The sequence below is a fragment of the Alloalcanivorax xenomutans genome, assembly GCF_900217905.1.
GTDB lineage: Bacteria > Pseudomonadota > Gammaproteobacteria > Pseudomonadales > Alcanivoracaceae > Alloalcanivorax > Alloalcanivorax xenomutans.
The window spans coordinates 1-56694 of record NZ_OBMO01000004.1; the positions used below are offsets into that span (position 1 = coordinate 1).

50 protein-coding genes (1 of these 50 only partly in view) are annotated in these 56694 nt (G+C 61.7%); 15 read left to right on the forward strand and 35 right to left on the reverse strand.

Translation table 11 applies throughout. The annotated features are described in order from the left end of the window. Nucleotides 1-236: 236 nt before the first annotated feature. The 7 genes from wrbA to CRO06_RS04075 all read right to left on the reverse strand — a co-directional run bounded on the left by wrbA (nucleotide 237) and on the right by CRO06_RS04075 (nucleotide 6146). Nucleotides 237-836, reverse strand: coding sequence for an NAD(P)H:quinone oxidoreductase (gene wrbA / locus CRO06_RS04045; protein WP_097057784.1), 600 nt, complete (start codon nucleotides 834-836; stop codon nucleotides 237-239). An 82-nt stretch (nucleotides 837-918) separates the two neighbouring features. Then, a complete protein-coding gene (locus CRO06_RS04050; RefSeq protein WP_097057785.1) occupies nucleotides 919-1173 on the reverse strand; it encodes a hypothetical protein in 255 nt (84 codons plus the stop codon). A 64-nt stretch (nucleotides 1174-1237) separates the two neighbouring features. Next, nucleotides 1238-1618 carry a hypothetical protein gene (locus CRO06_RS04055; RefSeq protein ID WP_022995708.1) on the reverse strand — a complete coding sequence of 127 codons (381 nt, stop codon included), beginning with the start codon at nucleotides 1616-1618 and terminating at the stop codon, nucleotides 1238-1240. 47 nt (nucleotides 1619-1665) lie between these two features. Then, nucleotides 1666-2283: a murein transglycosylase gene (locus CRO06_RS04060; RefSeq protein WP_026948701.1), complete on the reverse strand. Its 618-nt coding sequence runs from the start codon at nucleotides 2281-2283 to the stop codon at nucleotides 1666-1668. Between the two features lie 107 nt (nucleotides 2284-2390). Further along, entirely contained in the window at nucleotides 2391-3995 is a 1605-nt protein-coding gene (locus CRO06_RS04065; protein WP_097057786.1) for a zinc-binding metallopeptidase family protein, read from the reverse strand. 174 nt (nucleotides 3996-4169) lie between these two features. Then, complete coding sequence (locus CRO06_RS04070; RefSeq protein WP_022995711.1) at nucleotides 4170-4940, reverse strand: helix-turn-helix transcriptional regulator; 771 nt, start codon at nucleotides 4938-4940, stop codon at nucleotides 4170-4172. Between the two features lie 153 nt (nucleotides 4941-5093). After that, nucleotides 5094-6146, reverse strand: a complete 1053-nt coding sequence (locus CRO06_RS04075; protein ID WP_097057787.1) for a YeiH family protein — start codon at nucleotides 6144-6146, stop codon at nucleotides 5094-5096. Between the two features lie 99 nt (nucleotides 6147-6245). On the opposite strand from CRO06_RS04075, the gene CRO06_RS04080 reads away from it, so the two are divergent. Further along, entirely contained in the window at nucleotides 6246-7112 is an 867-nt protein-coding gene (locus CRO06_RS04080; RefSeq protein WP_097057788.1) for a LysR substrate-binding domain-containing protein, read from the forward strand. Here CRO06_RS04080 and CRO06_RS04085 read toward each other — a convergent pair whose 3' ends face one another. The 7 genes from CRO06_RS04085 to acnA all read right to left on the reverse strand — a co-directional run bounded on the left by CRO06_RS04085 (nucleotide 7113) and on the right by acnA (nucleotide 17135). Beyond that, nucleotides 7113-8822: an ABC transporter substrate-binding protein gene (locus CRO06_RS04085; protein ID WP_080531335.1), complete on the reverse strand. Its 1710-nt coding sequence runs from the start codon at nucleotides 8820-8822 to the stop codon at nucleotides 7113-7115. After that, on the reverse strand, nucleotides 8819-9892 hold the full coding sequence (locus CRO06_RS04090) for an ABC transporter ATP-binding protein (RefSeq protein WP_179746458.1): 1074 nt from the start codon (nucleotides 9890-9892) through the stop codon (nucleotides 8819-8821). The genes CRO06_RS04085 and CRO06_RS04090 overlap by 4 nt, the downstream gene beginning before the upstream one ends. Further along, nucleotides 9879-10919, reverse strand: a complete 1041-nt coding sequence (locus CRO06_RS04095) for an ABC transporter ATP-binding protein (RefSeq protein ID WP_097057789.1) — start codon at nucleotides 10917-10919, stop codon at nucleotides 9879-9881. The genes CRO06_RS04090 and CRO06_RS04095 overlap by 14 nt, the downstream gene beginning before the upstream one ends. Before the next feature lie 30 nt (nucleotides 10920-10949). Continuing rightward, nucleotides 10950-11903: an ABC transporter permease gene (locus tag CRO06_RS04100; protein ID WP_022995717.1), complete on the reverse strand. Its 954-nt coding sequence runs from the start codon at nucleotides 11901-11903 to the stop codon at nucleotides 10950-10952. Nucleotides 11904-11914: 11 nt separating this feature from the next. Then, entirely contained in the window at nucleotides 11915-12874 is a 960-nt protein-coding gene (locus tag CRO06_RS04105) for an ABC transporter permease (RefSeq protein ID WP_022995718.1), read from the reverse strand. A gap of 534 nt (nucleotides 12875-13408) precedes the next feature. Beyond that, a complete protein-coding gene (locus tag CRO06_RS04110) occupies nucleotides 13409-13969 on the reverse strand; it encodes a hypothetical protein (protein ID WP_022995719.1) in 561 nt (186 codons plus the stop codon). Between the two features lie 403 nt (nucleotides 13970-14372). Then, the gene (acnA, locus tag CRO06_RS04115) at nucleotides 14373-17135 is read right to left on the reverse strand and encodes an aconitate hydratase AcnA (protein WP_179746460.1); all 2763 of its coding nucleotides are present in this window, start codon (nucleotides 17133-17135) and stop codon (nucleotides 14373-14375) included. Between the two features lie 205 nt (nucleotides 17136-17340). Here acnA and CRO06_RS04120 point away from each other — a divergent pair, with 205 nt between their 5' ends. Together CRO06_RS04120 and CRO06_RS04125 are read left to right on the forward strand one after the other, a co-directional pair. After that, the gene (locus tag CRO06_RS04120) at nucleotides 17341-18078 is read left to right on the forward strand and encodes a TerC family protein (RefSeq protein ID WP_031228470.1); all 738 of its coding nucleotides are present in this window, start codon (nucleotides 17341-17343) and stop codon (nucleotides 18076-18078) included. A 131-nt stretch (nucleotides 18079-18209) separates the two neighbouring features. After that, nucleotides 18210-19436, forward strand: a complete 1227-nt coding sequence (locus CRO06_RS04125) for a branched-chain amino acid ABC transporter substrate-binding protein (protein ID WP_097057873.1) — start codon at nucleotides 18210-18212, stop codon at nucleotides 19434-19436. A gap of 60 nt (nucleotides 19437-19496) precedes the next feature. Here CRO06_RS04125 and hpaR read toward each other — a convergent pair whose 3' ends face one another. The 10 genes from hpaR to CRO06_RS04175 are packed head-to-tail and all read right to left on the reverse strand — an operon-like array spanning nucleotide 19497 to nucleotide 28388. Next, complete coding sequence (gene hpaR, locus CRO06_RS04130) at nucleotides 19497-19925, reverse strand: homoprotocatechuate degradation operon regulator HpaR (protein ID WP_014995628.1); 429 nt, start codon at nucleotides 19923-19925, stop codon at nucleotides 19497-19499. Nucleotides 19926-19958: 33 nt separating this feature from the next. Beyond that, nucleotides 19959-21431, reverse strand: a complete 1473-nt coding sequence (locus CRO06_RS04135; protein ID WP_179746462.1) for an NAD-dependent succinate-semialdehyde dehydrogenase — start codon at nucleotides 21429-21431, stop codon at nucleotides 19959-19961. Further along, a complete protein-coding gene (locus tag CRO06_RS04140) occupies nucleotides 21424-22377 on the reverse strand; it encodes an MBL fold metallo-hydrolase (protein WP_022995724.1) in 954 nt (317 codons plus the stop codon). Before CRO06_RS04140 ends, CRO06_RS04135 begins: the two co-directional genes overlap by 8 nt. Before the next feature lie 37 nt (nucleotides 22378-22414). Continuing rightward, nucleotides 22415-23215: a 4-hydroxy-2-oxoheptanedioate aldolase gene (hpaI, locus tag CRO06_RS04145; protein WP_097057791.1), complete on the reverse strand. Its 801-nt coding sequence runs from the start codon at nucleotides 23213-23215 to the stop codon at nucleotides 22415-22417. Between the two features lie 12 nt (nucleotides 23216-23227). Beyond that, nucleotides 23228-24031: a 2-oxo-hept-4-ene-1,7-dioate hydratase gene (hpaH, locus tag CRO06_RS04150; protein ID WP_022995726.1), complete on the reverse strand. Its 804-nt coding sequence runs from the start codon at nucleotides 24029-24031 to the stop codon at nucleotides 23228-23230. After that, entirely contained in the window at nucleotides 24031-24420 is a 390-nt protein-coding gene (locus tag CRO06_RS04155; protein WP_022995727.1) for a 5-carboxymethyl-2-hydroxymuconate Delta-isomerase, read from the reverse strand. The genes hpaH and CRO06_RS04155 overlap by 1 nt, the downstream gene beginning before the upstream one ends. A gap of 42 nt (nucleotides 24421-24462) precedes the next feature. Continuing rightward, nucleotides 24463-25326, reverse strand: a complete 864-nt coding sequence (gene hpaD / locus CRO06_RS04160; protein WP_026948711.1) for a 3,4-dihydroxyphenylacetate 2,3-dioxygenase — start codon at nucleotides 25324-25326, stop codon at nucleotides 24463-24465. Nucleotides 25327-25380: 54 nt separating this feature from the next. Then, entirely contained in the window at nucleotides 25381-26841 is a 1461-nt protein-coding gene (hpaE, locus tag CRO06_RS04165) for a 5-carboxymethyl-2-hydroxymuconate semialdehyde dehydrogenase (RefSeq protein WP_080531331.1), read from the reverse strand. Nucleotides 26842-26844: 3 nt separating this feature from the next. Further along, nucleotides 26845-27615 carry a fumarylacetoacetate hydrolase family protein gene (locus CRO06_RS04170; RefSeq protein WP_022995730.1) on the reverse strand — a complete coding sequence of 257 codons (771 nt, stop codon included), beginning with the start codon at nucleotides 27613-27615 and terminating at the stop codon, nucleotides 26845-26847. Then, nucleotides 27612-28388: a fumarylacetoacetate hydrolase family protein gene (locus CRO06_RS04175; RefSeq protein ID WP_218839864.1), complete on the reverse strand. Its 777-nt coding sequence runs from the start codon at nucleotides 28386-28388 to the stop codon at nucleotides 27612-27614. The genes CRO06_RS04170 and CRO06_RS04175 overlap by 4 nt, the downstream gene beginning before the upstream one ends. 120 nt (nucleotides 28389-28508) lie before the next feature. Here CRO06_RS04175 and hpaA point away from each other — a divergent pair, with 120 nt between their 5' ends. Continuing rightward, the gene (gene hpaA, locus CRO06_RS04180) at nucleotides 28509-29408 is read left to right on the forward strand and encodes a 4-hydroxyphenylacetate catabolism regulatory protein HpaA (RefSeq protein ID WP_026948714.1); all 900 of its coding nucleotides are present in this window, start codon (nucleotides 28509-28511) and stop codon (nucleotides 29406-29408) included. A gap of 10 nt (nucleotides 29409-29418) precedes the next feature. Here the strand turns inward: hpaA and CRO06_RS04185 are convergent, their stop codons facing one another. Beyond that, nucleotides 29419-31320: an FAD-binding monooxygenase gene (locus CRO06_RS04185; protein ID WP_097057792.1), complete on the reverse strand. Its 1902-nt coding sequence runs from the start codon at nucleotides 31318-31320 to the stop codon at nucleotides 29419-29421. Between the two features lie 354 nt (nucleotides 31321-31674). Between CRO06_RS04185 and CRO06_RS04190 the strand changes: the two genes are divergently transcribed. The 3 genes from CRO06_RS04190 to CRO06_RS04200 all read left to right on the forward strand — a co-directional run bounded on the left by CRO06_RS04190 (nucleotide 31675) and on the right by CRO06_RS04200 (nucleotide 34610). Beyond that, nucleotides 31675-32724, forward strand: coding sequence for a TRAP transporter substrate-binding protein (locus CRO06_RS04190; RefSeq protein ID WP_022995735.1), 1050 nt, complete (start codon nucleotides 31675-31677; stop codon nucleotides 32722-32724). A gap of 63 nt (nucleotides 32725-32787) precedes the next feature. Then, entirely contained in the window at nucleotides 32788-33279 is a 492-nt protein-coding gene (locus CRO06_RS04195; RefSeq protein WP_097057793.1) for a TRAP transporter small permease, read from the forward strand. After that, a complete protein-coding gene (locus CRO06_RS04200; RefSeq protein WP_022995737.1) occupies nucleotides 33276-34610 on the forward strand; it encodes a TRAP transporter large permease in 1335 nt (444 codons plus the stop codon). The genes CRO06_RS04195 and CRO06_RS04200 overlap by 4 nt, the downstream gene beginning before the upstream one ends. Here the strand turns inward: CRO06_RS04200 and CRO06_RS04205 are convergent. Then, complete coding sequence (locus CRO06_RS04205) at nucleotides 34588-35481, reverse strand: sterol desaturase family protein (RefSeq protein WP_022995738.1); 894 nt, start codon at nucleotides 35479-35481, stop codon at nucleotides 34588-34590. The genes CRO06_RS04200 and CRO06_RS04205 overlap by 23 nt on opposite strands. 174 nt (nucleotides 35482-35655) lie before the next feature. On the opposite strand from CRO06_RS04205, the gene CRO06_RS04210 reads away from it, so the two are divergent. Together CRO06_RS04210 and CRO06_RS04215 are read left to right on the forward strand one after the other, a co-directional pair. Next, nucleotides 35656-37221: a Na/Pi cotransporter family protein gene (locus CRO06_RS04210; protein ID WP_097057794.1), complete on the forward strand. Its 1566-nt coding sequence runs from the start codon at nucleotides 35656-35658 to the stop codon at nucleotides 37219-37221. Between the two features lie 14 nt (nucleotides 37222-37235). Next, nucleotides 37236-38225: an AraC family transcriptional regulator gene (locus tag CRO06_RS04215; RefSeq protein WP_022995740.1), complete on the forward strand. Its 990-nt coding sequence runs from the start codon at nucleotides 37236-37238 to the stop codon at nucleotides 38223-38225. A gap of 54 nt (nucleotides 38226-38279) precedes the next feature. On the opposite strand, the gene CRO06_RS04220 is transcribed toward CRO06_RS04215, so the two are convergent. The 3 genes from CRO06_RS04220 to CRO06_RS04230 all read right to left on the reverse strand — a co-directional run bounded on the left by CRO06_RS04220 (nucleotide 38280) and on the right by CRO06_RS04230 (nucleotide 41744). Continuing rightward, nucleotides 38280-40238, reverse strand: coding sequence for a monovalent cation:proton antiporter family protein (locus CRO06_RS04220; RefSeq protein WP_022995741.1), 1959 nt, complete (start codon nucleotides 40236-40238; stop codon nucleotides 38280-38282). A gap of 51 nt (nucleotides 40239-40289) precedes the next feature. Next, complete coding sequence (locus tag CRO06_RS04225; protein WP_097057795.1) at nucleotides 40290-40784, reverse strand: DinB family protein; 495 nt, start codon at nucleotides 40782-40784, stop codon at nucleotides 40290-40292. Nucleotides 40785-40937: 153 nt separating this feature from the next. Then, nucleotides 40938-41744, reverse strand: a complete 807-nt coding sequence (locus CRO06_RS04230; RefSeq protein WP_097057796.1) for an endo alpha-1,4 polygalactosaminidase — start codon at nucleotides 41742-41744, stop codon at nucleotides 40938-40940. A 177-nt stretch (nucleotides 41745-41921) separates the two neighbouring features. Between CRO06_RS04230 and CRO06_RS04235 the strand changes: the two genes are divergently transcribed. Then, nucleotides 41922-42758, forward strand: coding sequence for an SMP-30/gluconolactonase/LRE family protein (locus CRO06_RS04235; protein ID WP_179746464.1), 837 nt, complete (start codon nucleotides 41922-41924; stop codon nucleotides 42756-42758). A gap of 42 nt (nucleotides 42759-42800) precedes the next feature. Here CRO06_RS04235 and CRO06_RS04240 read toward each other — a convergent pair whose 3' ends face one another. The 6 genes from CRO06_RS04240 to CRO06_RS04265 all read right to left on the reverse strand — a co-directional run bounded on the left by CRO06_RS04240 (nucleotide 42801) and on the right by CRO06_RS04265 (nucleotide 50297). Further along, nucleotides 42801-44444: an acetolactate synthase large subunit gene (locus CRO06_RS04240; RefSeq protein WP_097057798.1), complete on the reverse strand. Its 1644-nt coding sequence runs from the start codon at nucleotides 44442-44444 to the stop codon at nucleotides 42801-42803. A 198-nt stretch (nucleotides 44445-44642) separates the two neighbouring features. Beyond that, nucleotides 44643-44969 (reverse strand): multidrug/spermidine efflux SMR transporter subunit MdtI, encoded by a 327-nt coding sequence (gene mdtI, locus CRO06_RS04245; RefSeq protein ID WP_097057799.1) that lies wholly within the window; start codon nucleotides 44967-44969, stop codon nucleotides 44643-44645. Continuing rightward, a complete protein-coding gene (locus CRO06_RS04250) occupies nucleotides 44966-45316 on the reverse strand; it encodes an SMR family transporter (protein ID WP_097057800.1) in 351 nt (116 codons plus the stop codon). Before CRO06_RS04250 ends, mdtI begins: the two co-directional genes overlap by 4 nt. Nucleotides 45317-45628: 312 nt before the next feature. Beyond that, nucleotides 45629-45844, reverse strand: coding sequence for a hypothetical protein (locus CRO06_RS04255; protein ID WP_097057801.1), 216 nt, complete (start codon nucleotides 45842-45844; stop codon nucleotides 45629-45631). Between the two features lie 137 nt (nucleotides 45845-45981). Beyond that, the gene (locus tag CRO06_RS04260; RefSeq protein WP_055098876.1) at nucleotides 45982-47295 is read right to left on the reverse strand and encodes a ribonucleotide-diphosphate reductase subunit beta; all 1314 of its coding nucleotides are present in this window, start codon (nucleotides 47293-47295) and stop codon (nucleotides 45982-45984) included. Between the two features lie 125 nt (nucleotides 47296-47420). Then, nucleotides 47421-50297: a ribonucleoside-diphosphate reductase subunit alpha gene (locus CRO06_RS04265; protein ID WP_097057802.1), complete on the reverse strand. Its 2877-nt coding sequence runs from the start codon at nucleotides 50295-50297 to the stop codon at nucleotides 47421-47423. Nucleotides 50298-50948: 651 nt separating this feature from the next. On the opposite strand from CRO06_RS04265, the gene CRO06_RS04270 reads away from it, so the two are divergent. From CRO06_RS04270 to CRO06_RS04290, 5 genes are all read left to right on the forward strand, one after another. Next, nucleotides 50949-51671, forward strand: coding sequence for a response regulator (locus CRO06_RS04270; RefSeq protein ID WP_014995605.1), 723 nt, complete (start codon nucleotides 50949-50951; stop codon nucleotides 51669-51671). 96 nt (nucleotides 51672-51767) lie between these two features. Further along, a complete protein-coding gene (locus CRO06_RS04275; protein ID WP_097057803.1) occupies nucleotides 51768-53381 on the forward strand; it encodes an ATP-binding protein in 1614 nt (537 codons plus the stop codon). A gap of 151 nt (nucleotides 53382-53532) precedes the next feature. Next, entirely contained in the window at nucleotides 53533-55002 is a 1470-nt protein-coding gene (gene glpK, locus CRO06_RS04280; protein ID WP_055098878.1) for a glycerol kinase GlpK, read from the forward strand. A gap of 252 nt (nucleotides 55003-55254) precedes the next feature. Next, a complete protein-coding gene (locus tag CRO06_RS04285; protein WP_097057804.1) occupies nucleotides 55255-56343 on the forward strand; it encodes a GGDEF domain-containing protein in 1089 nt (362 codons plus the stop codon). Next, nucleotides 56343-56694 carry the beginning of a GGDEF domain-containing protein gene (locus CRO06_RS04290; RefSeq protein WP_022995750.1) on the forward strand. It continues 752 nt past the right edge of the window, so 352 of the gene's 1104 nt are visible here — the first part of the coding sequence; its start codon is at nucleotides 56343-56345; its stop codon lies off the right edge, out of view. The genes CRO06_RS04285 and CRO06_RS04290 overlap by 1 nt, the downstream gene beginning before the upstream one ends.

The following is a 56694-nucleotide window of genomic DNA, read 5'->3' on the forward strand; positions in this document are numbered from 1 at the left end:
CGCCCGCACCGCCTTCGCCCTGATGAAGCAGCAACAAGAATATTGCCCCGCAAAGCTCTTTTAAGCGTTGCAGGGCACCATAGAATCTCCCACAGTAGCTTCGTAGCCCTTTCTGTGCCAGAGGGCGCCGTTTATCCGGGCAGGAAGAGGAAAAAAAGGCCGCCTGTAAGGGAGGGGGAAGGCGGCCAAAGGGGGGATCAGAGCAAGACGAGAGAAGTGTCAGGCTGAATTGGATGTCACAGTTTCGCGGTCAGGCGGGCTACCTGTTCACCCTGGTAGCGGGCCAGATTGAGTTCCTTGGTGCTGGGCTGGCGGCTGCCGTCGGGACCGGCGATGGTGCCGGCTCCGTAGGGGGAGGCGCCATGTACTTCACTGATGTCCATTTGCTCCTGACCGGGGTCGGCATAGCCCAGTGGCACGATGATGAAGCCGTGGTGGGCCAGGGTCAGCCAGGTGCTGATGATGGTGGTTTCCTTGCCGCCGGCGGTGCCGGTGGAGGTGAACACACTGGCGACTTTGCCGGCCAGGGCGCCCTGGGCCCACAGCCCGCCGGTCTGGTCCCAGAAAGTGCGCATCTGGCCACTCATGTTGCCGAAGCGGGTGGGGGTGCCGATGATGATGGCGTCGTAGTCCTTGAGTTCCGCCGGGCTGGCCACGGGGGCGGTCTGGTCGGTTTTGCCACCGGCGTTCTTGAACGCCTCCGGATCCATGGTCTCGGCCACTCGTTTGACGTCCACTTCCACGCCGTCGACCTTGGCGGCGCCTTCGGCCACGGCTCGGGCCAGACTTTCGATATGACCGTACATGGAGTAGTAAAGAACCAGAACGCGCTTCATCGGACTCTCCTGTTGAGGATGGGAGAGCCCAAGATAGCGTTGACGCCCGGGAAGAGGGAGAGGACTGACTGAAACGAATTGATCAGTTTTTCTGATCTGACTTCGGGGCGGCTTTCAATGACTGGATTTCCTTTTCCAGGGCGTCCAGGTAGGCCTGTTGCTGTTCCAAAAGCCGTTGTGTGGTGGCCTGCTGGTCGGCCAGGGCCGCCGCCCGCTCACTCAGTTCCTGCCGCTCTCGCAGCAGGGCGTCGCGGGTTTCGTCCCGGGCCGCGTCCGCCGCCGTGGCCGATGAAGCCCACAGCGACAGGGCGAGTGAAAAGAGAGCTACAAAACGCATGACGGGAATGGCGGTGACCGTGGTGGGGACAGTGTAGCAGATCCCGCCGATCCCGTGAGCCGGACTACTTGATCATGCCGTTGAAGGCCTGACTCATCTGTTGCTGCAGTTCCTCACAGGCGGATTCTTGCTCGGCCTTGGACATGGTGTCCCAACGCTCATCGGTTTTTTTCTTGCCAGCGTCAAAGGCGGTGTCGAACTCCTCGGCGGTGAGACCCATTTGCGACATCTGCTGTTTCTGCTTAGCTTTCATGTCGGCCAGTTGGTCCTTGGTATAATCGCCGCATACTTCGGCCGCAGAGTGCATGCTGCCGCTGAAAGTGGCCAATTGATGCCCCATCTGGGCCATGTTGGGGGCGGCTTCGGGAGACTGCGCATGCAGTGAACCGAAAGCGGTGATGGTGATGGAGGCCGCCAACAGACGGGGCAGAATGGATTTCAGCATGGTTTCCTCTCCTTGAAGTGAAACGGGTCGATGAGTCCTGATCGGGCTTATCGCAGTGAACGATGCAGCGTGACCGCGGCCTCGATGACGCGATCATTGGTGACGTTCCTCAGTTCTTCCACCTTTTGCAAGTACAGTCCGCCGGCGGCGAAGGAAATGTTGACGTGGCCAACCACGACTTGTGGACCGACCATGCCCAACTGGGCGGCGGGGTCGAGTTTGCCGCCCATGTCGACGACATAACCGCCAAGCGCTTCGACGCGGGCATCGTCATACACCATGCCAAGGTCACGCAGGGTTTTCTCGTCGGAGCTGTCCCGCGGATCCACCGTGATGCCGACCGTCAGGCTGCCGCCCTTGACCATTTCGAAAGCGTTGTCGTTCCGCACCCGGGGTGTCAGCCAGGTGCAGTTGACGCCATAGCGGCCATCTTCCTGATAACGACCAGGTTCGCCATCATCGTCGGCGGGCGTCAGGCCGCTGACCAGGTCCCCGAGGAGAGCGGCCAGGCCGTCGCAATCGGGAATGCGTTCATAGGCGGGTAGCGTTGCCGCGGCGGTGTTGGCATCGCCGCTGGATTCGTCATCGCCACATCCACTCAAAACGAGTGCGGCAAACAAGAAAAGAAAAGCGGAGTGGAAAGACGGATCCTTGTACCTGCTCATATCCCTGATTCTTTTAAGTTGAGGGTGGTCGGTCACGAACAGGGTCATTATCGATGGCCCCGGAGGGGGCCGATACCCCCCAAAGGGGGGGTATTGGGGAGGGAGGGTCAGGGTGCCATTGGCTCGATGGTCTCGCTAAGGGTGGTAAGGTCCTCGGCGGGGACCTTGCTCAGATCGAGCACCATGCGGGTGAAGGCCACCATTAGCGAATGCACGCGCTGGAAATCGGTTTTCCCAACAGTGTCCACGCCCCAGTTGAGCAGGTAGTTGGGGCCGGTGATGTAATTGGCGTCCGACATTTTGTTGTGGCTGTAGAAGTATTGCCCCTCGCCGGGCCAGACCGCTTCATGCTTGCTGGCGTCGGCATCCGGGTTGAGTGGGGCGGAGATGATCACCGGGCCGGCGTCAGCGGCTTCGGAGGCCCGGTAGGCGGCGTCGGCCAGGCTCTGGATTCGCGGGGCGAAAAAGCAGGCCAGTTCATCCAGACCGGTGGGTTGCAGAATACCGTTGCCGTCGGGTTCCCAACGCTGGGCTCCCAGGTGTTCGACGGTGATGATGGACTTGATCCGGTCCAGCAGGCCGTCGTCCGCATGTTGCCGCAGGAAACCTTCAATGCCGACGCCACCGGCGAAATGACCGCTGGAGAACATCACCATCACGGTACGCGGTAGCGCCGATTGCGGCAGGCGCGCCAGATACTGGGCGATGCCGATGATGGCGTCCGGCCCGTTGTCCTCCAGGCCATTGGTGCCGTCGGTATGACTGTGGATCACGGTGATCTCATCGCTGGCGCCGGGGATCATGGCCACCACATTGTGAGTGGCGGTGTCGGCCACGCTGGCGGGCAGATGAAGCGTCAGCTCGGTACCATTGGAGAGTCCCTTTAATTGCTCGCCGAGGTCCCGGTCCACGTACAGCGCCGGTACCCGCCGGATGATGCCGTCATAAGGGAAATAGGAACCATGGGCGGTTTCATAGGGCATTTGCAGGATGCCGATGGCGCCCACCGCTTCGGTGTCGCCGAGCGCGTCCAGGGTACGGGTTACCGCATCGATGGCCAGATACGGGCGCGAGTAAAGCTCGTCGGGGGAGAACGAGGACAACGGATCCCACACGTGCATGGCGTTATCGAGAAAGAACCGCGTCGGCACGGTGACATTGGGGACGTCGAACAGCACGATTCTGCCGGCCACGGTGGACGGGTCCACCGGTTGGGTAATATCCACATGGACGGTGGGTGCGGTCACGCCATGCTCCGGAGTGCTGCCTGAGTAGGGGATATAGGAGGCAACCCGCAACGGCTCGCCATTCAGCGTCAGACGCCAGTCGGTGGTGGACCAGCGCGGGAAGGTTACCGGTTCCAGCACCACGTCGCGGACTCCGGCGCAGTCAAGGCGCCCGGCCAGTGTGCGGATATAGGCGTCCTCCGCCGGCCCGCCGGTGTCGCGCAGTCCCAGGGCATCCAGTTCGCGGTGCCATTGCTTGAGCTGGTCAACGGAGATGAACTGATTGGCATCGACGTGGCGTGCGTTGTCCACGCTCAGTCCGTCGCTGGGCCAATCATGCCGGGCGGCACAACTGAACTCGCTGCCGTGATCGGAAGAGTCGCCGCCGCAGGCCGCCAGCATCAGAGTGAGAGCGGCGAGCACGCCGGTACCGGTGACGGTTTTCAGAAAGGGGAAGTGGCCGAGCCAACGGAAAAGCAATGTCATTGTTGTTCTCCACGACGACGATGCGCCGCCATTGTTATCGGGATGGATTATCGGGATAGGGGGCTATCGAAGCGGAGTGCTCAATAGCCGGAATATTGTCGATGGCACCGGGTGGGCCCGATATCCCCCCAAAGGGGGAGAATCCCGTCAAAACGGGGGAAATGGCGGGGTGTGTCAGGCGCGGGTGATCAGACCCAGTTTCAACGCCCTGGCCACCGCATCGGTGCGGCGCTTGGCGCCCAGGCGCTGCATGATGCGGCGCACATGGTCCTTCACTGTGTGGGGGCTGCGGCAGATATATTCCGCGATTTCGCTATTGGAATGGCCGGCGGCCAGCAGGTTGAGGATCTTCAGATCCTGCTCGCCGAGCCCGTGGCGGGCGGCGCTGAGCCGGCTGAGCGTGTCTTCCATTTCGCCAAACACGGTGCCGGAAGGTTCGCCCTGATCCTCGTCCCCGTACAGCAATTCCGTGAGCCGGGAATACAGCGCGGCGGCGATGCGGGTGCGTTCGTCCAATAACGCCATACGGCGGGATTTTTCCTGTACCTGCGCCTGTAACGCCTTCAGCTCGCTGATGTCCCGGGCTATGCCTTGCCGGCCAACCACGCGACCTTCGCGCACCAGACTGGCGGCGCGTACTTCCAAATGTACTTTGCCACCGTCACGGTGGAGAGCCTCGACCTCGAAGAACGGAGCGATGCGGCGGCCGGCCACGCCGTTGAGAAAATGCTGGCTGGCCACTGGCGCGGTGGCAGGCGTGAGCAGAGTGTCGAAGTGCTGGCCCAGCAGCTCGTTTCGGTGATAACCGAGTACTTCTTCCATGGCACGATTGCAGAAGGTGAAGCGGCCATCCAGATCCAGGGTGTAGATGATGTCGCCGGCGGCCTGCACCAGACTTTCAAAATCCGGTTGTGCCAAGGGCGTGGAGGTCGGGGCTGAAACCATAGTGCTCTCCTGAGCCGGGGCGGGTGCCTGGCTTTGTTATTTTGCCCGGAGTATAAGCCAGCCCGGTCGGAACCGGCAGGCGGTGGCGGGAGGCCTCCGCACAGACCCGCTGTCCCTGATGGAGGGGCTACACGGCTTTCCTTAAAAAGACATTCAAACAGCCCCGCTCAACAGGGCGGCGAAGACCACCGCCAGGGTGGCGAGCCAGAGAATCGCGCCCAGGGCCAGAGGCCGCCATCCGGCCCGGCGGAGCAAATCAAAGTGGGTGCTCAAGCCCAGTGCCGCCATCGCCAGCGCCAGCAGAATGTCGTCCAGGCCGGCCAGAGGAGAAGCCAGGGAATCGGGCACCCAGCCCAGGCCGTTGACCACCAGGGCACCGACGAACCAGAAGGCGAAAGCGGGCAGCACCGGCCGTGCCCTGATGGCACTGTTTGCGATGCTGGTACCGGCGCCAGCGGCGGCGGCGCGGTGCGCACCCATGCCCAGTATCAGCAGTACCGGCGCCAGCATCATGACCCGAACCATTTTAACCAGCAGGGCACTGTCCACCAGCGCCGGCGACATGGCCTGGGCGGCGACGATCACCTGGGCCACCTCCTGGACGCTGGCTCCCACCAGCACGGCGAAGTGATTCTGGTCCGGAAACAGCGTTGGCAGATGGTGATACAGCAGTGGTAACAGCAGCATGTTGAGCGTGCCGAACACCACCACCGCCGCCACCGCCATGGCGGTATCCCGGTCGCGGGTTCCCAGCACCGGCTCGGCGGCGAGCACCGCGGCGGCACCGCAGATACCATTGCCGGCACCGATGGAGAGCGCGGCGGCGCGGCTCATGCCCAGCCAGCGCTGCCCCAGCCAGCCGCCGAGTATAAGGCTCAAGACGATTTGTCCCGCGTTCAGGGCGATCACGCCCAGGCCCAGCTCGCTCACGGCGTCCAGGGGGATGCGCAGTCCGTAGACGACGATGGCGATTTTCAGAATGGGGCCCTTGAACAGTGCCAGCGCGGATCCGCCCGCCTCGCGCAGCGATGCCGGCAGCGGTTGCGCCACCACCAGGCCGAGCAGCATGGCCAGGGCCAGCGCGCCCAGCCCCCAGTGTTGAGCCAGCCGGCTGTGGGCCAGCCCTATTCCGGCCAGGGCGCAGGCCAGGACCAGCAGCGCCATGGGCCAGTGGGGGCGGGGCAGGGCGAGAGAGAGTGTGCGCATCGGTGGTTCCTTTGATCCTTTGGCAAGGTCAAGCCACTATGCCGAAGCGCCATAAATAATAATATTTGATAATTATAAACTTATAACTAAAATAAATTTATGAATGAAACGACACTAAAACAATGGCGGCTGTTCCTGGCGGTGGCGGAAACCGGTTCAGTGGCGGCGGCGGCGGAACGGGTGGCGCTGACCCAGCCGGCGGTGAGTCAGGGCCTGGCGCAGTTGGAGCAGCGGCTGGACGCACGGCTGTTCGACCGTGTTGGTCGCGGGCTGGTTCTGAATGACCGGGGGCGGGCGCTGATTCCGGAAGCCCGCGCCTTGCTGACACAGCTCGCCCGTTGCGAGAGGCTGTTCCAGTCGCCCCCGTTGGAGGTGATGCTGGCCGCCACCCACACTTTGGGCAATTACTATCTGCCGCCATTGCTATCCGCATTCAGGCAGCGCCATCCGCGGGCGCGGGTCCGGATGGATGTGGTCAATACCCGCCAGGCGGTGGCATTACTGCTGGAACTGAAAGTGGATCTGGCGCTGGTGGAGGGGCCGGTGTCCCACCCTTTGCTGCGAGTGCGGCACTGGCGCGACGACGTGCTGCTGCGGGTGGCGGCGCCGCCGGTGGCGGCGGCGCTGCATGCGGACGCCTCGCGTTGGCCCTGGGTGATGCGCGAACCGGGATCGGGTACCCGGGCGGTGATTGAGAGCAACCTGGGGGCGGCGTTTCCACGGCGGGAGCGGATATTGGAACTGGGGGCCGGCGAGGCGGTGCGCCAGGCGCTGGTGGCCGGGGCTGGTGTCGGCTATGTCAGCGAGACCAGTGTGAGCGCGGCACTGGCCGACGGTCGGCTGGGTACGGTACCGGGGCCGCACCAGCGTTTGGTTCGGCCGCTGTACTGGGTACGACACGCCCGGCATGAGCCGGGCGCGGGGGAAACGGCCCTGGGGGCCGTGTTGCGGGAAGCGGTGCCGTGATCAGCGTGCTTTGCCCATGCTTTCCTTCATCTTCTGATCAATCCAGATGCGTGAGTAGATGGCGTTGGGTTTGACCGCGCCGATACGTTGCTCACCGTAGTAGTTCTTCACCCACGGCCACCAGGCGGAGTAGCCCATTTCCGTGGGCAGCCACACGTGCGGCACGGCTTCCTCGATGATGAAATCATTCAACTCTTTCAGCATCGCATTGCGTTTCTCGGTGTCCGGTTCCTTGATGGCGGCGTCGATCTTCCGGTCAAACTCCTCGTTGCTGTACCAGGAAGCGTTCCAGGTCTGATCGGTGCGGAAGCTCTTGCGCAGGACCTGGATCGGGTTACCGGAGCCGTTGTTCATCAGATAGCCGCCGGCCTGGGTCTTGCCGCGCATGTTGGAGCGGAAGGCACCATACTCCATGGTCTTGATGTTCACTTTCACACCGACCTGCTGGTAGTAAGCCTGCAGCATGGGCGCCACATCCATGTGGTAGGGGCTGCAGGAGCAGACCTGCAGATCGAAGCTGAAGCCTTTTGGATAACCGGCTTCGGCCAGCAGTTTTTTCGCTTTCTCCGGATCGTACTCGAACAATTCACGGGCTTCGGGGGAGAGCTGATCCAGCGGGGTGTAGAATTCGGTCCAGCGCTGCGCGAAGGGGTAGTTGAGCAATTCGCCCTCACCGTTGAGCAGCGAGGAGAGAATGGCTTTCTGGTCCACCGCGATGTTCAGGGCGCGGCGCACGCGTACATCATTGAAGGGCTTTTGATCGGTGCGCAGGGCGATGTAAGTGCCATTGGTGGAAAGGTTTTTGCGGAACTGGAGCTCCGGCGCGGTTTTCTTCAACTGATCCACCAACTGCCAGCGGATCGCCTCCATGATATCGATGCGGCCGGAACTGAGCGCCGCCACCGCGCTCGCCTCATCCTTGATGATGTGATAGACCACTTTATCGTTCAGCGGCAGCGGGTATTCCTTGCCGTTGAGGGTCACCGAATCCCAATAGTCGTCGTTCTTCGCGTACACCTGCTGACGACCGGTCTCGATTTTTTCGATGCGATAAGGCCCGGTGCCGGCGGCATTACGCCAGTCCGCGCGTTTCTCTTCGCTGAGATTCTGCCACTCCGGCGGAGAGATGCCGTCGTAGTATCCCCAGGCAATCCGGTACGGCCAGTTGCCGTGGAACTGGTTGAAATAAGCGATCACGGTGTGGTCATCCGGCGCTTCCCAGCGCTCGATGAAATCCCAGAAGGTGGGGATGGCGCGGGGACTCTCGCCACGGCTTTGGAACGAAGTGATGACGTCGTTGGCCACCAGCTCCCGCTTTTTCATCACGCCGGGCACTTCCTGCCACTGGACGCCCTTGCGCAGGTGGAAGATCACCCGCATGGGGTCTTCCTTCACCTCCCAGCTTTCCGCCAGGCTGCCTTCCAGCTGGTTGTAGGGAATATAGGCCTGCTCGACGAAAGAATTTTCGTTCTTGCCACGCGGGCCGTATTGCAGATCGCCGCGCAGCAGGGATTCCAGTTGCAGATTGTCGTGGTTGCCTTTCCAGGTCCAGTTCTGCAAATCCCAGGTAGTGGCATCCAGAGTGCGGTACATGGTGGAGATATTCACGGTGCCGCCGAGCTGGGGTGTTGCTTCCTCGGCGGCCTGGATAGCACCGGCGGCGCCGAGCGTGGCCAGAACCAGAGTGGTTCGAAGGGTGCGCAGAGTCATGCGATGTTCCTCGCTTGTTCTTGGTATGAAGGTTCGGAGTGATTCATCTCCGCCGCCCGGGACGGGTCGTGAAGGTGGCAGGCGACGCTGTGGCCGTCTTCCACGTCGAGCGGCCTTGGTGCCTCGCGGCGGCACAGATCGGTGGCGTGGGGACAGCGGGGATGGAACGGGCAGCCCGGAGGCGGATCGATGGGGCTGGGGACTTCGCCGTCGACCGAAGGGTTGAAGCGGGCCTGGACCTCCGGGTCCGGATCGGCGATGGGAATGGCGCCCAGCAGCGCCTGGGTATAAGGATGGCGCGGTGCCTGATACAGCCGCTCCCGATCCGCCACTTCCACTACCCGCCCCAGATACATCACCACGATGCGGTGACAAAGGTGGCGCACCACCGCCAGGTCGTGGGCAACGAATAAATAGGTCAGGCCGAGATCCCGTTGCAGATCTTCCAGCAGATTGATGACCTGGGCCTGGATCGACACGTCCAGGGCGGACACCGGCTCGTCGCAGATGATCAGTGACGGATCCGCCGCCAGAGCCCGGGCGATACCGATGCGCTGTCGTTGCCCGCCGGAGAATTCGTGGGGATAGCGGTCGGCCATTTCCGCTTTGAGACCGACCCGGTCGAGCAGATCCATGACCCGTTCCCGGTATTCCGCCCGGGTGCGGGTAAGCCGGTGCACGCGCAGCGGTTCGCCGATGATATCCAGTACGCGCATACGGGGGTTGAGCGCCCCGAACGGGTCCTGATAGACCATTTGCATCTTGCGCCGCAGCCGCTTCGTGGTGGCCGCGTCCGGATGGCTGATATCCTCGCCGTCAAAGACGATGCGTCCTTCCGTGAGCGGGGTCATACGCAGTACCGCCAGACCGGTGGTGGACTTGCCGCAACCGGATTCGCCCACCAGGCCCAGGGTTTCGCCGCGATGCACGGTGAAATCGACACCGTCCACCGCCTTGACCATGGCGGCGGGTTTGCCGAACAGACCCGGGCGCAAAGGAAAGTGTACTTTCAGGCCGCTGACCTGGAGCAAGGGGGTGGTGACGTCGGTATGAGAGTCAGTGTGTGTCATCGAGATTCACCCAGCAGGCTTTCCAATGTTCTTCATCTAGCCGCTCCAGCGGAGGCCGTTCCTGCTTGCAACGGGGCTGGGCGAAGCGACAACGGGGGTGGAACGGGCACCCGGACGGAGGATCGGACAGATCCGGCGGCGAGCCGGGAATGGGTGTCAGACGATTGCCAATGGCGTCGTTGAGCCGTGGCATGGATTCCATCAGGCCCACTGTGTAGGGGTGTCGCGGCCGATGAAAAATATCGTGGGCGGTGCCGCGCTCGACGATGCGGCCGGCGTACATGACGTTGATGCGGTCGGCGTAGCGGGCCACCACGCCGAGGTCGTGAGTGATCAGCATCATCGACGACTGACTGGCGCGGGTGATATCGCGCAGCAGTTCCAGAATTTGCGCCTGCACCGTGACGTCCAGGGCGGTGGTGGGTTCGTCGGCGATGATCAGCCGGGGCAGGCAGGCCAGTCCCATGGCGATCATGACACGCTGGCGCATGCCACCGGATAGCTCATGGGGGTAGGCGTCGAGGCGTTTTTCCGGATCACCGATACGCACCTGGCGCAGCAGTTCGATGCATCGCTCACGAACCTTGTCCTTGGGCACACTGCCGTGAACGCGCAGTGGTTCCGCCAGTTGCCGGCCGATGCGCAGACTCGGATTCAACGAGGTCATCGGCTCCTGGAAGATCATGGAAATGTCGCGGCCCCGGAGCTGACGAATGGCGTCGTCGGGCAGATCCAGCAGATCCTGTCCGTCAAACAGCACCCGGCCGCCGATGATCTGCCCCGGCGGGCTGGGGATCAAACGCAGCAGCGACATGGCGGTGATGCTTTTGCCGGAGCCGCTTTCGCCAACAATAGCGAGCACCTCTCCGCGGCGCACGTCGAAGCTGACATCGTTGACCGCGTGAACCACGCCGTCGTCCTTCTCGAACACGGTGTGCAGATTTTCCACTCGCAACAGTGTGGCTGCGGGCTCGGTGCGCGGCGCGGTCGTGGCCGTCGCCGTCGCCGTCGAAGTTTCTGTGGACATGGTCTCTCCCTTCCTCGAACCAGGGGCCGGTCAGCTGCCGATGGTGCGTTTGACGCGGGCCAGATAGCGGCCGCCACCGCCGCGCATTCTCGGGTCGAGCAGGTCACGCAGGGCATCGCCGAACATGTTGATGCCGAACACCGCCACGGTCAGCGCGATGCCGGGCGCGATCGCCAGCCACGGCGCTTGGAACATATAACTGCGGCCGTCCAGGCTGAGCATGCCGCCCCAGCTCGGCTCCGGCGGCGGAATTCCGAGACCGAGAAAACTGAGTCCGGATTCGGCCAGAATCACCGCCGCCAGACGCGTGGTGTAAAGCACGATCAGCGGTGCCATGACGTTGGGCAGAATATGTTTGAGCAAAATACGGGGACTGGAGGCGCCCATGGATTGCGCCGCGTGAACATAGACGTTCTGTTTGGCACTGAGCACCGCGCCGCGAATGATGCGCGAGCCGGAAATACCAAACAGCAAGCCCAGAATAAGGATCACCTGCCAGGTGCCCGGGCCGAGGACCGCCACCGCCACGATCAGCAGAATCAGATCGGGAAAACACATCCAGCCATCCACCAGGCGTTGAATGATCATGTCCAGACGGCCGCCGAAATAGCCGCTGAGAATCCCCAGCAGCGCGGAGATGACAATCGACAAGGTGGTGGCGGCGAAGGCCACGATCACCGACAGTTGGGCGCCGTGCACGATGCGCGCGAAGACGTCACGCCCCAACTGGTCGGTGCCCAGCCAGTGTTCCGCTGAAGGCGCCTTCAGCCGTTCAATGGGATTAATGGCGTTGAACCCTTCGGGGGCAATGACGTCGGCGAACAGGCCGGTCAGTAGCAGCACCAGGCAAATCATCGCGCCCAGGGCGCCGAGGGGACGCTCCTTGCACAGCCGGCGCAGGAAACGCAGCGTTTTGGGATGGGCCCGGCGGCGCGGCGGCGTGGCCGGAGCGGCGGCCGCGGGGGTCTGTATGGACAGGCTCATGGCGGTCTCCGTCAGCGGTCGTAACGAACTTTGGGGTCAAGGTAGCCGTAGCACAGATCAACCAGCAGGTTGACCAGCATCACCACCACGCCGGTGACCAGAAAGACGCCGGTGATGACCGGGTAATCGCGGGTGCTCACCGCTTCCAGCAGCAGCTGTCCCAGCCCCGGCAGGCGAAAGATCTGTTCGATAATGACGGTGCCGCCGAACAGGATGGGGACCAGGATGCCGACCAGGGTGATTACCGGAATCATGGCGTTCTTCACCGCGTGCATCAGTACCACCCGGCGCTCGCGCAGCCCCTTGGCCCAGGCGGTGCGGATGTAATCCTGACGCAGCACTTCCAGCATCATGGTGCGGGTCATGCGCATGATCACCGCCGATAGCGAGGTGCCCAGAATCAAGGAGGGCAACAGGAAGGTCTTGAGATTTTCCAGCGGGTTTTCAAAGAACGGCACCAGCTCATTGGGCGGCGACCAGCCCCACCACAAGGCCGGCAGGATCACCACCAGGGTGCCGAGCCAGAAATTGGGCATGGCCAGGGCAAGGATGGAAAAGGTGCGGCCAATATGATCGCCCAGGGTTTCCTGCCGGACCGCGGCGAAGATGCCAATGGGCAGCCCGATCGCCAGCGCGATCAGGAGCGCCAGAATGCCCAACTCCAAAGTGACGTCCAGGCGTGCCGCGATTTCCCCGGTGACCGGGGTATTGCGCCACAGCGATTCTCCCAGATCCCCTTGCAGGGCATCGCCGGCCCAATGCAGGTATTGCTGATAGAGAGGCTTGTCCAGGCCCAGCGCTTGTTCCAACTGGGCCCGGTCTTCCGGCGCGCCGGAAGAGTAGACGTTCTCGCTGAGCATCAGGTCGAGAACATCACCGGGAACGAGACGGACCACGGTGAACGCAATGACACTGGCGATGAACAGGGTGGGAATCAGCGCCAGCAGGCGCCGTAATACATAGAAACCCATGTTGACTACCTGTTTCCCGAGCCTGGCCCCGGCGATGTTCCGCTCTTGTCGGGCCGTATTGTTGTGGATGGTTGTTATGGAACCTTGTTGTCGTAATGACCCGGCCAGGGGCGAGGTCCGTTGGTTTGGCGCAAATAAACGTCAGAGCATTAAAATAATGCCTGATCTCTCGAATAATGAACTTCAATTTCACTTTAGCCCGGCACTTTTTCGGGTGTCAAGGCACACTAGGAGTAGGGGAAAAAGGGGGAACAGTGGTGAGGTTTTGCTTCTATGATTGAGGTGTAACTTGTTGATTTGAAAGGTTATTTCATTTTAATAACGAAAAAGGTGATCGAAAGGACAGTGGCAAAAAAAGCGTGGTCAATGGTTCGAAGGCTCGAATTCCGGCTTCTCTCGTTCAGGAAGAACTGAGTATTTATAATGATAAAGTTAATATAGTGACATTATTTTCGGGCGTTGTTACCAAAGGGATCAGTCGATAGGGAAGAAGGGTAACAGAGCCGCCGGATGGACGGCTCTGTATCGCGGGTATCAGGTTTCCACCCGATGGCTGATCAGGGTGTCGCGGTTGCGACGAGCCCAGTGTTGATAACGCCGTCTGAGGTCTTCTTCGTCGGGCATCGGTTCGCCGACCCAGCGACAGCGCTGCTCCACCGCTCGGCGGAAAGCGCCATAGCCGCCGTAACGGCGCATGGAAAACCACTTCTTGCGCCCCCGGTTGGCGGTGACCGAAAAGTTACCCCCCAGGGGTTTGTCGCGAAAGGTGGCGGTGATACCCACCAGACCGAAGGGGTTGCGGGTTTCGGACATGTGATCCAGTTCGTCGGTGCTGCAAAGGATCAGCGGTCGATGCTTACCCATGGCGGCACGTACCTCCGGCCGTTGGATCTGCCGGTCGCGCCACAGCCTCGCCTGATAGAGCGCCGCTTCGGTACTGCCATACTTGCTGTCGCGGAAAGTGCAGCGTCTCTGTCGTCGTCTTGCCCGCTTATCGATATAGGGAATCGCACACCACCAGAAATCATCTTCGCGGCTGCGATAGACATATAGAAAAGGATGAATTTTCGGGTTGGTAACCGTGGAAATATTCATTCCCTGCCTCCTGCCTCCTTGTGTGCTTTTTTGATCCGTGATGATGAACCTAGGCGGCGTTGCCCGGGGCAGGAGCAACACCTTGCCAGCTCGCCCCGAACGCTGCCGGCGGACTTATCTTTGCTCTGTTATGCGTCGAACGCAAACTTGTTCCTATAAAAAATGCGTAATCTATAAAAAAGGGGACAGATAAAATGTTTCCCGCTTGGAAAAATCGGGAACCGGCCGGCTCTTTATGTCCCGCGTTTGAGGGCTGTAAAGGCGGAAAAAAGCCGTTATCGACGTTTGCCGGCGGACTAAAAAAAGGGGAACGAAAAAGGCGTGTATGCGAGAGATAAAGAAGATAAAAAAGAAAGAAGAGCGCCGACCCTGTTTATACAGAGCCGGCGCGGCAGGGGGAGAGTTACATCATTTGTCGCAGCACATAGTGGAGAATGCCGCCATTCTTGTAGTAGGTCACCTCAGCGCCGGTGTCCAGACGGCTGATCGCCTTGATGCTTTGTTCCTTGCCGTTGCTCTTGCGGAATACCACTTCGATTTCCTGACCCGGTTTCAGGTCGTTGTTCAGTCCGGGGATATCCACTTCCTCGCTGCCATCCAGGTTGAGCGTCTTGCGGTCCACGCCTTCCGGGAATTGCAGTGGCAACACACCCATGCCGATCAGGTTTGAGCGGTGGATCCGCTCGAAGCTTTCGGCGATCACCGCGCGCACCCCCAGCAGACGGGTGCCTTTCGCCGCCCAGTCGCGGCTGGATCCGGTGCCATACTCCTTGCCAGCCACCACCACGCTGGGCACACCCTCCTTGCGGTAACGCATGGCGGCGCCGTAGATCGGCATTTCCTCACCGCCGGGCATGTGCTTGGTGTAGCCGCCCTCAATGTTGGGTGTCATCTCGTTACGGATACGAATGTTGGCGAAAGTGCCGCGCATCATCACCTCATGGTTACCGCGGCGGGAACCGTAGGAATTGAAATTGATCGGCTCCACGCCGTGGCCTTGCAGGTAATGCCCCGCCGGGCTGTCCGCCTTGATCGCCCCGGCCGGGGATATGTGGTCGGTGGTGATGGAATCCCCGAGCAAGGCCAGCACACGGGCGTTCCTGACTGGCTGCACGTCTTCCTCTTCGGGGGTGAGGCCTTCGAAGAAGGGCGGATTCTGGATGTAAGTGGACTTGCTGTTCCACTCATAGGTCTTGGAATCCGGTATCGGCAGGCTTCTCCAGGTCTCGTCGCCGTCGAACACGCTGGCGTACTCGCGGGTGAACATGTCGTTGTTGACCATCACCACCGCATCCTGGATTTCCTTGCTGCTGGGCCAGATGTCCTTCAGATAGACCGGCTTGCCATCGTTGTCGCGGCCCAACGGGTCCTTGTCCAGATCGATCCGCACGGTACCGGCCAGGGCGTAGGCCACCACCAGCGGCGGCGATGCCAGCCAGTTGGTGCGCACGCTCTGGTGTACCCGGCCTTCGAAGTTGCGGTTACCGGAGAGCACCGACGCCACCACCAGATCGCCTTCGGCGATACCGCGGTCGATCTCTTCCGGCAGTGGGCCGGAATTACCGATGCAGGTGGTACAGCCGTAGCCCACCAGGTCGAATCCCAGTTCGTTCAACGGGTCCTGGAGGCCGGTTTTACTCAGGTAGTCGGTGACCACCTTGGAGCCCGGCGCCAGCGAAGTTTTCACCCAGGGCTTGCGGATCAGCCCCCTTTCCACCGCCTTCTTCGCCACCAGGCCGGCGGCCAGCATGACACTGGGGTTGGAGGTATTGGTGCACGAAGTGATCGCGGCGATCACCACGGCACCGTGGTCCAGGTGAAAGCGCTCGCCATTGAGTTCCACTTCCACGCCGCTGGTGGGCTCGTGGTTGCCGACGGCAGTCTGCCCGCCTTCGCCCTCCAGCTTGCTGATCTCGGCGTCATCGAGTTTCAGCTCCTTGGCGAGCAGATCGGCGAAAGTACGTTTTACTTCCGTCATCGCTACCCGGTCCTGGGGCCGTTTCGGACCGGCCAGGCTGGGGACCACGTCGTCCAGGTCCAGCTCCAGGGTGTCGGTGAAGACCGGATCGGGATCGGCGCTGGAGCGCCACAGGCCCTGGGCCTTGCAGTAGGCTTCCACCAGGTCCACCACTTCCTGGGGGCGGCCGGTGAGCTGTAGATACTCGGTGGTCCGTTCGTCGATGGGGAAGAAGCCGCAAGTCGCGCCGTATTCCGGGGCCATGTTGCCGATGGTGGCGCGGTCCGCCAGGCTCAGGTCAGCCAGGCCATCGCCGAAGAATTCGACGAACTTGCCCACCACGCCACGGCGGCGCAGCATTTCGGTGACGGTGAGCACCAGATCGGTGGCGGTAACGCCCTCACGCAGCTTGCCAGTGATCTTGAAACCGATGACCTCCGGGATCAGCATGGCCACCGGCTGGCCGAGCATGGCCGCTTCCGCCTCGATGCCGCCGACACCCCAGCCCAGCACGCCCAGGCCGTTGATCATGGTGGTGTGAGAGTCGGTACCCACCAGTGTGTCCGGATAGGCATAGGTATTGCCGTCGTCGCTGTCGCCGGACCAGACGCCGCGGGCAAGGTACTCCAGGTTGACCTGGTGACAGATCCCGGTGCCCGGCGGCACCACGCGGAAATTGTCGAAGGCCTTCTGGCCCCAACGAAGGAACTGATACCGCTCGCGATTGCGTTCGTACTCAATCTCCACGTTTTCCGAGAACGCCTGGGGATTGCCGAACTTGTCCACCATTACCGAATGGTCGATGACCAGATCCACCGGCGCCAGCGGGTTGATGCGATTCGGATCGCCGCCGGCCTTGCTGATGGCGTCGCGCATGGCGGCCAGATCCACCACTCCGGGCACACCGGTGAAGTCCTGCATCAGTACCCGGGCGGGGCGGTAGTTGATTTCGCGATCGGAAGTGCGTTTCTCCGGCCACCGCACCAGAGCTTCGATATCGTCGACGGTGACGGTGTCGCCATCTTCATGGCGCAGCAGGTTTTCCAGTAGAACTTTCAGGGAAAAGGGCAGTTTGCTGAGGTCACCCCATCCTTTGTCGGCCACGGTATTGAGATCGAAGTAATGATAGGTCCGATCGCCGACGTTCAGCGGCTTGGCGCTGTTCAGGGTGTCCTGGCCAATCCTCGTCACTGCGCACCTCCTTTTCATGCAAGTTGTGGGGTTGGGGTCCCTTGATACTACGCCCATATGGCCGGTACATGAACCTGTGGGCGAGAGGGGGTGACTATAGGTAGGATGGGGGGCGGCAATGGCGCTTCATTGGCCGAAAATGGATCCCTGGGGAGCGGGTGAGGCGCTTGGTTCGGCCCCCCACGCCAGGACTTAATGTGGGTGGCTGGACGAAGGACGATACATGCTTGAGTGGATAACCTCTCCAGAGGCGTGGGTGGCCCTTGCCACCCTGACCGCCCTGGAAATCGTGCTGGGTATCGACAATATCATTTTTCTTTCCATTCTGGTTGACCGACTACCGGAGCGGCAGCGTCCCAAGGCGCGTTTGATTGGCTTGTCCCTGGCCATGATCATGCGGCTGCTGCTACTGGCGTCACTGGCCTGGCTGACCAGGCTCACCGCGGATTGGTTCACGGTGCTGGGGCAGGGCATTTCCGGCCGCGATCTGGTGCTGATTCTCGGCGGTTTGTTTCTGCTGGCAAAATCGGTGATGGAAATTCATCACTCCATTGATGACGCCGGCGAACAACATCAGTTCACCAAGTCCAGGGGCAGCGCTTCCTTTTTCAGTATTCTGGTGCAGATCGCGTTGCTGGATGTGGTGTTCTCGCTGGACTCCGTGATTACCGCCGTCGGCATGGCCAATCATCTGGAGGTGATGGTGATCGCGGTGGTCATCGCGGTGGGCTTCATGATGGTCTTCGCCAATGCCATCGGTAATTTCGTTACCGAACATCCAACCTTGAAGATGCTGGCGCTGTCGTTTCTGGTGCTGGTGGGGACGGCGTTGGTGGCGGACGGTCTCGATTTCCATATACCCAAGGGCTACATCTATTTCGCCATGGCGTTCAGCTTTGGTGTGGAAATGCTCAACCTGCGCATGAGCGCCCGCCGTCGCAGGGCGAGCAGTGGAGACTAGGTGACGCAAGGCAAAATAGACAAGGCCTCGTTGTTGTGCACATACTCTTTGGTATATATACAGAGTAAATATTACAAAGCCTTGCTTCAGGAGGCATGAATAACGCTTATCACAATAACAACGGAGGCTTTATGCGGAGTGCTATTTCTATTCTATTCGCTGCATTGATGATGATGGCGGGGCCGTTGCTGGCGGCGCCGGTGAAAATCGCGCTGATTGATCCGCTGACCGGCCCCATGGCCAGCACCGGCCTGCCGGTATTGGAGCATCTGCGTTTCGACGCGCGACGGCTTAACGCCAATGGCGGATTCAATGGTGATCCCATCGAAATCATCGGGCTGGACAACAAGATCAACCCTCAGGAGAGTCTGGTGCAGTTACAGAAGGCCATCGATGAGGGAGCCCGATACATTGTTCAGGGTAACGGCTCAGCGGTGGGGTCGGCTCTGATCGCGGCGGTGGATAAGTATAACCGGCGTAACCCCGGAAAAGAGGTGCTTTATCTGAACCATGGCGCGGTGGAGCCAAGTTTTACCAATGAACGCTGCTCGTTCTGGCACTTTCGTTTCGAAGCCCATTCCGACATGAAGATGAAGGCGCTTACCGACTGGATCGCCAAACGGGATGACATCAAGAAGATCTACCTGATCAACCAGGACTACAGTTTTGGCCATGCGCTGGCGGAAGCGGCGCGCACCATGCTCAAGGAGAAACGTCCGGACATCGAAATTGTCGGTACGGATTTCCACCCGCTGAGCAAGGTGAAGGATTTCACGCCTTATGTCTCCAAGATCAAGGCATCCGGGGCCGACGCCATCATCACCGGCAACTGGGGGCAGGACATCACCTTGCTGGTCAAGGCGGCGGCGGAGTTTGGTTTGAATGTGCCGTTCCTTAGTTACTATGGCGGCAGCCCGGGGGTGGTCAGCCAGTTGGGCGAGCAGGGTGTGGATCGTATTTATGAGATTTATGGCTATTACGGTGATACCGACGATGACGCTATCGGTGAGCGTCAGAAGCAGATGTATGAAGACAAGAAATGGGATTACTTCCTGTTTTATCCGCGTATCACGGTAATGCTGGAAATGCTGCAAAAAGCGGCGGACAAGGCTGGCAGCAATGATCCGGTGGACGTGGCCCGGGCGCTGGAAGGACTGTCACTGGAGACGTCCTACGGCACCGTCACCATGCGTGGCGAGGACCATCAGCTGCAAACGCCGTTGTTCGTTTCTGTGCTGAAGGACGACATGCCCTATGGCGCCGAAGGCACGGACTTCAATTTCGCCAAACTGGATCGCATCGAACCGGAGGCGGTAACCATGCCGGCCACGGGTTGCCGCATGCGCCGGCCTAAATAACGGACCTGGCGGCCCCTGGTGGCCGCCAGCTTATTTACGGGTTCAGGACTGCTCCTGGGCTCAGGGCTGCAGGTCCCGCAGCCGGCTCAGCAGATCCATCAACGTCTGATAGTCGTCTTCGCCGAGCCGCTGCTGGATCTTCTGATATTGCCGGTTCATGCCTTTGCTCATTTGCGCGAATACCTCATGTCCCTGATCGGTGAGGGTGACGCACAGGCGCCGTTGATCCGTTTCCGGTTTCCAGCGGCGAACGTGGCCGGCTTTTTCCAGACGTACCAGCACGCCGGTAAGGCTGGGCCGGAGAATACAGGCCAGGGCGGCCAGATCACGACTTTCCAGGGTAAAGTCAGGAGCTTGTTTAAGAATACGAATGACTCGCCATTGCTGCTCGGTCAAGTTGTGTTTGTTGAGCAAAGGGCGGAAGTACGCCATCACGGCTTCGCGACCCTGCAACAGGGCCAGGGTGAGGGAGGGTGCGGCTTTGGGCATGCGGGATCGGCGTCCTTACAGTTGGAATGGGCATTAACCGATGCCCAGACACATGTATTTTACTTCCAGATAATCCTCTATTCCGTAACGGGAGCCTTCGCGGCCCTGACCTGATTCCTTGATGCCGCCAAAGGGTGCCCGCTCGTTGGAAATAATACCTTCATTAACGCCGACCATGCCATATTCCAGCGCTTCACCGACACGCCAGGCGCGTCCCAGATCCCGGGTGTAGACGTAGGCGGCCAGTCCAAACGGCGTATCATTGGCCAGGGCCAGCGCTTCGTCTTCGTCATGAAACCGGAACACCGGTGCCAGCGGTCCGAAAGTCTCTTCCTGAAACAGCAACATGTCCGGTGTCGCGTCGGCCAGCACCGTGGGCTGGAAAAAGGCGCCGCCCAGCGCATGGCGTTGTCCGCCGCTGAGGACCCGGGCCCCTTTGCCAATGGCGTCGGCCAGGTGCGTCTCTACTTTACGCAAGGCGTCTTCATTGATGAGAGGGCCCTGTTGCACGCCTTCCTCGAAGGCCGGGCCGACTCGCAGCGCCGCCACCGATGTGCTGAAGCGCTGGCAGAACGCGTCGTAGATGCGATGGTGGACCAGAAAGCGGTTGGTGCATACACAAGTCTGGCCACTGTTGCGAAACTTGGAGGCGAGGGCGCCTTCCACGGCGGCGTCCAGATCGGCGTCGTCAAAAATGATGAACGGTGCGTTGCCGCCCAGTTCCAGGCTGACTTTCTGCATGTGCTGGGCGCTTTGCGCCATCAGTAGCTTGCCCACGGGAGTGGAGCCTGTGAACGACAACTTGCGGACCCGCGCATCACCGGTGAGCACCGTGCCTATGGCGGCGGCATCACGTCCGGTCACCACATTGAATACACCGGCGGGTATGCCGGCCTGTTCCGCCAGTGCCGCCAACGCCAGCGCCGACAGCGGTGTTTGCGGATCCGGTTTGAGCACCAGAGTGCAACCGGCGGCCAGCGCCGGCGCCGCCTTGCGAGTGACCATGGCGTGGGGAAAATTCCACGGGGTGATCGCCGCCGCCACGCCCACGGGTTGCTTAAGCACCACCAAGCGCCGTCCGGTGCGATCGTGGGGAATGATGTCGCCATACACCCGCTTGGCTTCCTCGGCGAACCATTCGAGGAAGCGGGCACCATAGTCGATTTCGCCGAGGCTTTCCGTCAGTGGCTTGCCTTGCTCCAGACTCAGCAGGCGGGCGAGATCCTGACGGTTCGCCATGACAAGGAGGAACCATTCCTTCAGCAATTCGGCGCGTTCGCCACTGCTGAGATCACGCCAGGCCGGTAATGCCCGATGGGCGGCGTCCACGGCCATGCTGGTGGCCTCCGCGGCAAGATCCGCCACTTGTGTCACCTCGGCGCCAGTGGCCGGGTCAGTGACTGAAAAGCGTTGCATGGCGCTGATCCATTTGCCGTCGATATAGGCGTCCTGCCGTAACAGCGCGCTATTTCCGAGAGCGATTGAGGAGGCAGTGGTGTCAGTCATTCAGGTTGATTTCCATTCCATCTCGGCCCACCACGATGGGGCCTTTATATTGATCTCCCACCGCCTTACGCCAGACGTCGTCGGTGACCAGAGGATCATCGGCGGGAACGAAATGGCTCAGCACCAGTTTTTTCACGCCAGCCTCGTTGGCGATACGGCCCACGTTTTCGGCGGTAACATGGTGGGAGATGATGGCCTTGGCCAAGGTGGAGCCGTTGCCGATACGTTTAGCCAGGCGCTCCACTGCTTCCACGTGGACCACCTCGTTGATCAGCACGTCGGCGTCTTTGGCGAACCGCGCCAACGGCGGAAAGTAGTTCAGGTCTCCGGAGAGAACGATGGTCTTGCCGCCAGTCTCGAACTTGTAGGCGAAGGCCTGACCGTCCTTGAACGGAGGGTGCGGCACGCGCAAGGCAGAAACCTTGAGGTGTTCATCCCGATAAACCATGCCCTCATCGATTTCCTTCACGGTGACCAGTTCGCGTGGATCGGGCTTCCCTTCGTCGTCAATGCGAAGGCCGATATCCACCTGGAAAGTCTTCCAGGTGTTATCGGTCATCGATTGGGTGCCTGGAGGGCCGAACACCCGCACCGGCTGCTTCAGACCGCTGGCCCAGCCGTTCATCAATACCGATGGATAATCCAGTACGTGATCGCTGTGCAGATGAGTGATGAACACACCTTTGAGGCGGGCCAGAGGAATACCGGCCTGAACCAGACGCAGGCTGGCGCCGTAACCTGCATCGAGTAAGTACAGATCATCTCCGACCATCAGCGCGGTGGACTGAGGCAGTCGTTGATCGGAAAGCAGGGAGGGGCCGCCCTTGGTTCCCAGCAGTATCAAACGAACCTGCTGCTGCTCCGCCGGTGCGGCGGCGGCGGTGAACGGAAGCAGAGCGGCTGTGAGTAGCAGCGTCGCGATCAGCGTTGAGCGCAAACGAAACATGATTTTTCCTCTTGTTTTAATGATGATGGGGAGAGCGTCAATACACTGAAGATGGGGTAGGGTTGTCGTCATCCGGTTTAAACTGACCGGCCAGGTTTTTCAGAGCCCCCATCAACAGGCTGGTGTCCACGCCGACGGCCACGAACAGACAACCCAGGTCAAGAAAATGGCGGGTTTTATCGATATTGGCATAAAGTATGCCGGGGGCCTTGCCCGCGGCCAGGATGCGGCGAATGGCATCCTCGATGGCGTTTTGCACTTGCGGATGGCCAGGGTTGCCGCGATGGCCCAGAGCCGCACTCAGGTCCGCCGGGCCAATGAAGACACCATCGACGCCATCCACCGCGGCGATGGCGTCCAGATTATCCAGGCCGGCCTGGGACTCTATCTGCACCAGCAGACACATTTCGTCATTGGCCTTGTCCAGGTAGCCGGGCACGCTGTTCCAGCGTGATGCCCGGGCCAGAGCGCTGCCGACACCGCGTATGCCCTCAGGGGGATAGCGCATGTCGCGAACCAACTGACGCGCCTGGTCCGCCGTCTCCACCATTGGCACCAGCAGCGTCTGTGCGCCCAGATCCAGATACTGCTTGATCAGAGCAGTGTCGCCCACGGGGGGGCGCACCACCGGTTGCGAGCGGTACGGGGCAATAGCCTGCAATTGGGACAGCAGGCTGCGCAGATCATTGGGCGCGTGCTCACCGTCAAGTAACAGCCAGTCAAAACCGGCGTTGGCCGCCAGCTCGGCGCTATAGGGATGGGCCAGCCCCAACCACAGCCCGATTTGCGGTACGCCTTGCAGCAGGGCCCGTTTGAATGTGTTCACCGGCATGTCCATGAGATTTCTCCGTTAAACAAAACGGCAGGCGATGGCGCCGAGATCACCGTAGTCCACATGAAAGGTGTCGCCGGGGCGCACCGCCACCGGGCGAGTGAAGGAGCCACCGAGGATCAACTGGCCGGGTTCCAGACCGATACCGTAGGGGGCCAGCCGGTTGGCGAGCCAGGCCACGCCCTTGGCCGGATGATTGAGCACCGCCGCCGCGACGCCGGACTCCTCGATCACGCCGTTGCGGTAAAGCACCGCCGAGACACGTCTGAGATCCACGTCCATGGGCCGGATGGCGCGGCCGCCCATGACCACGCCGGCGTTGGCGGCATTGTCGGAAATAGTGTCGAAAACCTTGCGGGTCACGCCGCTTTCCGCATCCACCTGCTGAATGCGGGCGTCGATGATTTCCAACGCCGGAATTACATACTCGGTGGCATCGTAGACATCGAAGAGGGTGCAATCCGGTCCTTGCAGCGGCTTGCCGAGCATGAAGGCCAGTTCCACTTCCAGGCGCGGCACGATGAAACGGTCGCAGGGAATGTCACTGCCCTCATTGAACAGCATGTCATCCAGCAAGGCGCCGTAGTCCGGTTCGTCAATGTTGGATGAAACCTGCATGGCGCGGGAGGTGAGGCCGATTTTATGACCGATCAGCTTGCGGCCGTCGGCGATTTTTTTTTCCACCCAGGCGCGTTGGATGGCATAAGCGTCCTCGATGGTGATGTCCGGTTGTTCCAGTGACAGCTGCCGGATCTGGGTACGCCGCTGTTCGGCGTCGTCGAGCCGCCGCGCGGCCTGGCGAATGAAAGCCTCGTCGAGCATCAACTCTCCCCTTTGAGAAAGGCGTGGATGTTGTTGTGTTTGAAGTTCAGATCCGGGTTCAACTCGGTCATCTCGAAGGACACCGCCAGCAGTCGCTTTTCCTGTAACGGGGCGAAGTGGGCCTTGATGACCTCGAACAGTGTTTCCGCCACCCGCCGACGTGTCGCCAGATCGCGGCCGCTGCCGACCTTGAGCGTCATGTGTACGAAAGCATAATCGTGTTGGCCGTCGGCGATGCGCCAGGTGTCGTGACGAATGGCGCGGCTGCGGATGCCGCCGAGTGGAAACACGCCACTGTTACCGAGAGCCTCGTGGACGTTGGCGAACAGACCGTCGAAATCCACTTCGGGTTCGAGGTTGCCGCTGTATTCAGCAATGAAATGGGGCATGGCTCTTACTCCGTTTGAGTACGTCCGTGTCAGTGCGCGCGGTTACCAGGGCAGGGGGAACACCGCGTTGATCTGGCCGGTGCCGGAACTGCCGAACGGTTCGGTAAGAATCTCCACCGGCTTGTCGTATTCGGCGCCGCCGAGCAGGCCCAGCAACATGGCGGTGTCATGCATGCCGCCTTCGCCATAGCAGTGCTCGGCATAGTCCGGCAGCATGGCGCAGAACTCCCCGAAGCGGCCCTGGCGCCACAGGTCCACCACCCTCATGTCCACCTGGCGATCGAACTCGCGGGTCCATTTGTGCAGGTTGTTCTCCGCTTCACGATCGTCGGAAAAACGGTGGGAAAGCGATCCCGAAGCCAGTACCAGAACTTTGTGATCGCTGGCCTCGATGGCGCGGCGTACGGCGGCGCCGAAGGTGAAACTGTCCTCCAGCCGGTGCCAGGCGTTCCAGGCGGCTATGGAAATGACACTCAGATGCTGTTCCTCGGGCACGTCCATGTGCATGTAGCGCATGGGCACCAGGGTGCCGTACTCCAGTTCCAGACTGGGGATGTTGTGAGCCAGGGTGCGCACGCCAGCGGCGTTGGCCTCGGCGGCTATGTTTTCTCCCAGCGCGGGGTTACCGCCATAACGGTAGCGCATGTCCTTGATGAAGTGCGGCAGCTCGTTGCTGGTGTAGATGCCTTCAAACCGTTCACCGCAGTTGATGTGAAAGCCGCTGTTGACCAGCCAGTGCACGTCGAACACCACGGCGGTATCGGCGCCGAGCTCACGGGCACGGCGGCCGATTTCCTTGTGGCCGTCGATGGCCGCCTGCCGGCAGCCTTGATGTTTGCCCGGCAACTCCGACAGGTACATGGAGGGCACGTGGGTGATTTTAGCGGCGAGAACGACTTCGCCCATGATTTTTCTCCTTATCCGAGATTGGCGCTCCGCCCTTGAATCTTAAGCTGGCGTTCACACGCCCCAGCGGGGAATGTGGTGACTGCCCATGGAAAGGCAGACGTTTTTGACTTCGGTGAAGGCCTCGAAACTGTATTCACCACCTTCGCGGCCGGTACCGGACTGTTTGACGCCGCCAAACGGCTGACGCAGATCGCGCACGTTCTGGCTGTTGATGAACACCATGCCGGCCTCGATGCCACGGGCCACCCGGTGAGCCTTGCCGACGTCCCGGGTCCAGACATAGGAGGCCAGACCGTATTCCACGTCGTTGGCCAGTTCCAGCGCTTCGCGTTCGTCCTTGAATTTACCCAGACACACCACCGGGCCAAAGATCTCTTCCTGGCAAATGCGCATGCGATTATCCACGTCGGCGAACACGGTGGGTTGAATGAACTGACCGTTGGCGACCCGTTCCGGCAGCCCGGCCGGACGCTCCAGGCCGCCGGCCACTAATTTGGCGCCTTCCTCGATACCCAGACGAATATAGCCGGTGACCTTCTCGTAATGCTGACGAGTGATCATCGAGCCCACCTGGGTTTCCGGATCGGTGGGGTCGCCCACTTTCAGGCGTTTGGCGCGCTCGGCGAAGGTCTTCACGAACTCGTCGTAAACACTTTCCTGAATGAAAATACGGCTGCCGGCGGTGCAGCGCTCGCCGTTCAAGGAGAAAATGGTGAACAACGCCGCGTCCAGGGCCCGATCCAGGTCCGCGTCCTCGAATACCAGCACTGGCGACTTGCCGCCCAGCTCCATGGAGTATTTCTTCATGCCGCCGTTCTGCATGATCTTGCGGCCGGTGGTGGTGCCGCCGGTGAACGACACCGCGCGGACGTCCGGGTGGCGTACCAGGGCGTCACCGGCGGTGGCGCCGTAACCCTGGATCACGTTGAACACGCCGTCGGGCAGGCCCGCTTCCTTGGCCAGCCGGCCCAGTTCGTTGGCGGTGAGCGGCGAGAGTTCCGACATCTTGAGCACGGCGGTGTTGCCCAGTGCCAGGCAGGGAGCGGTCTTCCAGGTGGCGGTCATGAACGGCACATTCCAGGGCGATACCAGTGCGCAGACCCCGACCGGCTGGTACAGGGTGTAATTGAGCATCTGGTCGTCCACCGGATAACTGTGCCCGTTCATGCGGGTGCACACCTCGGCGAAAAAGTTGAAGTTATGCGACGCGCGTGGAATCAGCACGTTTTTGGTCTGATGGATCGGCAGACCGGTATCCAGCGTTTCCAGCTCCGCCAGTTTCGGTACGTTCTCATCGATCAGCTCCCCGAGCCGGCGCATCAACCGCGCCCGTTCCTTCGCGGGTGTGGCGGCCCAGCCTGGAAAAGCGGCCTTGGCGGCGGCCACCGCCTGATGGACTTCCTTTTCGGTACCGCTGGCCACCTGGCCGATCACTTCGCCGGTGGCGGGGTTGATGTTGTCGAAGGTCTCGTCGCTGGCCACCTGCTGGCCGTTAATCCAATGCTTGATCACGGGTTACTCCTCGGTATTCCTGAAAAAGTCGCTCTCGCTGACCATGTGGTTGCGCAGCCTGCCGATCCCTTCTATCTCCACGTCCACCACATCACCGGGCTGGACGTCGGCCATGCCCTTGGGGGTGCCGGTAGCGATCATGTCGCCGGGAGACAGGGTCATGAAGCCGGACAGATACTCGATCAGGAAAGCGACATCGAAAATCATGTCGGCGGTGGTACCTTCCTGGCGCAGCTCACCATTGATGTAGGTGCGCAGGCGCAGGTCATTGGGGTCGGGCACATCGTCACGGTCGACGATCCACGGGCCCACCGGGGTGGTGCTGTCGCGATTTTTCACCCGCAAATTGGGGCGGTAGTAGTTTTCCAGGTAATCGCGAATGGCGTAGTCGTTACACAGGGTGTAGCCGGCCACAAAGTCGAGGGCGTCGGCGCGCGGCACATTACGCGCGGTCTTGCCGATGACCGCCACCAGCTCGCACTCGTAATGCATGTACTCGACGTTGTCCGGGCGCCAGCTGCGGCCGTTGTGACCGGTGTAGGCATTGGCGGCCTTGACGAACACCAGCGGTTCCTTGGGCGCTGCCTTGAAGGACAGTTCAGCGGCGTGGTCGGCGTAGTTGAGTCCCAGGGCGAACATGGTGCCGGTGGCGGGCGGCAGCCAGGTGACCTGTTCCGGGTCCAGTATCGTACCGTCCGCGAGCAGCGGATGGCCGTCGTCATTCACGGCCACCGCCAGCGTGTCGCCGTGGTATTGAATGCGTGCACTTTTCATTGTTTCGCCTCCCCGCCGTGGTCGGTGACGATAAGGTTGCGGAGGGTGCCGATGCTCTCGATGGTGGTGTCCACCTGATCCCCTTCGCTGACATCCACCCGGCCTGGCGGTGTTCCAGTGATCAGCACGTCGCCTTCGTTCAAGGTCATGAATTCGCTCAACTCGGCGATCAGGCGGGGAATGGGCCGAATCAGATCGGCGGTACTGCCGCGCTGCTTTTCGACCCCGTTAACCGTCAGGGTCAGCGTGAGGTCATGGGGGTTGGCGATATCGTCGCGGTCTACCCACCAGGGGCCCAATGCGCAGAAACCGTCCCGGCACTTGGCTTTGATCGCCGGCCGGTAGTAGCTGTCTTCCGGCAGGCTGAACTCGTTGACCACGGTGTAGCCGCGAACATAATCGAGGGCGTCCTGCTCACTGATACGACTGGCGCGGCGACCGATCACCACGCCCAGGGCGGGACCCGGTTGCAATCGCTCCCCCTGAGGCCGTGCCACGGTGCCCTGGTGCGCATTGCGCGTGTTCGGGGTCTTGATGAACAACACCGGCTTCTCCGGTGGCTTCTGGTAGGGCGGCTGGTGAAACTCCGGTAGCCGGGCCTCCAGCAGACTCCGATAGTTCAAGGCCACACCGAACAGAGTGCCACCACTGGCCGGGAGCCAGCGCAGCGCGGTGACGTCAAGAACCGCGCCGTCGTCGCTTATGGGGAGGTCGTCCGGACCGATCGTGACCGTCCGGACGCGCCCTTGATATTCCACTTTAGCGTGCCGCATGAAGGCTCCTTGTTTTGTTAATAGGTTAATGTTTACATTAATATATTAATGAAATCAAGAAGACGTTGCCGGATCCGCTAAAGCGGTGAATGATGCCGGTATCAGGCGGCGGGCAGGACCATGACAACAACCGACCCCATACCCAACATCAACATCGGTCAGGTGTACGACAAGCGCTACGCCGACGCTGAAGTGCACTACGACGCGCTCGGCCGCATGGCGGACTTCTTCGGACGCAACATGCCGGCGCACCGCCATGTGCGCTTCTTCCAGGTACATTACGTCAAGTCCGGCATGGTGCGGGTGTACCTGGATGAGCATCAGTACCATCAGCGGGCCCCCCTGTTCTTCCTCACGCCACCCACGGTGACCCACGCCTTCGTCACCGATGCGCACGCTGATGGCCATGTGCTCACGGTGCAGCAGCAATTGGTGTGGTCGCTGCTGGAGGAAAGCGGTGACCTGGGCGACGTCAGTGATATCGCCGCGCTGTGTGTGGCGGCTTCCCAACTGCCGGCGGCACAGGCACCGGCGATGGCGGGACTCGACCGTCTGTTTGATCAGCTGCGCGCGGAAATTCAACGGCCGCGGCCAGGGCAGTCTCAGGCGGTGCGGGCCCTGGCGCAGTTGATCTTCATCGATCTGTTCCGGCTGGCACGCAACCGCGTGACGCCGCAGCCGGTACGTCATGAGGACCTCTCCCTATTTCAGCGTTTTCAGATGCTGATCGAGGATCATTACCCGCATCACTGGACCCTGACCCGCTATGCCGACGAACTGGGTGTTACCGAGAACCGGCTCAACGAGATTTGCCGGCGCACCGCCGGCAAATCCAGCAAGCGGTTGGTGTTCGACCGACTGATGCAGGAGGCCCGCCGGTTGCTGATCTTCACCACCGCGTCGATCAACGAGATCGGCTACCAGCTGGGCTTTAATGACCCCGCTTATTTCTCACGCTTTTTTACCCGCGAAGCGGGCATGACACCGGGGCGCTACCGCGCCGACAAGCGGGCGCCCTGAGTCCGGGGTGTCATCGGCGCTGCCGCAGCATGGCTCCATCGAAGAAGGCGGCCAGTTCATCGGTGGCGTCCAGAGCGGTCACCAGTGAAACGTACTGATCCGGCCGCACCACCACCACCGCGCCTTTTGGATCGATACCCCGGGCCTCGAAGATGTCGTGCTCCGGGTCGACGGCGTAAACCTTTTCGTAGTCCGTCAATTGGAACGGGCCGACCTTTGGCATGAACAACGCCGGAATCATTGGGCCGAACTCCACCTCGCCATGGGGCCGTCGATAGATCACCTTTATATCGAAGAGACTGTCGAGATCAGTTTTTTCCGGAGTGTATTTCACCACCGGAGAACGGGGGCTGTTGAGCATCCAGTCGGCCCAGTTGGCCAACGGGGAGTGCCCGGTGGGAGCCGATTGATCGGCGAAGACATAGATCCGCCAGCGGCCATCGGCGGTGGCATGGTGCCCCAGGTGAACGTCATTGCCATCGCACACCCGCATGGCGGGGGCGGATTTGAACCGCTTGCCGACCGGGAAGCCGGTGGCCAGATGTTGGTGTGCCTTGCCGCCGGTGATCATCGACGGTTGATATTCGGTCATGAAGCCCGCTGGGAATTCGGCGGTTTTGACATAGAACTCCTTCAGCTCTTGCGGGTTGCTGAATTCCTCGGCCGGTTTGGCCATCAGGCTCGACCATTCGCGATCAAAATCAATCAGGTTCTGAGCCACCACCTGACGCTCACTGGAATAGGTTTCCAGCAGCGATTCCGGAGCGATGCCGGAGAGCACGTGGCCCAGTTTCCAGGCGATGTTCCAACCATCCTGCATGGACACATTCATGCCCTGGCCGGCCTTGGCGCTGTGGGTATGGCAGGCATCGCCGGTGATGAAAACGCGTGGCGCGCGGGTGCCGGTAGCCTCGGGGGGCACGTCATCGAACTTGTCGGTTACCCGGTGGCCCACTTCGTAGACGGTGTACCAGGCGCAATCCTTAACTTCCAGGGTGTAGGGGTGGAGGATTTGGTTGGCCTTGGCGATGGTGGTTTCCAGCGTGGTTTGGCGTATGCGGCGGTTGTCATCCCCGGCCACTTCGCCAAGATCGACGTACATGCGAAACAGGTGACCGCCCTCGCGGGGAATGTGCAGAATACTGCCACCGGAGGCGGACTGGATCGCGCACTTGGTGCGGATGTCTGGAAAATCGGTGGTGGCGAGAACATCCATGACGCCCCAGGCGTGATTCGCGACCTTGCCGATGTGCTTGCGGCCGATCGCTTCGCGCACGCGGCTATGAGCCCCATCGCAACCGATCACGTACCTGGCTTTCACGGTACGTTCCAGACCTTCCTGATCGCCGCAGACATGGCGCAACGTCACCGTCACCGGATAGTCCTCGCCATGATCGATGCGTAAATCCTGGAATTCCAGCCCATAGTCCGGAGTCAGGCGGGCGGGGGCGTTACGGGCGAACTCGGCGAAATAATCCAGCACCCGAGCCTGGTTGACGATGAGATGAGGGAACTCGCTGATTTCGCCGCTGGCGTCATCGGGAGCCACCGAGGAGCGGACAATGTGGGAGGGGTTGTCCGGGTCCGGTGTCCAGAACGCCATCTCGGTGATCCGGTAGGCCTCGGCGGTGATCCGTTCGGCGAAGCCGAACGCCTGGAAGGTTTCCACACTGCGCGCCTGGATACCATCGGCCTGGCCCAGCCGCAGGCGCCCGGGGCGGCGTTCGACGATACGGGTGGTGATATTCGGAAACTTCGCCAGCTGGGCGGCGGCGATCATTCCCGCCGGTCCGCTGCCGACAATCAGCACGTCGACCTGGTCCGGCAAAGTGTCGGGGCGGTTGACCCCGGTGCCGGACGCTTCTTCGATTCTCGGGTCTTCGGATACATAGCCGTGATGGTGGAACTGCACTGTTACTTCTCCTGTTTTCCGGGCCGGCCGGAGGTCTGTGAACATCAAACCGGCCCGCCGCGATTGTTGTTATCGGCGTATGACGTTCCGCATCTTGGCCGAGGGGAGAAAACGAACCCAGGTGATTTACGCGGGAAAAATTGCACTTTTCGTGGGGTGCTCGTCGGGGGCGGTACGGAGAGTGACAAAAGAAAGGCGCCGGCGGTTTTTCCTAATCCTCCGTTGACCTGATCGGGGCGAGGTGTTAGAAATTCATTAATACATTAATGGAATCCGGACGGGCCAGTGAAAGGAATCGATGGCGAGGATGGATTCCGATGAATAACAATCAGGGTATCAACCCGAGAGGTGTGTATGCATTGCAAAAAAATCATGGCCCTTCTGGCGATCGTATGGCTGTCCTTGAGCGCCCAGACCCAGGCGGCGGAACAAAAAGAAAAAGTCACTTTACGTATCATGCATTTCCTGCCGGCGGTGGCGAATGCACAGAAAAACGTGCTGGAGCCCTGGTGCGCCGATCTGGCGGAACAATCCGGTGATCGCATCGAATGTCAGATCTATCCGTCCATGCAATTGGGCGGTACGCCCGCTCAGCTGGCCGATATGGCTCGTAATGGCGTGGTGGATATTGTCTGGACCGGTCTCGGTTACGCCGCCGGCCGTTTCCCGCGTAGCGAGGCGCTGGAGTTGCCGTTCGTGATGCCCTCCGGTGGGGTTGATGGCAGTGAAGTGGCGTGGGAATTTTATCAACGCTACGCCAAGGATGATTTCCGTGATTACCACGTGCTGGCCATTCAGAGCGACGGTGGTGGTACTTTGCACACCGCGCGCCGCAAAGTGGCCTCCCTGGACGACATGAAAGGGCTGCGAGTACGGGCGTCCACCCGGCTGGCTTCCGAGTTGCTCACCTCCCTGGGCGCCACGCCGGTGAGCATGCCGCCGGCGCAAATCGCCGACACGCTGGCCAAGGGCGTCATCGACGGGGCCCTGGCGGTGTGGGAAGTGGTGCCGCCGACCAAACTGGATGAGACCACTCATTACCATATGCGGACCGCGCCGGATCAGGCCACGCCCACGGTGACCACGCTGGCGGTATTGATGAACAAAAAGCGTTATCAGAATCTGCCCGACGATCTGCGAGCGATTATTGACCGGTTTAGCGGAGAGGCCCTGTCCCGCCGTTTCGGGGAAGCCTGGGATGTGACCATCGATCAGGTGGTGGAGAAACTGTCCGCCGACCCGGACCACGAGATCGTGACGCTGGACGATGCCACCTATCAGTCCATGCGTGAGGCCTCGCAAAGAGTCACCGATGAGTGGGTGGCCTCCGATAAGGGCGGTATCGACCGCCAGGCGCTGTATCAGGGGCTGCGGGATATCGTGCGTGAACACGCCGCCCGCTAACGCCGCTCATTAATGCCGCCTTTCAACTCCGCCCTTCAACTCTGATAAAGGCCGAGGTTTCCCATGGTTGAAACGGTATTGCGCCGTCTCAGCATCGTGGTCGCCGTGCTTGGCGGTGCCGTGGTGTTGTCGGTGATCGCCATGTCGCTGGTTTCTCTGCTGGGGCGCAAGTTGTGGTCCGCGCCGATTCCCGGTGACATAGAAATTCTGGAAATGGCGATCGCCGTGGCGGTGGCCTCGTTCATGCCGTTGTGCGAGCTGCGCGATAACCACATCCGCGTGGATCTGATCGCCGGGCTGCTACCGGCGGGAGTGAACCGGGTGCTACTGTCACTCAGTCATCTGCTGCTGGCGCTGGTGGCGGCGTTGCTGATCTGGCGCACCGGCCTGCTCACCCTGGACAGTCATGAATACGGGTCCACATCCACCATGCTGGCGGTGCCGCTGTGGATTCCGCAGATGCTGATGCTGCCCGGTCTGGCGCTGTTGTGCGCCTGCGCTCTGTATCAGGCGGCACGATCGCTGACCAGCAAGCCGCTGCGGGTGCCGTCATGAGTGGTATGGAAATCGGACTCTGGGTACTCGGCGGCGTTCTGCTGATTCTGGCGCTGCGCGTGCACGTGGGCGTGGGCATGTTGCTGGGTGGTGTGGCGTGCTATCTGATCGTCAATCACGGTGACACCACGGCGCTGCTGTTCACCATCAATAATCTGGTTTACGCCCGCTTTTCCAATTACGACCTGGCGGTGATTCCACTGTTCGTGTTGATGGGGCAGTTCGCCATTCACGGCGGTCTGTCGCGCGCCCTGTTCAAAGCGGCGGCGGCTTTCATTGGTCATTGGCGCGGTGGTCTGGCGATGTCCGCCGCCGGTGCCTGTGCCGGTTTCGGTGCTATTTGCGGCTCGTCCCTGGCCACCGCCGCCACCATGAGCCAGGTGGCGTTACCGGAGCTGGAGAAACATCAGTACCCGCCCAAACTGGCCGCCGGGACGGTGGCGGCCGCTGGTACTCTGGGCATTCTGATTCCGCCGTCGGTGCCGTTGATCATCTATGCCGTGCTCACCGAGGAGTCCATCGCCAAGCTGTTCATGGCGGCGGTGATTCCTGGTCTGGTGGCGATGTTCGGTTATCTGGTGGTGATCCGCCTGGTGGCGGTACGTACCATGGCGTCGGTGCCGAGGGTGGACAAGGCCGGCTGGCCTCAACGGTGGCGGGCGTTGCTGGAGGTGTCTCCGGTGCTGTTGATCTTCATCGTGGTGATCTTCGGTATCTATGGAGGCTGGGCCAATCTCACCGAAGCGGCGTCCATTGGCGCCGCCGCCTGTGGCGTGTTTGCGGTAGTACGCGGTGGCTTGCGCTGGAAAGGGTTGTACCAAAGCCTGATCGGCACCGCCGAGGCCACCGCCATGATCTACCTGGTGGTGGTCGGCGCCGATCTGCTCAACAGCGGCCTGGCGCTCAGTCAGATGCCGGCGGAACTGGCGTCCTGGGTTGCCGACAGTGGGTTGGCGCCTTTCGTGGTACTGCTCTCGATTCTGGCCATCTACCTGCTGTTGGGTTGCGTGATGGACTCCCTGTCCATGATTCTGCTCACCGTGCCGATCTTTTATCCGATCGTGGTCAACCTGGAATTCTTCGATCTCACCTATACCGAAAAGTCGATCTGGTTCGGTATCCTCGCTCTGATGGTGGTGGAGATCGGTCTGATCACGCCACCCATGGGAATGAACCTGTTTATCGTGCAGAAGTACAGTGCCAATACGTCTTTGGGCACGGTGAGCCGGGGTATTGTCCCGTTCCTGTACGCGGATGTGATTCGTATCGGCATCCTGGTGATGATCCCTGCCTTGTCGCTGCTTTTGCTTAATCTGCCGGGGAGCGGCTGAACCCGTCCTCCGTTTCCTGCTCCGGGCGCTGCCATTCCGGCGGCGCCCAGAAGTGCTTCAGGCGATGCCTTAGTGGACCGGGCCGCAGAGCGTCACGGAACATGTCGCGGGCCTCGTGCACCGTCAATGTGATCGGATTGAAGCTGTCCACCGGGCGGGTGATGCCATACTCCACCGGCACGGTTTCCTGCTCTTCCACGAAAGTGCCGAACAACCGGTCATATAGGATCAGAATGCCACCGTAGTTGCGGTCGATGTATTCGGGATTGCGGCCATGGTGCGCGCGGTGGTGGCTGGGCGTGTTGAACACGAACTCGATCGGACGTGGCAGCTTGCCAACCCATTGGGTGTGGATGAAATACTGATAGGCCAGATTCACCGTGAGCATGAAGAACACCCACACCGGTTCGAAGCCGAGGAACGCCAGCGGAATATAAAAAATCCAGTTGCCGGCCAGGCTGTACAGGGCGCTTTGCCGCATGGCGGTGGAGAAATTCATGTAGCGGCTGGAATGGTGCGCCACATGGGCCGACCAGAACCAGCGGATGCGGTGGCTGGCACGGTGAAACCAGTAATAAAAGAATTCCAGAAGCACGAACAGCAGCGCTCCGGTGAGCGGGGTCATGGTGACGGTGAACAGCCGGTGCTGGTAGGCCCAGTTGAACAGCAGCGCCACCAGGGTCACGGTGACCAGCGTATCGAACACCATATACAGGGCCCCCAACCCCATACTGGCAGCGGTGTCGCGCAGCAGGAAGCGGCCGCGACCGCGAAAGCGGATCCACTCCGCCAATAACACAGCGATGAAGATCGGCACCATGGCGGGTAGTACCAGGGTGCGCCAGTCCAGATGTTGTAAAGCCTCGAGCATGGGGACCTCGCGAAAAAACGGTCGCCACCACCGCCATGGTGGGCGGCGGGACGGTCCGGGAAGATTGACGGACCTCAAGATTGTTCCCCGATGGCGCAGAAAACGCTTGACGCAGCCGGACTCTTTTTTGACAAATGACGACAAGGGCGCGAAACACGGTCAGAGAGAAGGCACATGGGGTACATAAGCTCCAGCCTGGGCGGTCTGGGACTGTTCTTGCTGGGCATGTGGTTGATCACCGAAGGCTTGCGGGTCGCCGCCGGACCCTCCCTGGAGCGGCTGCTGTCCTCCTGGACCTCGAGCCGGTGGCGCGGCCTGGTGTCGGGCACTTTGTTGACCGTCATGGTGCAATCCTCAAGCGCTGTCACCGTGGCGGCCCTGGGGTTCGTCAATACCGGATTGTTGCGCTTCGAGCGGGCGGTTTGGGTGATTTTCGGCAGTAATCTGGGAACCACTCTGACGGCGTGGCTGGTGGCGATGATCGGCTTCAGCTTCAAGATCGACCTGTTCGCCTTGCCCATCATCGGGGTGGGTGCGCTGCTGCGCGTGTTCGCCCCTTTTGACCGTTACCGCAGCCTTGGCATGGCCTTGGCGGGATTCGGCTTGCTGTTCATGGGTATCCAGGTGCTGTCCTCCGGCTTTGGCCAGATGGGAGAGCGGTTGTCGCTGGGCATGGCGGGCCAGCCGTTGGTGCTGATGGTGGGAATAGGCGTGCTGCTGACCACCTTGATGCAGTCTTCCAGTGCCGCCCTGGCGGTGGTGCTCACCGCCCTGGCCGGTGGCGTGATCGATTTCGGCGGCGCCGCGGCGCTGGTGATCGGCGCCAACGTGGGCACCACGTCCACGGCGCTGCTGTCCACCCTCGGTGCCACCGTTCAGGCCCGGCGTTTGGCGGTGGCCCATGTGTTGTTCAATCTGCTGACCGCGCTGGTCGCGTTGGCGTTACTGGGGCCCGGCGTCGATCTGGTCGTGGCTGTCGCCAGTGGTTGGGGGCTGGCGCCGCCGGGGCAGCTGGCTCTGTTTCATACCGCGTTCAATGCCTTGGGCATAGTGCTGATGTGGCCATTGGAGCCGGTGCTGACGCGTTTTTTGCTGACGCGCTTCAAGGAACGTCAACGGGCCACGGCGCAGTTGCAGTTCCTGGATCGTAACGTGGCGGATTTGCCGGACGCGGCAAGGACGGCGCTGGCCAGGGAGATCGAACGGATCCTTGCGCGCTATCCGGATGCGCTCGGTGGCTTGCCGCGGCCTCATGACGAGCGTCTCAAGGGCATCGCCGAGCGGCGCCAGCTGCTGGCGGGATTGGGTGATTTTCTGGCCATGGCCGGTCGGCAACAGCTCACCGAGGAACAGGTGAACGGCTTTCGTATCGGCTGGCGGATCCAGTTGAACCTTTCCAACATGGAAGATGCCCTGGCCGGGATGAACGAGCATGGCCGCCAGATGATCCGGCAGCCGGATCATGAGGTCGCCATGGCGGTACTGGCGGCCTGGTTCGAGCAAATGCACCAGCAACTGCGGCGCGGGGGGGATCCCACGGAGCCGTTGCGTTTCGCCTACGAGCAGGTCAAGGACGCTTTGATGCAACGCGCCATGGACGGCGCGCTGACACGCTATACGTTGGATTTGGCCTTGCAGGACTTGAGTTTGTCCCGCCGCTTTCTGGAACAATGGTGGCGGGCCACGGTACATCTCCGTGCTCTGCTCGATGATCCCGAGCAACAGGCACCGCTACCATGATCAACGATACTACAATGACGACTTCCGCCGATAATTATGTGGCCGCCGCCTATGTGCGGTTGCTTTACGATTACCTGGAAAGCCAGGGGGTGGAGGCCGAGACCCTGCTGGGCGCGCCGACGGTGCTGGCCGAGGATGGGTTGGAGAAAGTGCCGCTGGCGTTCTGGCGGCACAGTCTTGAGATTGCCAGCCAGCACCTGGATGAGCCGGCCCTGGGGTTGGCGGTGGCGCGTACCATCACCGCCCGGCATTTCGATGTGCTTGGCTATGTGGTGTCCCACTGCGGCACACTGGGCGAAGCGCTGGCACGGCTGGAGCGATATCACCGGCTGGTTTATGACGTGAATCCGGCCCGGGTGGCCACCGTGGGCGACAGTCTGGAAGTGCGTTGGGGAGTGGAACGTGGCCGCCCGGGCGCGCTGGTGGATGAAACCGGCGTGGCGGCGGTGGTGCAGTTCATTCGCAACCTGGTGGGCCGGGATTTGCCGGTGGAAGCGGTGCATTTCGTCAATCCAGAACCAGCGGATCTGGCGCCTTATCGGGCGTTTTTCGGTGCCGAGGTGCGTTTCGATTGCGCGCGGACGGTATTGCGGATACCGCTGACCTATCTGGCGCTGCCGCTGGGCGCGCCGGACCCGGGCCTGGTGGATATCCTCGACCGGCAGGCGCAGTCGTTACTGGAACGTCAGCCGCGCGCGGGGTCGCCCTACGACGCCGATCTGGTGCGTTTGATGCGCGAAGGGCGGCCGACGCTGGAAGCACTGGCGGAGCGCTATCATGTCAGTGCGCGTACCATGCAACGCCGTTTGGCGGAACAGGGGGAGACGTTCCAGGCGGTGTTACAGCGAGTCCGCTACCAACTGGCCCGGGAATACCTGGCGGATGGCCGCCTGGAATTGACGGAAGTGGCGGCACTGCTCGGTTACTCCGAGCACAGCGCCTTTACCCGGGCGTTTCGTCAATGGGCCGGGGTCGGCCCCAAGCGCTGGCGCCGCGAGCGTTAGCCTGGATATTTCCCATTGGCCCGGTGTTAAGTGCGGGCGGGTGAGATACCCGGGCTAACCGCCGAGCAATTTTTCCTCGGTGGCTTCCACTGCCTCCAGAGGCCCGTAGAGGATGAGAATGTCACCGGCCATCAGTGTCTGATCCTCGCCGGGGTGATTGATGGTCTGTTCCCGCCGGCGCAGGGTCTGCACTTCCACCTTACGGGCAGGCAGATCCAGATCACCCAGGGTTTTGCCGATGCACGCGGCCTGCTCGTCGAGGGTGACCGCGTGCAGAAGCCGATAGGGATTGCCGGCGCTGTCGCTGGTGGGCAGCGATTCGCCGTGGTAGTAACCGCGCAGCAGCTTGTAGCGTTCGCGGCGGCTCTGGCGCAGCATGGCCAGCACTTTTCCGAACGGCGTATCCAGCATCATCAGGGCATGGGCCACCAGCATCAGCGAGGCTTCCAGCACTTCCGGCACCACTTCGGCGGCACCGGCCTGCAGCAATTCATCCAGATGGGTGTCGTCGCGGGTGCGCACCAGAATTCGCAAGTCCGGACACAGCTGATGGGCGGTATGCAGGATACGCTCGGCCTGGCGTGCGTCGTCGAAGGTCACCACCAGCAAGCTGGCGCGATGAATGCCCGCCCGTTCCAGGATCTCCTTGCGGGTGGCGTCGCCAAAGATAATACGCTCGCCGGCCTGGCTGGCCTCCTGAATCCGCACCAGGTCGGTATCGATGGCCACCGCCTGATGATGAAAGCGGTTGAGATAGCGCATCAGGTTCTGACCGACGCGGCCATAACCGCACAGCAACACATGCCCGGTGGTATTCTCGTCCACCGCCGGGGTGTCCGGTTCCTGTTCCCAGCGCCGGAGCAGGTGACGGGTGAGAAAGCGGCCGTGCTCCAGGAGGGCGGGGGTGGCCGCCATGGTCAGCACGGTGATCGAGACCAGAACACCGGCCTGTTCGCTGTTCATCAAGCCGTGTGACACCGCCAGGGCCACCAGTACGAAACCGAACTCGCCGCCTTGCGCCAGCATGATACCGCTGCGCAGGGCGGTTTCCTTGCGCTCGCCCAGCAGCTTCAACAGCGCCGTCACCAGCAGGGACTTGAATACCATCAGCGCGGCGGCACCGAGCAGGATCCAATGCCAGTGTCTGGCGAATAATTGCGGGGACACCAGCATGCCCACACCCATGAAAAACAGTCCCAACAGCAGATCACGGAAGGGCCGGATATCGGCCTCGATCTGATGGCGGAAGTGACTTTCGCCAAGCATCATGCCGGCCAGAAAGGCGCCCAGGGCCATGGACAGGCCGAGGGCATGCGTCACCCAGGCGGCCAGCAGCGCCAGCAGCAGAGCCGTCATCACGAACACTTCATCGGAGCGGGCGCGGCCGGTTTCCTCCAGGGCGCGGGGCAATACCCACTTGCCAATCACGTAGATGCCAAAGAACAACAGCAGGGCTTTGCCCAATGTCGTCCCGGCGGTGATCAGAGGGTCGCCGATTTCCGGGTGCGCCAGCACCGGCAACAGCACCAGCATGATCACCGCCGCCAGATCCTGGAACAGCAGAATGCCGGTGCTGGCGCGGCCATAGCCGGTGTTGACCGCGCCCCGGGCGATCAGATCGCGGATCACGATGGCGGTGGACGATAGCGCGAAAGCGCCCCCGGCGATCAGGGCGATGGCCAGTGGGAAATCCAGCAGCCACATGATCAGCAGTACCGGCAGGCCGGTCAGCAGGATTTGCAGCGGCCCGGCGCCAAACACCACCCGGCGCAGGGCGAGCAGACGCGGTATGGAAAATTCCAACCCCAGGGAAAACAACAGAAACACAATGCCGAACTCGGCCAGATACTGCATGCCCGTGGTGTTGCCCACCCAGCCCAGGCCGCCTGGTCCGGCGAGAATGCCGGCACCCAGATAGGCCAATATCGGTGGCAGATGCAGGCGCCGGAACAGCACCACGGCGAACACCGCGGTGGCAAGCAGAATCACGACTAGAGTGAGGGCATCGGGCATGGCGCGTCCTGGGAGTACAATCGTTTGAGAATCAGAGTACCGCAGTTCGCGTCACGGAGAGGGCATGAAGATCAAGTCCGTGATGCCCACATCATGGCCCAGTTGGCCATAGGCGGTGGTGAGCTGGCCGCGATGGTGGGTCTGGTGATTGAAAAAATGCGTCAGGCAAAGCCGCAATGGATAGCTTCGGGATTGGCCGGTGGAAGCCGAGACGTAGCTGAGCTCACCGTCCAGACGGCTTTCCTCGAGTCCGGCGATATAGTCCAGAATGGCCTGATCGGTACTGTCCCGCTCCCGCCATAATTGATCGAAATCCTCATACAACTGCTGATCCAGGCTCCGGACCTGAAAAGGGCGGTCAAGGAACCGGCCCAGCCACAGCCGGTCGGTGAGCAGTAGATGGTTGAGCGTGCCGTGAATGGAGTGGAAGAACAGGCCCTGGTCCGCCTTGCGCTGGGTGTCGTCCAGTTTGGCACAGAGTTGGTAGTGTTGCCGATTCTGCCACCGGTTATAGAGTGCCAGTGTCGAGTAGTGCGATAACCACATCACAACCTCCCGGGTTTGGGCCGTTCAGGCTGGCATGTTGGCAGGTAATCCGGGGCTTGCCAAATTTCGTGGGCTGTGAACTGGCGTGGCACGGCGATCAGAAAAGAGACACCCCGGGGGGGGTCTTCAAAGTCTACGTGAGGGCTCATGAGGTCACGGATTACAACTTAATCGGAAGCTGCCATCCAGTAGTTCCGGCAGTGTAAGTGTGCGGAATCCGAGCCCCTGAGTGTACAGGCACAGTTGGTCGCGACCGACCGGATCGTTGGCGTACAAATAGTCGATGTGCAGTACGGGTTTACCGGCCTGAGTGAATGGTGTCAGTAACTCGCATTCGTCCCATTCATGACAGGATTCGTTGATGGCGAAATCGAAATGCGCCACCAGATCCTGGATCTGGCCCAGGTCATTCTTTAGTGAGACCGCCAATCCCCGTTGGTGGGCTTCACCGGCAAGCCAGATATTGTAGTCAAGCTGATTCTGGTAGGTCAGCGGCAGGCCAGTGTGGTTGGAATAGCCGTCCACGTTATCCGGGTCGACACCGTCGCAGCCTTTTTCCACCGCCAGATCGAGTCGGTCGGCCATGATCTCACGGACATTCTGTGAGCGGATATCGAGCCAGCGTTCGCCGGGCCAGTTGCCCAGCCGTCGGCCTTTGTCACCGGGCAGGAAACGCCCGGCGTCGTCCCGCCAGTTTTCGAAAGTGCCGGCGGAAAAGTAGCAGATCATTTTAGCGCCCTGGGCATGCAGGCCGCCAATCACGCTTTGTTCGGTGTCAAACAGGTCGAGCACGTAGAGCTCCACGTCGTAGTGGGTGTCCGGTGTGCCCTGGAGCTGTACCTGCCAGTTTACGTCCATGGCGGGCTGGTACCAGCCGCCGTTGGCAAGAGCCGGCTGGACGAGCGCGGCGGTGCCCAGCAATGTCGACAGAAGCTCGGGAAGAGACAGGAAAGTAGACATGATGGTGTCCATGTGCCGGGATTTAAACAAGCATACAATGCGGATCGAATCAATCGTTAGAGGTTTTCGATGAGCGATCATGCGACAGGGATAAAGGGGCGTGGCCACCGGGACACAGGGTGTCTCTGGCCAGGTGTTGCCGTCGCGCTGCTGTGGCTGTGCGCGCCTGTCGGAGCGATGGAGCCGGCGTCGAGGGACTGGGTGGCGGAGGGCACTTTCCCGCGCGGTATTGAAGGGCCGGCGGTGGCGCCGGACGGCCGTTTGCTGGTGGTCAACTACCAGCGGCCGGGGACCCTGGGGGTGATAAGCGGACAGTTCCAGGCCGGCCTGTTGCTGGTGTTGCCGAGGGGCAGCGTGGCCAGTGGTTTGCGGTTTGGCCCCGATGGTTTCCTTTATGCCGCCGATCATCGCGGCCACAATCTGTTGCGCATCGACCTGGATGACGGCAGCGTCAGCGTCTGGGTTCACGAGCCACGCATGCATCAACCCAATGATCTGACCATCGCCGCCGATGGGGGCATCTACGCCAGCGATCCGGACTGGAACAATGGCACGGGCCGGGTTTGGTATGTGAGCCCCGCCGGTCAGGCGCGTGTCGCCGCCGATCATCTGGGCACCACCAATGGCCTGACGTTGAGCCCGGACGGCCGGTGGCTCTATGTGGCCGAGACGGTGCAGCGTCGTATCCGTGTCTTCGAGGTTGGGGACGGTGGCGCGCTGGATGGTGGTCGCGTGCTGGTGGAATTTCCACGGCACAAGCTCGATGGGCTGCGCGCGGATGTGGATGGCAATCTGTATGTGGCGCGGTATGGCGCAGGCGAGATCGCGGTGGTGGCGCCGTCTGGAGAGGTGCGGCGGACAGTAAGGCTCAAAGGAGCGTACCCGACTAACCTGACCTTCGGCGGCGAGGACGGGCGGAGGATGTTCGTGACCGTGGATAAGAGGGGACTGGTGGAATCATTCCGGGTCCCGCGTCCCGGAGCCGACTGGGTGCGGCTGCAAGACTTGCGGTAGGGGAGTACACCGTTCCCGCCAGGCGGGAACGGTGTCAGCGGCTCAGACCTTGCTGCTCAGCTCGCGGATTTCCTGATTGAGAATGCGGTCGTTCATGGAGTAATCCACCGGCAGGTCGATGACGTGAACACCGCCGGCCTCGAAGCAGCTCTCCACCAGGGGAACCAGTTGATCGCTGCTTTCCACCCGGTGCCCTTCGGCGCCATAGGCCTTGGCGTAGGCGACGAAATCCGGATTGCGGAAATCCAGACCGAAGTCGTGGAAGTCCATCTGGCTCTGTTTCCACTTGATCATGCCGTAGCCGTCGTCGCGCAGAATCAGTACCACCAGATCCAGCCCCATGCGCACCGCGGTTTCCAACTCCTGGGAGTTCATCATGAAGCCGCCGTCACCGCAGACCGACAGGACCCGCCGGTTGGGATGAACCATCTTGGCCGCCATCGCCGAGGGCAGGCCGGCGCCCATGCTGGCCAGGGCGTTGTCCAGCAGGACCGTGTTGGGATGGGTTGCCGGGTAGTTGCGGGCGAACCAGATTTTGTACATGCCGTTGTCCAGGGCGATGACACCGTCGTCGGGCATCACCTTGCGCACCTCGTGCACCAGCCGCTGGGGCAACATCGGGAAACGATCGTCGCGGGCTCCTTCGTTGATGTGCTTCTGCAGCGCATCGCGCACCCGGTGAAAATCGGCGAAGCTCCAGTGCTCCTGCGGGTCGAGACGCTCCTTGAGCTGCCACAGGCTGTTGGCGATGTCGCCGACCACTTCGATCTGAGGGAAGTAGACCGGATCCACCTGGGCGGAGTTGAAGTTGATGTGCACCACTTCCGGTCCGCCGGGACGCATGAAGAACGGCGGCTTTTCCACCACGTCATGGCCGATGTTGATGATCAGGTCGGCGGCGCTGATGGCGCGGTGCACGAAATCGCCATCGGACAGCGCGGTATTGCCGAGGAAGTGCGGGCCGGTTTCGTCCACCACGCCTTTGCCCATCTGCGTGGTGACCACGGGAATGCCCAGCTTGTCGATGAACTGCCGCAGCATCTTGCTGGTCAGTTTGCGGTTGCCGCCGGCACCCACCAGGATCAGCGGTTTGCGCGCGTTCTGGATCGCTTCCACGGCGCGGCAGATGGCCTTGTCCTCGGCGATGGGCCGGCGCGTCAGACTCGGCTCCAATACCGGCATGGTGGAATGTTCGCGGGCGATGTCTTCCGGTAATTCCAGGTGGGTGGCGCCGGGACGTTCCTCCTGGGATAGACGGAACGCCTCACGGATGCGGGCGGGAATGGTGTCGCCGCTGACCACCTGCTTGGTGAACTTGGTCAGCGGGCGCATCATGTCGACCACGTCGATAATCTGGAACTGGCCCTGTTTACTGGATTTGATCGGCTTCTGGCCGGTGATCATCACCATCGGCATGGCGCCGAGCTGGGCGTAGGCGGCGGCGGTGACCAGATTGGTGGCACCGGGCCCCAGGGTGGACAGACAGACGCCGGCCTTACCGGTGAGGCGGCCGTAGGTGGCGGCCATGAAACCGGCGGCTTGCTCGTGGCGGGTAATGACCAGGTTGATTTTCTTGGACCCCCGCAGGGACTCCAACAAATCCAGATTCTCTTCCCCGGGGATGGCGAACAGATATTCGACGCCTTCGGCTTCCAGGGCACGAACAAAGAGATCCGACGCTTTCATGAACAGGGGCTCCCTAACGCAGCAACTCTCGATATGCGGCAACATATGCAGCAACTCTTACATGAACAGCAGTGCGGCAATATGTAAAAAGACGGCGCGACCTTCCGGTCAGCGCCGTCACTCACTATAACGCCTTGGGCGCGCGGTTGCGCGTGGATTGGCTGATGGATGTCATCGGATTATCCAATCAGCGCGGGTTTAACCAAATTTGAGCAATGCCAGACCAGTCAGCAATACGACGATCCCCAATACGCCCAGGCCGCCGAGGCGCTGGCCGAACAGCACCGCGCCGGCGGTGACCGTGGCGAGAATGCCGAAGCCGCCCCACAGGGCATAGGCCACCGCCAGATCCAGGTGGCGCACGGATTGCGTCAGGGCGGTGAAGGCGGCCAGCACACAGACAATGGACAACAAGGCCGGCACGCGGCGGCGGAAACCCCGCGAGTACTTGAGCATGACGTTGGCGACCACATCCAGCACCACGGCCAGGAGCAACCAGCACAGCGCGATCAGAGTCGGGCTCATGATGCCTCCCCCTGCTCATCGGCCGAATCGCGGGTGCCAACCTTGAGCAGGGCGATGCCGCTCAACAACAGCAGCATGCCGAGCCATTGCCAGAGGGACAAGGACTCGGCGAACAGGGTCAGCCCCACCAGGGCGATCAGCAGTAGCCCAAGGGCTTCCCAGAGGGCGTAGGCCACGCCCAGGGGAATATGTTCCACCGCCCGTGCCAGGCAGTAGTAGGACAGGGTGATCAGAACATACATGGCCAGGTGACCGGTGATCGGCGCTTCGCCGCTGGCCAGTTTCATTACGCTGGTCCCCATCACCTCGGTGACGATGGCGGCCAGCAGGAACAACCACGGATTCATGGTCGGGTCTCCATATGGAACAGCCCGGATCGGTTCCGGGAAATTGGAAAAGAGGTATCAGGGAAGGGCCGTCAAAGCCGCCTGGGCAGGGGCGATCGGCCGTCAGTCGTGGGGAGACCTACAGATAGTGGCGCCAGCACAACTCACTGTGGATGGCGTGGTTGAGCGGCGGAAGCCGCAAAGCAAACAGGGGAGACATGGTGAAGGGATTATAAGTCGCGGAATAAAAAACCGCCAGACAGCGCCAGGACGGCGGGAAGCACCCCGCGGAGATAAGGAACCCGACAGGCCGCTTGGGACGGCCTGACGGAGTCAGTGCCAGGTGCCGCCCAGATTCTCGCAGCGTTCGAGGAATTCCTCGGCGGTCAGTTCCTCGGTTTCGTCTTCCAGGTGGGAAGCCACCTGTTCCTTGAGTTGGGCCACCACGGTGCTCATCACCGTCAGAGCTTCTTCCACCTGCTCAATGGTATCGAGCAATTCGCGGGCTTCCTGTTTATCATGGCCGTCGTAATCTTCGTGGTCGCTCATTCACGCCTCCGGGAAGGGTTGTGCTTATGGTGCCAAAGCATTGCCGGAGAAACAATGCGAAGCCGGCTATCGGACATCGACCGCGGCCCAGGGGGCCGCGGTCGATTCGAAATGTCAGCACAGTGCCCGGAGCGGACTCAGTCCCAGCTCAGCGCTCCACCGACCTGATACTCGGTGACCCGGGTCTCGAAGAAGTTCTTCTCCTTGCGCAGATCCATGATCTCGCTCATCCAGGGGAAGGGGTTGCTCACGCCCTTGAACTGCTCGGGCAGGCCCAACTGGGTGAGACGGCGGTTGGCGATGAACTGCAGGTACTCTTCCATCATCGCGGAGTTCATACCCAGCACGCCACGGGGCATGGTATCGCGGGCGTACTGAATCTCCAGTTCGGTGCCTTCCAGGATCATCTGAGTGGCCTTGTCACGCATGGCCTGATCCCACAGGTGCGGGTTCTCCAGTTTGATCTGGTTGATCACGTCGACGCCGAAGTTCACGTGCATGGACTCGTCGCGCAGGATGTACTGGAACTGTTCGGCCACGCCGGTCATCTTGTTACGGCGGCCCATGGACAGAATCTGGGTGAAGCCGCAGTAGAAGAAAATACCTTCCAGTACGCAGTAGAAGGCGATCAGGTTCTGCAGCAGCGCCTTGTCGGTTTCCGGGGTGCCGGTCTTGAATTCCGGGTCGGACAGCTCACGGGTGTACTGGATGCCCCATTGAGCTTTCTTGGCCACGGAGGGGATTTCCCGGTACATGTTGAAGATCTCGCCTTCGTCCATGCCCAGGGATTCGATGCAGTACTGGTAGGCGTGGGTGTGAATCGCCTCCTCAAAGGACTGACGCAGAATGTACTGGCGGCACTCCGGATTGGTGATCAGCCGGTAAATGGCCAGCACCAGATTGTTCGCCACCAGGGAGTCGGCGGTGGAGAAGAAGCCCAGGTTGCGCTTGACGATGCGGCGCTCGTCCTCGGTCAGACCGTCGCCGCGCTTCCACAGCGCCAGGTCGGCGTTCATGTTGATTTCCTGGGGCATCCAGTGGTTGGCGCAGCCGTCCAGGTATTTCTGCCAGGCCCAGTCGTACTTGAAGGGGACCAACTGGTTGAGGTCGGCCCGGCAGTTGATCATGCGTTTGTCGTCCACCTGCACGCGGCCGGCGGTGCCTTCCAGCTCCGCCACGCCCTCGGCCACGTCCATCTGCGCCACGGCCTGTTGCGCGCGGGCCACGGCGTCGCTCAGGGCGCGTTCCCGGGGGCTTTCGTTGGCGGCGTCAGCGGCTCTTCCTCGCTCTTGTTGAGGTTCAGCATTCGCTGCACTTCCCGCTGCCGGTGCTTGAGGTGCAGATGCCGCTTTCTCAGAGACCGGCTCAGATTGCGGCGGCGTCGGCTGTGTGACGCGGGGCTGCTTGTTGGCGGGCGTCTCTTGCGCATCAAAATCGTCCCAGCTCAGCATGATTCTCTCCATTCTTTCAGAGTGACGTCTTGGCGTCACCGGTGGTGCATTCTGTAAGTGGCCTGATGCCCGGCGCCGTACGCATGGAACGGCGTTTGGCGCCGGGCATCAGGCGCCCGGCGTCCTTACTGGCACGCCTCGCAGTCCGGGTCGTCGATGGAGCAGGCCTGCGGTACATCCGCCGCCTTGTCGAACTGGGCCGGCTCCTCCGCCACGGCGGATACCCGGTTGAGCTTGTTGTCGTTGACCGTGGACTTCTCGGTCTGGGTGGCGCCGATGGCACGCAGGTAATAGGTGGTTTTCAGACCCAGCAGCCACGCCATTTTGTAAGTCACATCCAGCTTTTTGCCGTTGGCTTCGGCGATGTACAGGTTCAGGGACTGGGCCTGATCGATCCATTTCTGGCGTCGGCTGGCGGATTCCACCAGCCAGCGCGGCTCCACCTCGAAGGCGGTGCGGAAACGCTCCTTCAGGTCCGCCGGCACCCGCTCGATCGGCTGCACGGAACCGTCGTAGTACTTGAGGTCGTTGACCATCACGTTGTCCCACAGACCACGTTCCTTGAGCGCGTTCACCAGATAGGGGTTGACCACGGTGAATTCGCCGGACAGGTTCGATTTCACGTACAGGTTTTGATACGTGGGCTCGATGGATTGGGATACGCCGGTGATGTTGGCGATGGTGGCGGTGGGCGCGATCGCCATCACGTTGGAGTTGCGCATGCCCTTGCGCGCTCTTTCTCGCACGCTGTCCCAATCCAGGGTCTGGCTGCGATCCACCTTGCAGTAGTCCTCGCCACGCTGTTTCACCAGGATGTCGATGGAGTCGATCGGCAGCACGCCCTGGCTCCACAGGGACCCGTCAAAGGTCTGGTAGGCGCCGCGCTCCTCGGCCAGATCGGCGGAAGCCTGGATCGCGTAGTAGCTCACCGCTTCCATGGACTGGTCGGCGAACGCCACCGCGTCGGCGGAAGCGTAGCTGATGCCCTGCTTATACAGCGCGTCCTGGAAGCCCATGATGCCCAGGCCCACCGGGCGGTGCTTCAGGTTGGAGTTCTCCGCCTGCGGCACGCTGTAGTAGTTGATGTCGATCACGTTATCCAGCATGCGCACGGCGGTTTTCACGGTGCGCGCCAGCTTTTCCCGGTCCAGGCCGTTGTCGCCGATGTGCTGGGCCAGGTTCACGGAACCCAGGTTACACACCGCGATTTCCTCGCGGTTGGTGTTCAGGGTGATCTCGGTGCACAGGTTGGAGGAGTGCACCACGCCCACGTGCTGCTGCGGGCTGCGCAGGTTGCACGGATCCTTGAAGGTGAACCAGGGGTGGCCGGTCTCGAACAGCATGGAGAGCATCTTGCGCCACAGATTGATGGCCGGCAGCCGCTTGTAGTGCTTGATGCGGCCGTCACGGGTCATTTCCTCGTATTCGTTGTAGCGTTGCTCGAACGCTTCACCGTAGAGATCGTGCAGGTCCGGCGCGTCGTTGGGGCTGAACAGGGTCCACTCCTGCTCGTTCACCACCCGCTTCATGAACAGATCCGGGATCCAGTTGGCGGAGTTCATGTCGTGGGTACGGCGGCGGTCGTCACCGGTGTTCTTACGCAGCTCGAGGAATTCCTCGATGTCCATGTGCCAGGTTTCCAGGTAGGCGCAGACCGCGCCTTTGCGCTTGCCGCCCTGGTTCACCGCCACCGCGGTGTCGTTGACCACTTTCAGGAACGGCACCACGCCCTGGGATTTGCCGTTGGTGCCCTTGATGTAGGAGCCCAGCGCCCGCACCGGGGTCCAGTCGTTGCCCAGGCCGCCAGCGAATTTGCTCAGCATGGCGTTGTCGTGGATGGCGCTGTAAATGCCGGACAGATCATCGGGCACCGTGGTCAGGTAGCAGCTGGAGAGCTGCGGACGCAGGGTGCCGGCGTTGAACAGGGTCGGCGTGGAGCTCATGTAATCGAAGCTGGACAGCAGATTGTAGAACTCGATGGCACGCTCTTCGCGGTTGTTCTCGCGCAGCGCCAGACCCATGGCGACACGCATGAAGAAGCACTGCGGCAGCTCGATGCGGGTGTCGTTATGGTGGATGAAATAACGGTCGTACAGGGTTTGCAGGCCCAGGTAGGAGAACTGCAGGTCGCGCTCGCCCTTGAGCGCGGCACCCAGTTTTTCCAGATCGAAATCCGCCAGTTCCCGGTTCAGCAGCTCACACTCGATCCCTTTGTGCACGTAAGCGGCGAAAGTCTGGCTGTACAGCGCTTCCATCTCTTCCTGGTTAGCGCGCTCGGCCACGTCCAGGTACTGCAGCGCTTCGGCGCGGATCTTGTCCAGCAGCAGGCGGGCGGTGACCAGGGAATAGTTCGGTTCCACCTCGATCAGGGTGCGGGCGGTGATCACCATGGAGGTGTTCACGTCCTTGATGGAGACGCCGTCGTACAGGTTCTTGACGGTCTCGGCGATGATCTTGTCGGCGTCCACGTAATCCAGGCCGCGGCAGGCCTCGCGGATCAGGTGTTCCAGGCGGCCCATGTCCAGCGGCGCGCGGCTGCCGTCTTCCATGGTCACGGTCAGATCCACCTGATGGGTGGGCTCGGGGAACTGGCTGTCGCGCTCGGCGCGTTTGCGGGCCTGCTGCTCACGGTAGAGGACGTAATCGCGCGCCACCTTGTGTTCGCCGCCGCGCATCAGCGCCAATTCCACCTGGTCCTGGATTTCCTCGATGTGGATGGTGCCACCGGAGGGCATGCGGCGCTTGAAGGTGGCACTGACCTGCTCGGTGAGCCGGGCGACGGTGTCGTGGATGCGCGAGGAAGCCGCGGCGGTGCCGCCCTCCACGGCCAGGAAAGCCTTGGTGATGGCGACGGTGATTTTGTCGTCATCGTAGGGAACCACCTTGCCGTTGCGTTTGATCACGCGCAGCTGGCCCGGGGCGGTGGTGGATACGCCTGCGTCCTCGATGTCGATCGCATCGCGGTCGTCGGGTTGCGAGTCGCGATTCATCTCCGTTTGCATGATGCCCTCTCCGTAAAAGTGTGGTGCGATGCTGTTTAGTGTCCGGCCCGGCTGGCCGGGGCAGCGTCGTTGTGGTGCTGCCGTGGTGTCGGATCCGTGTTCTGTCCGGTGTCGCGACCTGCTTCCGCGAGGCCCGTCGCGGCCCTGGCGCCGCTTTCACCGTCTTCTTCCGCCTTTTCCGTGCGCCCGTGATGCCTGGATACCACTATATCTTGTGTGCCCGGATGGGCCGGGTACCCAGCGGGAGAAGCTGCCGCCGGCCCCGTGGCGCCGGCCCGCCACCGTTTCCAACTGCCTTCGGCCATGACCGAACAACGGGGCGGTGACATTTTACAAAACCCAATATATTGGGTTGCTGGTTCTGATTGGGTACAAGTTATAGTCGAGCGGGCGGATTTGCAAGATGCCGGCCTGGGGAAATCCTGTGGATAATGTGTGAACTTCTGTGAGTCTTTTCCGGCGCCGGAAATGACACTGGTAGTGCGGCGCCGCTATCCCATATATTGTGTCATCTTGCCGCCACCGCCATGGTTGCCGCCGCCGGGGTGTATGCGCTAAAAGAAGAATATCGCCACGCCACTGGGGGTGGGGCAGTTTGTACCGGGGCAACCCGGTCCCTTGTGAACAGAAACGGATAAGGATAACGACGGGATGACAACCGTGCAGGATAACCCGCCGACCATCATGATCGTCGAGGACGATGACCGCCTCGCCGACCTGACTCGAGAATACCTGGAATCCAACGGCCTCGCCGTTACCGTGGTGCGCGATGGGGAAGACGCGATCCGCCGGATCCGCGCCGAGCAACCGGATCTGGTGGTACTGGATCTGATGCTGCCGGGGGCGGACGGTCTGACGGTGTGCCGGGAAGTCAGGGGGGCGTACAAAAAGCCGATCCTGATGCTGACCGCCCGCACCGACGACATGGATCAGGTGCTGGGGTTGGAGATGGGCGCCGACGATTACGTCGCCAAACCGGTCAAGCCGCGGGTATTGCTGGCGCGGATCCGCGCCCTGCTGCGGCGGGTGGAAACCGACAACGAGCGTGACAACTCACCGGCCCGTCTTGAATTCGGTGCCCTGGTGATCGACAACGCCGCCCGTGAAGTGACGCTGAGAGGCGAATCCGTGGATCTCACCAGCGCCGAATACGATCTGCTCTGGTTATTGGCCTCCAATGCCGGCACCGTGCTGTCCCGGGAGACCATCTTCGAGAAACTCCGCGGCATCCAGTACGATGGTCAGGACCGTTCCATCGACGTGCGCATTTCCCGGATCCGCCCGAAAGTTGGTGACGACCCGGAAAATCCCAAGCGTATCAAGACCGTACGTTCCAAGGGCTACCTGTTCGTCAAGGAAATGAGTTCCGGTTGAGGGCACCGTGCCTGCTTCCCCGCCGTGCCGTGAGCGGCGCCGGCGGCGCGGGCCCGGCTGTTGGCGCCACTTGCCCGGGTTGACCGGAGAGGCCTCTTGAACAGCATTTTTGTGCGCATCTACGGTGGCATCCTGGTGGCCTTGCTGATCATCGGTGCCGCCACTTATGTCGGCGTTGATCTGATCAATCAGTACCGTGCCGGTCAGTACCGCGAGCGCATGGCGGAGGGGACTTTCTTTCTGCTCGGGGAGGGGCTGCGGGAGCAGTCCGGAGCCGACCGTGCCGAATGGTTGCGGGAAATGAGCCGCCGGCTTGGCGCGTCCCTGCGGATACACCCGGGGGCGGACCTCAGCCTGACCTACCGGGAGCGGTTGCACCTGGACGAAGGCCGGGTGGTGATCCGCGAACACCAGAAGTCCGAACGGATCACCGTGCTGTATCACGTTCCCGGCGGCGACGATTATCTGGTTACCAGTCTTGAACGTCTCTCCGAGCAGCAGGCGCGCGCCACCGCCGGTCTGATCCTGGACCGCCTCAAGGCGGTGGCGCCGGAGCAGCGGGCCGAGTCCCTGGCGCGGCTGGTGCCGTACTTCGGGTTTCCGCTGTCCCTGGCGGAGTGGGGGGAAGTCGGTCTGGACGAGGAACAGTACCAGCGTCTGGATCGCAACGAGACGGTGCTGCTGCTCACCGACAGCACGCGCCGGGACGCCACCCTCTACCTTTACGTGCCTATCCCGGGGGACCATCGGGTGCTGGTGCTCGGGCCGATGACCCTGTTCGATCCGTTCCCCTGGGAGCTGCTGGTGGTCGCCAGCTTGCTGGCCTTATGTCTGGTGGCGTTGTCCACCTATCTCCAGGTCCGGCCGTTGCAAACCCGTCTGCGTCATCTCGAGCGCGCGGTGAAACGGCTCGGCGGTGGCGACCTTACCGCCCACGCCGACGTTCGCGGCGGTGACTCCATCGGTCAACTGGCCGCCACTTTCAACGGCATGACCGCCCACATCCGCCGGTTGATCCATGCTCAGCGGGAGATGACCCGGGCGGTCTCCCACGAGTTGCGCACGCCGGTGGCGCGGCTGCGTTTCGGCCTGGAAATGCTGGCCGACAGTGAATCCGCCGAGGCCCGCCGGGAGCGGCTGGATGCTCTGGACCGGGACATTGACCAACTGGATCAATTGATCGATGAGATTCTTACCTACGCGCGGCTGGAGCAGGGCACGCCGACCATCGATTTCCAGCCGGTGTATCTGGTGGAAGTGTGCGAGCAGTTGCGAGGGGAACTGGACACGATTCGCGGGGACATCGTGATCGACGTGGAAGGGGACCGGGCCCTGGCCGTGGATGGCGACCCCCGCTACCTGCACCGTATCCTGCAGAATCTGGTCACCAACGCTTTGCGCTACGCGCAGGCGCGCATTCGCATGACCATACGCCTGGAAGGAGACGGTGAACGGGTGGTGCTGGACGTGGACGACGACGGTTCGGGGATCCCGGAACATCAACGTGAGCGGGTGTTCAAACCCTTCGCCCGCCTGGACCAATCCCGCCATCGTGCCAGCGGCGGCTACGGCCTGGGGCTGTCCATCGTCAAGCGTATTGTCGACTGGCACGGCGGCGAAGTGAGGGTGCTGGAAAGCGACTGGGGCGGCGCCCGTTTCCAGGTTATCCTGCCCCGCGAACAGCAGCGCCAGCATGTGCTGGGAAGATAAGAAGAGCAATTAACAGGGAATAGTGAATAGTTGACAGCGCGCGAAGCGATATCGAAGGGTGCTGAGCTCCTTGCCTCGTTTTTTGCGCTTTGGTTTTGTCTTTCGCTGTTAACTGTTCACTATTAATTATTAACTGATTCCCGGGGTTTTCATGTACATCCTCGCCATCGACCAGGGCACCACCAGTTCCCGCGCCATTGTGTTTGATCGCGATGGGACCGCGGTGGGGCAGGCGCAAAAGGAGTTCAAGCAGCATTTCCCCCAGGACGGCTGGGTCGAGCACGACGCTCAGGAAATCTGGAATGATGTGCTGGCGTTGTGCCGGCAGGCGTTGCGTAACGCCGCGGTGGAGGCGGCGCAGCTGGCGGCCATCGGAATCACCAACCAGCGCGAGACCACGGTGCTGTGGGACCGTGCCACCGGTGAACCGGTGGCGCCCGCCATCGTCTGGCAGGACCGTCGTACCGCCGCCTTGTGCCAGCAATTGAAGGATCAGGGGCACGAGGACACCGTGCGCGAGCGCACCGGCTTGTTGCTTGACCCGTATTTCTCCGCCACCAAGCTGGCCTGGCTACTGGATACTGTGGAAGGGGCCCGGGCGCGGGCCGAGGCCGGTGATCTGGCTTTCGGCACCATTGATTGCTGGCTGTTATGGAAGCTCACCCGTGGCAAGGTGCATGCCACCGACGCCACCAATGCCTCGCGCACGCTGTTGTTCAATATTCACGAGCAGCGCTGGGACGATACCCTGCTGAGCCTGTTCAACATCCCCGCCGCCCTGCTGCCGGAGGTGCGTGACAGCGCCGGTGATTTCGGGGTCACCGCGCCGGAGCTGCTGGGAGCGCCGGTGATGGTGGCGGGGATCGCCGGCGACCAGCAGGCGGCGTTGGTGGGACAGGCCTGTTTCCAGCCGGGCATGGTCAAGAGCACCTACGGCACCGGCTGCTTCATGATCATGAACACCGGCGCCGCGGTGACCTCGGAGAACCGCCTGCTGACCACCGTGGGTTATCGCCTCGGCGGCGAAACCACCTACGCGTTGGAAGGCTCCATCTTCGTCGCCGGCGCCGCCATCCAGTGGCTGCGCGACGGCCTTAATCTGATTTCCCACGCCAGTGAAACCGAGGCGCTGGCGCGTCGTGCCGGTTCCTCGCGCGGCGTCTATCTGGTACCGGCGTTCACCGGGCTGGGAGCGCCCTGGTGGGATCCTCATGCCCGCGGTGCCTTGCTGGGGCTGACCCGGGATACCGGTATCGCCGAGGTGGTCACCGCCGGTCTGGAGGCGGTTTGCTACCAGTCCCGGGACCTCCTGGAGGCGATGGCGGCGGACTGCCGGCGGCGGCCCACCACCTTGCGGGTGGATGGCGGCATGGTGGTGAACAACTGGCTCAGCCAGACCCTGGCGGATGTGCTGGGGATCCAGGTGGACCGCCCGGACGTGACCGAAACCACGGCTTTGGGCGCCGCCTATCTGGCCGGGCTCGGGTGCGGCTGGTACAGCGATCTGGCCCATGTGGGTGATCACTGGCGTTGCGAGCGCTCCTTCCTGCCGTCGCTGGAGGAGAAGGAACGTGAACGGCGCTACCAGGGCTGGCAGGCGGCGGTGCGCCGGGTGATGTGAGATGCGCCGGGTGATGTGAGGCGCCTCAGGGGGGGAGGAGGCGCCTCAGGGGATGTGACTTTCTTTTACACAGGCGGCATGGGCCGCCTCACCGGGTTTCAGTATCATTTCCGGGCTGCTCTAGGAAAATAGCCTGATGCCTGTTGCCGATACCGCCCTTGCGCGCCGCCGGCAAACCCGGATCCGGCTCCGGAACAGCGTTCGGCGTGTGGTGCATAGGCCCCCGCCTGCCATCATTCGGGGACCCGGCGCATGCAGCAAAGAATCTCGCGGGGATATGACAAACAGGAATTTCAGCGGCTGTCCCTGGCGGCGCTGCTGGGCGCCGGCGCTCACACTCTGGTGTGCTGGCTGGCGTTGCAATGGGGCTTTTTCGCATTGTCCCCAGAGGCTTTTTTCCTCACCTTCCTGGCGCTCTGGTTCGGCCATCTGGTGGTCTGGAGCCTGGCCTGCCTGACCCTTCGCAACGGGGGCGATGTCGGCCGTTTTACCGAGCCGGTGCTGGTATGGAGCACGGTGGCGTTGCTGGTCAGCGCCTTGTTCCTCAGTGACCATCGCCTGCTGGTCATGGTGTTTTTTCTCGCCGTGCTGCAAATCGGGGTGTTCCGCGTCGGCCGCTGGCAATTGCTGCGCCTGGCACTGCTCGGTGTGGGTGGTTACGCGCTGGTGTTGCTGGAACTGCAAAGTAGTGCGCGGTATGCCTTCAACGCCATGGTGGAGTGGCAGCACTGGCTGCTGTTCACCCTGGCGGTGGTGCTGATGATGTTGCTGGCGCTGGAGATCGTCGGCATTCGCCGCCGCATCGACGGCCGTAACGAAACCTTGCAGCAAATGGCACGGCAGGTCCGTGATCTGGCGATCCGCGATGAGCTGACCGGCCTGTACGGTCGCCGCCACGCCATGGAGTTGCTGACCAAGGCCTGTGGTCAGGCCCGCCGGGGAGCCTATCTGCTGGCGGTGGTGTTCGTCGATCTGGATCATTTCAAAACCATCAATGACCGATATGGGCACCTGACTGGCGACCGTGTTCTGATCCGTTTCGCCGATTTGCTGCGTCGCCATCTGCAACCGCCGGCCCTGGCGGCGCGGATGGGGGGCGAGGAGTTCCTTCTGATTCTGCCGGTCAGCCACCGGCAGCAGGCACGGGAGCTGGTGGAGCGGATACTGGCGGAACTGCGTGAAGAGGGCTTCGAGGGCCAGCCGGACTTGAGCGTGACCGCCTCCGCTGGCCTTGCCCTGGCCGGTGCCGGGGAAGAGGCGGAGCAGGTGCTGGCTCGCGCCGACCGGCTGCTGTATCAGGCCAAGCAGGCCGGCCGTGACCGCTTGCTGGAGGATGCGTGATGAAGCCGGACTGGCAGCCGCTGGGGCGCCTGACAGTGAACGAGCGCCGCCTGCTGCGGGTGCACGGCCGCTCGGTGGTGGCGGTGGCATTGTTTTATTCGGCGATGGCGGCGGTGCTGTGGAAACTGGGGCACAACCGTGTCGACGGGGAAGTACTGGCGTGGGCGCTGGTTTTGCTATGGAGTCTGATGCTGCCCTACCTGGCCATGATCGAGCGCGGTCTGACCCGGGCCTGGCAGGAACCGACGCTGTCGTTTCCGGCCGGGATCGTACTGGCCGCCATGCTGCTGCTGACGGCGGTACACACCACGGACGGCCGCCTCGCCGTGATGTTGCTGTATTTCCCGCTGC

What these genes read in the sequence shown, in the direction of transcription:
- CRO06_RS04255 (WP_097057801.1), bottom strand. Translation starts at nt 45,844, where the DNA reads ATGAGCGACCACGAAGATTACGACGGCCATGATAAACAGGAAGCCCGC.
- CRO06_RS04155 (WP_022995727.1), bottom strand. Translation starts at nt 24,420, where the DNA reads ATGCCCCATTTCATTGCTGAATACAGCGGCAACCTCGAACCCGAAGTG.
- CRO06_RS04240 (WP_097057798.1), bottom strand. Translation starts at nt 44,444, where the DNA reads ATGAAAGCGTCGGATCTCTTTGTTCGTGCCCTGGAAGCCGAAGGCGTC.
- CRO06_RS04220 (WP_022995741.1), bottom strand. Translation starts at nt 40,238, where the DNA reads ATGCCCGATGCCCTCACTCTAGTCGTGATTCTGCTTGCCACCGCGGTG.
- CRO06_RS04050 (WP_097057785.1), bottom strand. Translation starts at nt 1,173, where the DNA reads ATGCGTTTTGTAGCTCTCTTTTCACTCGCCCTGTCGCTGTGGGCTTCA.
- CRO06_RS04085 (WP_080531335.1), bottom strand. Translation starts at nt 8,822, where the DNA reads ATGACTCTGCGCACCCTTCGAACCACTCTGGTTCTGGCCACGCTCGGC.
- CRO06_RS04215 (WP_022995740.1), top strand. Translation starts at nt 37,236, where the DNA reads ATGACGACTTCCGCCGATAATTATGTGGCCGCCGCCTATGTGCGGTTG.
- hpaI (WP_097057791.1), bottom strand. Translation starts at nt 23,215, where the DNA reads ATGGACATGCCGGTGAACACATTCAAACGGGCCCTGCTGCAAGGCGTA.
- CRO06_RS04250 (WP_097057800.1), bottom strand. Translation starts at nt 45,316, where the DNA reads ATGAATCCGTGGTTGTTCCTGCTGGCCGCCATCGTCACCGAGGTGATG.
- CRO06_RS04090 (WP_179746458.1), bottom strand. Translation starts at nt 9,892, where the DNA reads ATGACACACACTGACTCTCATACCGACGTCACCACCCCCTTGCTCCAG.
- CRO06_RS04125 (WP_097057873.1), top strand. Translation starts at nt 18,210, where the DNA reads ATGCGGAGTGCTATTTCTATTCTATTCGCTGCATTGATGATGATGGCG.
- acnA (WP_179746460.1), bottom strand. Translation starts at nt 17,135, where the DNA reads ATGAAAAGGAGGTGCGCAGTGACGAGGATTGGCCAGGACACCCTGAAC.
- glpK (WP_055098878.1), top strand. Translation starts at nt 53,533, where the DNA reads ATGTACATCCTCGCCATCGACCAGGGCACCACCAGTTCCCGCGCCATT.
- CRO06_RS04175 (WP_218839864.1), bottom strand. Translation starts at nt 28,388, where the DNA reads ATGCGGCACGCTAAAGTGGAATATCAAGGGCGCGTCCGGACGGTCACG.
- CRO06_RS04270 (WP_014995605.1), top strand. Translation starts at nt 50,949, where the DNA reads ATGACAACCGTGCAGGATAACCCGCCGACCATCATGATCGTCGAGGAC.
- CRO06_RS04260 (WP_055098876.1), bottom strand. Translation starts at nt 47,295, where the DNA reads ATGCTGAGCTGGGACGATTTTGATGCGCAAGAGACGCCCGCCAACAAG.
- CRO06_RS04195 (WP_097057793.1), top strand. Translation starts at nt 32,788, where the DNA reads ATGGTTGAAACGGTATTGCGCCGTCTCAGCATCGTGGTCGCCGTGCTT.
- hpaD (WP_026948711.1), bottom strand. Translation starts at nt 25,326, where the DNA reads ATGGGCGAAGTCGTTCTCGCCGCTAAAATCACCCACGTGCCCTCCATG.
- hpaA (WP_026948714.1), top strand. Translation starts at nt 28,509, where the DNA reads ATGACAACAACCGACCCCATACCCAACATCAACATCGGTCAGGTGTAC.
- mdtI (WP_097057799.1), bottom strand. Translation starts at nt 44,969, where the DNA reads ATGAGCCCGACTCTGATCGCGCTGTGCTGGTTGCTCCTGGCCGTGGTG.
- wrbA (WP_097057784.1), bottom strand. Translation starts at nt 836, where the DNA reads ATGAAGCGCGTTCTGGTTCTTTACTACTCCATGTACGGTCATATCGAA.
- hpaR (WP_014995628.1), bottom strand. Translation starts at nt 19,925, where the DNA reads ATGCCCAAAGCCGCACCCTCCCTCACCCTGGCCCTGTTGCAGGGTCGC.
- hpaH (WP_022995726.1), bottom strand. Translation starts at nt 24,031, where the DNA reads ATGCTCGACGAGGCTTTCATTCGCCAGGCCGCGCGGCGGCTCGACGAC.
- CRO06_RS04210 (WP_097057794.1), top strand. Translation starts at nt 35,656, where the DNA reads ATGGGGTACATAAGCTCCAGCCTGGGCGGTCTGGGACTGTTCTTGCTG.
- CRO06_RS04200 (WP_022995737.1), top strand. Translation starts at nt 33,276, where the DNA reads ATGAGTGGTATGGAAATCGGACTCTGGGTACTCGGCGGCGTTCTGCTG.
- CRO06_RS04205 (WP_022995738.1), bottom strand. Translation starts at nt 35,481, where the DNA reads ATGCTCGAGGCTTTACAACATCTGGACTGGCGCACCCTGGTACTACCC.
- CRO06_RS04065 (WP_097057786.1), bottom strand. Translation starts at nt 3,995, where the DNA reads ATGACATTGCTTTTCCGTTGGCTCGGCCACTTCCCCTTTCTGAAAACC.
- CRO06_RS04080 (WP_097057788.1), top strand. Translation starts at nt 6,246, where the DNA reads ATGAATGAAACGACACTAAAACAATGGCGGCTGTTCCTGGCGGTGGCG.
- CRO06_RS04055 (WP_022995708.1), bottom strand. Translation starts at nt 1,618, where the DNA reads ATGCTGAAATCCATTCTGCCCCGTCTGTTGGCGGCCTCCATCACCATC.
- CRO06_RS04135 (WP_179746462.1), bottom strand. Translation starts at nt 21,431, where the DNA reads ATGACTGACACCACTGCCTCCTCAATCGCTCTCGGAAATAGCGCGCTG.
- CRO06_RS04060 (WP_026948701.1), bottom strand. Translation starts at nt 2,283, where the DNA reads ATGAGCAGGTACAAGGATCCGTCTTTCCACTCCGCTTTTCTTTTCTTG.
- CRO06_RS04140 (WP_022995724.1), bottom strand. Translation starts at nt 22,377, where the DNA reads ATGTTTCGTTTGCGCTCAACGCTGATCGCGACGCTGCTACTCACAGCC.
- CRO06_RS04110 (WP_022995719.1), bottom strand. Translation starts at nt 13,969, where the DNA reads ATGAATATTTCCACGGTTACCAACCCGAAAATTCATCCTTTTCTATAT.
- CRO06_RS04235 (WP_179746464.1), top strand. Translation starts at nt 41,922, where the DNA reads ATGGAGCCGGCGTCGAGGGACTGGGTGGCGGAGGGCACTTTCCCGCGC.
- CRO06_RS04095 (WP_097057789.1), bottom strand. Translation starts at nt 10,919, where the DNA reads ATGTCCACAGAAACTTCGACGGCGACGGCGACGGCCACGACCGCGCCG.
- CRO06_RS04225 (WP_097057795.1), bottom strand. Translation starts at nt 40,784, where the DNA reads ATGTGGTTATCGCACTACTCGACACTGGCACTCTATAACCGGTGGCAG.
- CRO06_RS04100 (WP_022995717.1), bottom strand. Translation starts at nt 11,903, where the DNA reads ATGAGCCTGTCCATACAGACCCCCGCGGCCGCCGCTCCGGCCACGCCG.
- CRO06_RS04075 (WP_097057787.1), bottom strand. Translation starts at nt 6,146, where the DNA reads ATGCGCACACTCTCTCTCGCCCTGCCCCGCCCCCACTGGCCCATGGCG.
- CRO06_RS04190 (WP_022995735.1), top strand. Translation starts at nt 31,675, where the DNA reads ATGCATTGCAAAAAAATCATGGCCCTTCTGGCGATCGTATGGCTGTCC.
- CRO06_RS04120 (WP_031228470.1), top strand. Translation starts at nt 17,341, where the DNA reads ATGCTTGAGTGGATAACCTCTCCAGAGGCGTGGGTGGCCCTTGCCACC.
- CRO06_RS04230 (WP_097057796.1), bottom strand. Translation starts at nt 41,744, where the DNA reads ATGTCTACTTTCCTGTCTCTTCCCGAGCTTCTGTCGACATTGCTGGGC.
- CRO06_RS04265 (WP_097057802.1), bottom strand. Translation starts at nt 50,297, where the DNA reads ATGCAAACGGAGATGAATCGCGACTCGCAACCCGACGACCGCGATGCG.
- CRO06_RS04170 (WP_022995730.1), bottom strand. Translation starts at nt 27,615, where the DNA reads ATGAAAAGTGCACGCATTCAATACCACGGCGACACGCTGGCGGTGGCC.
- CRO06_RS04105 (WP_022995718.1), bottom strand. Translation starts at nt 12,874, where the DNA reads ATGGGTTTCTATGTATTACGGCGCCTGCTGGCGCTGATTCCCACCCTG.
- CRO06_RS04285 (WP_097057804.1), top strand. Translation starts at nt 55,255, where the DNA reads ATGCAGCAAAGAATCTCGCGGGGATATGACAAACAGGAATTTCAGCGG.
- CRO06_RS04070 (WP_022995711.1), bottom strand. Translation starts at nt 4,940, where the DNA reads ATGGTTTCAGCCCCGACCTCCACGCCCTTGGCACAACCGGATTTTGAA.